Origin of the sequence: Streptomyces toxytricini (genome assembly GCF_014649915.1) — a bacterium.
Taxonomy (GTDB): domain Bacteria; phylum Actinomycetota; class Actinomycetes; order Streptomycetales; family Streptomycetaceae; genus Streptomyces; species Streptomyces toxytricini.
Genome location: NZ_BMTY01000011.1, coordinates 54,093 through 110,977 on the forward strand (window position 1 = coordinate 54,093; position 56,885 = coordinate 110,977).

At 75.3% G+C, this 56,885-nt stretch carries 47 protein-coding genes (1 of these 47 only partly in view); 24 read left to right on the forward strand and 23 right to left on the reverse strand.

Translation table 11 applies throughout. From position 1 onward, the window contains the following. From IE170_RS15650 to IE170_RS15665, 4 genes are all read right to left on the reverse strand, one after another. A partial coding sequence (locus IE170_RS15650; protein ID WP_229884829.1) for an NADH-quinone oxidoreductase subunit B family protein occupies positions 1–847 on the reverse strand: 847 nt, incomplete at its 3' end. A 128-nt stretch (positions 848–975) separates the two neighbouring features. Next, positions 976–2,757: an enoyl-CoA hydratase-related protein gene (locus IE170_RS15655; RefSeq protein WP_189809990.1), complete on the reverse strand. Its 1,782-nt coding sequence runs from the start codon at positions 2,755–2,757 to the stop codon at positions 976–978. Positions 2,758–3,096: 339 nt separating this feature from the next. Next, positions 3,097–4,743, reverse strand: a complete 1,647-nt coding sequence (locus IE170_RS15660) for an ABC transporter substrate-binding protein (RefSeq protein WP_189809991.1) — start codon at positions 4,741–4,743, stop codon at positions 3,097–3,099. A 78-nt stretch (positions 4,744–4,821) separates the two neighbouring features. Continuing rightward, a complete protein-coding gene (locus tag IE170_RS15665) occupies positions 4,822–6,936 on the reverse strand; it encodes a hypothetical protein (RefSeq protein ID WP_189809992.1) in 2,115 nt (704 codons plus the stop codon). A 320-nt stretch (positions 6,937–7,256) separates the two neighbouring features. On the opposite strand from IE170_RS15665, the gene IE170_RS15670 reads away from it, so the two are divergent. The 3 genes from IE170_RS15670 to IE170_RS15680 all read left to right on the forward strand — a co-directional run bounded on the left by IE170_RS15670 (position 7,257) and on the right by IE170_RS15680 (position 9,591). Beyond that, positions 7,257–7,598, forward strand: a complete 342-nt coding sequence (locus tag IE170_RS15670; protein ID WP_189809993.1) for a hypothetical protein — start codon at positions 7,257–7,259, stop codon at positions 7,596–7,598. A 91-nt stretch (positions 7,599–7,689) separates the two neighbouring features. After that, a complete protein-coding gene (locus tag IE170_RS15675) occupies positions 7,690–8,808 on the forward strand; it encodes a site-2 protease family protein (protein WP_189809994.1) in 1,119 nt (372 codons plus the stop codon). A 42-nt stretch (positions 8,809–8,850) separates the two neighbouring features. Beyond that, positions 8,851–9,591, forward strand: coding sequence for a PP2C family protein-serine/threonine phosphatase (locus IE170_RS15680; protein WP_189809995.1), 741 nt, complete (start codon positions 8,851–8,853; stop codon positions 9,589–9,591). Between the two features lie 31 nt (positions 9,592–9,622). On the opposite strand, the gene IE170_RS15685 is transcribed toward IE170_RS15680, so the two are convergent. Then, positions 9,623–10,453, reverse strand: a complete 831-nt coding sequence (locus tag IE170_RS15685) for a LysR family transcriptional regulator substrate-binding protein (RefSeq protein WP_189809996.1) — start codon at positions 10,451–10,453, stop codon at positions 9,623–9,625. A gap of 57 nt (positions 10,454–10,510) precedes the next feature. Here IE170_RS15685 and IE170_RS15690 point away from each other — a divergent pair, with 57 nt between their 5' ends. From IE170_RS15690 to IE170_RS15700, 3 genes are all read left to right on the forward strand, one after another. After that, positions 10,511–10,912 carry a DUF5997 family protein gene (locus IE170_RS15690; protein ID WP_189809997.1) on the forward strand — a complete coding sequence of 134 codons (402 nt, stop codon included), beginning with the start codon at positions 10,511–10,513 and terminating at the stop codon, positions 10,910–10,912. Positions 10,913–11,023: 111 nt separating this feature from the next. Beyond that, complete coding sequence (locus IE170_RS15695) at positions 11,024–11,755, forward strand: LamG domain-containing protein (protein WP_229884830.1); 732 nt, start codon at positions 11,024–11,026, stop codon at positions 11,753–11,755. A gap of 178 nt (positions 11,756–11,933) precedes the next feature. After that, positions 11,934–12,623 (forward strand): HAD family acid phosphatase, encoded by a 690-nt coding sequence (locus IE170_RS15700; protein WP_189809998.1) that lies wholly within the window; start codon positions 11,934–11,936, stop codon positions 12,621–12,623. A 60-nt stretch (positions 12,624–12,683) separates the two neighbouring features. Here the strand turns inward: IE170_RS15700 and IE170_RS15705 are convergent, their stop codons facing one another. Next, positions 12,684–14,615: a glycoside hydrolase family 15 protein gene (locus tag IE170_RS15705; protein WP_189809999.1), complete on the reverse strand. Its 1,932-nt coding sequence runs from the start codon at positions 14,613–14,615 to the stop codon at positions 12,684–12,686. 338 nt (positions 14,616–14,953) lie between these two features. On the opposite strand from IE170_RS15705, the gene IE170_RS15710 reads away from it, so the two are divergent. From IE170_RS15710 to IE170_RS15720, 3 genes are all read left to right on the forward strand, one after another. Further along, positions 14,954–15,856 (forward strand): NAD-dependent epimerase/dehydratase family protein, encoded by a 903-nt coding sequence (locus tag IE170_RS15710; protein ID WP_189810000.1) that lies wholly within the window; start codon positions 14,954–14,956, stop codon positions 15,854–15,856. 133 nt (positions 15,857–15,989) lie between these two features. Continuing rightward, positions 15,990–16,634 (forward strand): hypothetical protein, encoded by a 645-nt coding sequence (locus tag IE170_RS15715; RefSeq protein ID WP_189810001.1) that lies wholly within the window; start codon positions 15,990–15,992, stop codon positions 16,632–16,634. Between the two features lie 206 nt (positions 16,635–16,840). After that, positions 16,841–18,274 carry a GH1 family beta-glucosidase gene (locus IE170_RS15720; RefSeq protein WP_189810002.1) on the forward strand — a complete coding sequence of 478 codons (1,434 nt, stop codon included), beginning with the start codon at positions 16,841–16,843 and terminating at the stop codon, positions 18,272–18,274. 97 nt (positions 18,275–18,371) lie between these two features. On the opposite strand, the gene IE170_RS15725 is transcribed toward IE170_RS15720, so the two are convergent. Then, positions 18,372–18,593 carry a chaplin gene (locus tag IE170_RS15725; protein ID WP_223856146.1) on the reverse strand — a complete coding sequence of 74 codons (222 nt, stop codon included), beginning with the start codon at positions 18,591–18,593 and terminating at the stop codon, positions 18,372–18,374. Between the two features lie 186 nt (positions 18,594–18,779). Between IE170_RS15725 and IE170_RS15730 the strand changes: the two genes are divergently transcribed. Then, positions 18,780–20,057: a PA0049 C-terminal domain-containing protein gene (locus IE170_RS15730; protein WP_189810004.1), complete on the forward strand. Its 1,278-nt coding sequence runs from the start codon at positions 18,780–18,782 to the stop codon at positions 20,055–20,057. 150 nt (positions 20,058–20,207) lie between these two features. Beyond that, positions 20,208–22,547 carry an Orn/Lys/Arg family decarboxylase gene (locus IE170_RS15735; RefSeq protein WP_189810005.1) on the forward strand — a complete coding sequence of 780 codons (2,340 nt, stop codon included), beginning with the start codon at positions 20,208–20,210 and terminating at the stop codon, positions 22,545–22,547. 76 nt (positions 22,548–22,623) lie between these two features. On the opposite strand, the gene IE170_RS15740 is transcribed toward IE170_RS15735, so the two are convergent. The 6 genes from IE170_RS15740 to IE170_RS15765 form a co-directional block, all read right to left on the reverse strand. Beyond that, positions 22,624–23,529, reverse strand: a complete 906-nt coding sequence (locus IE170_RS15740; RefSeq protein ID WP_189810006.1) for a calcium-binding protein — start codon at positions 23,527–23,529, stop codon at positions 22,624–22,626. Between the two features lie 159 nt (positions 23,530–23,688). Then, a complete protein-coding gene (locus IE170_RS15745; protein WP_373298998.1) occupies positions 23,689–24,996 on the reverse strand; it encodes an MFS transporter in 1,308 nt (435 codons plus the stop codon). A 56-nt stretch (positions 24,997–25,052) separates the two neighbouring features. Continuing rightward, entirely contained in the window at positions 25,053–27,065 is a 2,013-nt protein-coding gene (locus IE170_RS15750; RefSeq protein ID WP_189810007.1) for a prolyl oligopeptidase family serine peptidase, read from the reverse strand. A gap of 45 nt (positions 27,066–27,110) precedes the next feature. Next, positions 27,111–28,586 (reverse strand): glutamate synthase subunit beta, encoded by a 1,476-nt coding sequence (locus IE170_RS15755; protein WP_189810008.1) that lies wholly within the window; start codon positions 28,584–28,586, stop codon positions 27,111–27,113. A 115-nt stretch (positions 28,587–28,701) separates the two neighbouring features. Further along, on the reverse strand, positions 28,702–28,953 hold the full coding sequence (locus IE170_RS15760) for a DUF6225 family protein (RefSeq protein ID WP_189810009.1): 252 nt from the start codon (positions 28,951–28,953) through the stop codon (positions 28,702–28,704). Between the two features lie 51 nt (positions 28,954–29,004). After that, entirely contained in the window at positions 29,005–29,607 is a 603-nt protein-coding gene (locus IE170_RS15765) for a TetR/AcrR family transcriptional regulator (protein WP_189810010.1), read from the reverse strand. Positions 29,608–29,716: 109 nt separating this feature from the next. Here IE170_RS15765 and IE170_RS15770 point away from each other — a divergent pair, with 109 nt between their 5' ends. Continuing rightward, positions 29,717–31,138: an amidase gene (locus IE170_RS15770; RefSeq protein ID WP_189810011.1), complete on the forward strand. Its 1,422-nt coding sequence runs from the start codon at positions 29,717–29,719 to the stop codon at positions 31,136–31,138. Positions 31,139–31,250: 112 nt separating this feature from the next. On the opposite strand, the gene IE170_RS15775 is transcribed toward IE170_RS15770, so the two are convergent. The 4 genes from IE170_RS15775 to IE170_RS15790 all read right to left on the reverse strand — a co-directional run bounded on the left by IE170_RS15775 (position 31,251) and on the right by IE170_RS15790 (position 37,133). After that, a complete protein-coding gene (locus IE170_RS15775) occupies positions 31,251–32,357 on the reverse strand; it encodes a S8 family peptidase (RefSeq protein ID WP_189810012.1) in 1,107 nt (368 codons plus the stop codon). 96 nt (positions 32,358–32,453) lie between these two features. Further along, a complete protein-coding gene (locus IE170_RS15780) occupies positions 32,454–34,094 on the reverse strand; it encodes an isovaleryl-CoA dehydrogenase (protein WP_189810013.1) in 1,641 nt (546 codons plus the stop codon). Next, entirely contained in the window at positions 34,078–34,692 is a 615-nt protein-coding gene (locus IE170_RS15785) for a TetR/AcrR family transcriptional regulator (RefSeq protein WP_189810014.1), read from the reverse strand. Before IE170_RS15785 ends, IE170_RS15780 begins: the two co-directional genes overlap by 17 nt. 125 nt (positions 34,693–34,817) lie before the next feature. Further along, complete coding sequence (locus IE170_RS15790) at positions 34,818–37,133, reverse strand: HelD family protein (protein ID WP_189810015.1); 2,316 nt, start codon at positions 37,131–37,133, stop codon at positions 34,818–34,820. A gap of 236 nt (positions 37,134–37,369) precedes the next feature. On the opposite strand from IE170_RS15790, the gene IE170_RS15795 reads away from it, so the two are divergent. The 4 genes from IE170_RS15795 to IE170_RS15810 all read left to right on the forward strand — a co-directional run bounded on the left by IE170_RS15795 (position 37,370) and on the right by IE170_RS15810 (position 40,932). Then, positions 37,370–37,555 (forward strand): hypothetical protein, encoded by a 186-nt coding sequence (locus tag IE170_RS15795; protein ID WP_189810016.1) that lies wholly within the window; start codon positions 37,370–37,372, stop codon positions 37,553–37,555. 130 nt (positions 37,556–37,685) lie between these two features. Continuing rightward, a complete protein-coding gene (locus tag IE170_RS15800) occupies positions 37,686–38,342 on the forward strand; it encodes a DUF6328 family protein (RefSeq protein WP_223856117.1) in 657 nt (218 codons plus the stop codon). Positions 38,343–38,438: 96 nt separating this feature from the next. Beyond that, the gene (locus IE170_RS15805; RefSeq protein ID WP_189810017.1) at positions 38,439–39,326 is read left to right on the forward strand and encodes an ATP-grasp domain-containing protein; all 888 of its coding nucleotides are present in this window, start codon (positions 38,439–38,441) and stop codon (positions 39,324–39,326) included. 43 nt (positions 39,327–39,369) lie between these two features. Next, complete coding sequence (locus IE170_RS15810) at positions 39,370–40,932, forward strand: SDR family NAD(P)-dependent oxidoreductase (RefSeq protein WP_189810142.1); 1,563 nt, start codon at positions 39,370–39,372, stop codon at positions 40,930–40,932. Positions 40,933–41,229: 297 nt separating this feature from the next. Here the strand turns inward: IE170_RS15810 and IE170_RS15815 are convergent, their stop codons facing one another. Next, positions 41,230–41,487, reverse strand: coding sequence for a hypothetical protein (locus IE170_RS15815; protein ID WP_189810018.1), 258 nt, complete (start codon positions 41,485–41,487; stop codon positions 41,230–41,232). 481 nt (positions 41,488–41,968) lie between these two features. Here IE170_RS15815 and IE170_RS15820 point away from each other — a divergent pair, with 481 nt between their 5' ends. From IE170_RS15820 to IE170_RS15835, 4 genes are all read left to right on the forward strand, one after another. Next, positions 41,969–42,301: a hypothetical protein gene (locus IE170_RS15820; RefSeq protein ID WP_189810019.1), complete on the forward strand. Its 333-nt coding sequence runs from the start codon at positions 41,969–41,971 to the stop codon at positions 42,299–42,301. Between the two features lie 19 nt (positions 42,302–42,320). Continuing rightward, on the forward strand, positions 42,321–43,277 hold the full coding sequence (locus IE170_RS15825; RefSeq protein WP_189810020.1) for a hypothetical protein: 957 nt from the start codon (positions 42,321–42,323) through the stop codon (positions 43,275–43,277). Positions 43,278–43,697: 420 nt separating this feature from the next. Then, positions 43,698–43,964, forward strand: a complete 267-nt coding sequence (locus IE170_RS15830) for a hypothetical protein (protein WP_223856116.1) — start codon at positions 43,698–43,700, stop codon at positions 43,962–43,964. Between the two features lie 76 nt (positions 43,965–44,040). Continuing rightward, complete coding sequence (locus tag IE170_RS15835) at positions 44,041–44,361, forward strand: hypothetical protein (RefSeq protein ID WP_189810021.1); 321 nt, start codon at positions 44,041–44,043, stop codon at positions 44,359–44,361. A gap of 36 nt (positions 44,362–44,397) precedes the next feature. Here the strand turns inward: IE170_RS15835 and IE170_RS15840 are convergent, their stop codons facing one another. Both IE170_RS15840 and IE170_RS15845 read right to left on the reverse strand, forming a co-directional pair. Next, a complete protein-coding gene (locus IE170_RS15840; protein ID WP_189810022.1) occupies positions 44,398–45,360 on the reverse strand; it encodes an endonuclease/exonuclease/phosphatase family protein in 963 nt (320 codons plus the stop codon). A gap of 94 nt (positions 45,361–45,454) precedes the next feature. Beyond that, positions 45,455–47,545 (reverse strand): SpoIIE family protein phosphatase, encoded by a 2,091-nt coding sequence (locus IE170_RS15845; RefSeq protein WP_189810023.1) that lies wholly within the window; start codon positions 47,543–47,545, stop codon positions 45,455–45,457. Positions 47,546–47,831: 286 nt separating this feature from the next. Between IE170_RS15845 and IE170_RS15850 the strand changes: the two genes are divergently transcribed. From IE170_RS15850 to IE170_RS15865, 4 genes are all read left to right on the forward strand, one after another. Next, positions 47,832–48,197 (forward strand): hypothetical protein, encoded by a 366-nt coding sequence (locus IE170_RS15850; RefSeq protein ID WP_189810024.1) that lies wholly within the window; start codon positions 47,832–47,834, stop codon positions 48,195–48,197. A 164-nt stretch (positions 48,198–48,361) separates the two neighbouring features. Further along, positions 48,362–52,267, forward strand: a complete 3,906-nt coding sequence (locus tag IE170_RS15855; protein ID WP_189810025.1) for an nSTAND1 domain-containing NTPase — start codon at positions 48,362–48,364, stop codon at positions 52,265–52,267. A 183-nt stretch (positions 52,268–52,450) separates the two neighbouring features. Further along, positions 52,451–53,296: an NlpC/P60 family protein gene (locus tag IE170_RS15860; protein ID WP_189810026.1), complete on the forward strand. Its 846-nt coding sequence runs from the start codon at positions 52,451–52,453 to the stop codon at positions 53,294–53,296. A gap of 125 nt (positions 53,297–53,421) precedes the next feature. After that, entirely contained in the window at positions 53,422–54,669 is a 1,248-nt protein-coding gene (locus IE170_RS15865) for a serine hydrolase domain-containing protein (RefSeq protein ID WP_229884831.1), read from the forward strand. A gap of 54 nt (positions 54,670–54,723) precedes the next feature. Here IE170_RS15865 and IE170_RS15870 read toward each other — a convergent pair whose 3' ends face one another. From IE170_RS15870 to IE170_RS15880, 3 genes are all read right to left on the reverse strand, one after another. After that, positions 54,724–55,497 carry a class I SAM-dependent methyltransferase gene (locus IE170_RS15870; protein ID WP_189810028.1) on the reverse strand — a complete coding sequence of 258 codons (774 nt, stop codon included), beginning with the start codon at positions 55,495–55,497 and terminating at the stop codon, positions 54,724–54,726. A gap of 64 nt (positions 55,498–55,561) precedes the next feature. After that, positions 55,562–56,512, reverse strand: a complete 951-nt coding sequence (locus IE170_RS15875) for an ABC-2 membrane transporter-related protein (RefSeq protein WP_189810029.1) — start codon at positions 56,510–56,512, stop codon at positions 55,562–55,564. After that, positions 56,509–56,885 carry the 3' portion of an ABC transporter ATP-binding protein gene (locus tag IE170_RS15880; RefSeq protein ID WP_189810030.1) on the reverse strand. Its footprint extends 562 nt past the window's final position, so 377 of the gene's 939 nt are visible here — the last part of the coding sequence; its start codon lies off the right edge, out of view; it ends in the stop codon at positions 56,509–56,511. Before IE170_RS15880 ends, IE170_RS15875 begins: the two co-directional genes overlap by 4 nt.

Sequence of the window (56,885 nt, forward strand, 5' to 3'; positions counted from 1 at the left end):
CGTTGGGGCAGCCGCCGATGCCGTTCATCCAGCCGCGCTTGGGGACGTTGCACTTGACGACGGGACCCCAGCAGCCGATGCGGACCAGGCACTGCGGGGAGTCGTAGGACTCGGCGAACTGGCCCTGCTCGTAGTAGCCGGCGCGGTCGCAGCCCTCGTGGACGGTCTGGCCGAACAGCCAGGTGGGCCGGAGCTTCTCGTCCAGGGGGATCATCGGGGCGGAGCCGGCGGCCTGGTAGAGCAGGTAGGTGAGCGTCTCCGAGAAGTTGTCCGGCTGGATGGGGCAGCCGGGCACGCAGACGATCGGGATGCCGGCCTTGGACTTCCAGTCCCAGCCGAGGTAGTCGGGCAGGCCCATCGCGCCGGTCGGGTTGCCCTCCATCGCGTGGATGCCGCCGTACGTGGCGCAGGTGCCGATGGCGACGACGGCGAGCGCCTTGAGCGCCAGCCGGTCGATCCACTCGCTGGTCGTGATGGGCTGCCCGGTCTCCGGGTTGTCGCCGAAACCGCACCAGTAGCCCTCGGGCTTGATCTTCTCGTTGGGGATGGAGCCCTCGATGACGAGGACGAAGGGGTCGATCTCGCCGCGCTCGCCCTTGAAGAACCACTCGATGAAGGTGTCGGCGCCGTCGACCGGCCCGCACTCGAAGTCGATCAGCGGCCAGTGCACGGCGATCTTGGGCAGGCCGGGAAGGGTGCCGGTGACGATCTCCTCGATGCTGGGCTGCATCGCGGCCGTCAGGGACACCGAGTCGCCGTCGCAGCTCAGTCCGGCGTTGATCCAGAGGATGTGGATCGTGGGGTCCTCTGGCGTGGTCTCTGGCAGGGTCGGCGTTGCAGCGTCCATGCGGATCGCTCCTAGGGATGCGGGGACGTGGGGGCCGCGCCGGGGGCGGAAGGGGCCCGCCCGGGACGTGGCGCGCCGGGGGCGGGACGACCGCGGGGGAAGGTCTGCGGCCGCCCCCACCCTTCTTGCTAACAGCCGTCGGTCCCGGCCGCCCTGTTCTGTTCGGCCGGTGCGGTGACGTCGGCCCTGCGCGGGGCGGCGGGGACGCGCCGGCCGGGCACGCGGCACGCCAGGTGCTCGGGGGTGGCCTCGGGGGGCTCCTTGCGCACGAATGCGCGGCGCAGGGCGTGGTAGGGGGCGGCGGGGTCGTCGAAGGCCTCCGCCATCCGCGCCAGCTCCGCCTCCCGGTAGGCGGCCAGGGGCCTCAGCTGCTCGTCCACCTCGCGGCGGGCCTTCTTGCCCGCGATGCGGGAGTGGGTGGCGGGCCAGTTCGCCAGCCGTACGGCGAGACGGGCCGTTTCGTCCGCGAAGGCCTGCGGGGTGCAGTCGATGGTGCGGTCGACCAGGCCGAGGCGGCGGGCGGCCTCCGCCCCGACGGGCAGGGCCTCCTCCGTCAGCCGCTTCGCGGCGGCGCTGCCGGTGCGGCGGGGCAGGGTGTACGTCCAGTATTCGGAGCCGTGGAGGCCCATCAGCCGGTAGTGCGGGTTCAGGACCGCCCCGGAGCGGCACCACACCTCGTCCGCGGCGAGCGCGAGCATCGCGCCCCCGGCGGCGGCGTTTCCGCCGAGGGCGGCCACGACGAGCCGGTCGGTGGTGGTGAGGACGGCCTCCACCAGGTCGTTCATGGCGTGGATGTTGGCCCAGGACTCGGCGGCCGGGTCGGCGGCGGCCTCGATGACCCCGAGGTGGATGCCGTTGGAGAAGAAGTCGCGGCTCCCGCCGAGGACGAGGACGGAGGTGGGGCGCGTGCAGGCCTCGCGGTACGCGGCGAGCAGGCGCCGGCAGTGGTCGGTGCCCATCGCCCCGCCGGGGAAGGAGAACGACAGGAAGCCGGCCGCACCCTCCTCCCGGTAGGAGATGTCGGCCCAGGTGCGCCTTCCGGCGGCGTGTGCGCCGGTGTCCGCCCAGGCCGGGGCGGGGAGGTCCGGCAGATCGGGCAGGAGGTCGCCGAGGGCGAGGGCGGCGGGGAGCTTGACGGGGGCGGGCTGCCCGGGGGTGCGTACGGCCCGCAGCTCGGGGATCCACACGGCCCCGTCGGCGGTCGCCCGGCAGACCGCGCCGGCGCGGGTGGCGAGGAGCTCGCCGGGCCGGCCGCGCAGACCGTCCTCGCGGTGGCCGCCGTGCAGGTACCACCGGCCGCCGAGCAGGTCGTCGAGGACGCCGGGCCGGGAGTCCGCGGCGCGCAGCGTGCGGACCACGGTGTCGGTGGCGTCGCGCTGCCAGTCGATGCGGCGGTGCTCCTGGCGCATGGGCGGGCGGCTGCGGCCGGTGTACTGCGGCCGGGGCGTGAAGGTGCCGGAGGCGAAGCGGTCGACGGCCAGGACGACCGCGGCCAGGGCGGCGTCGGCGATCTCGCCGCGGTAGGCGTCGCTCTTGGCGACGGGCGGCAGCGGGCACTCCACGGACGCCCAGACGTCCCCGGCGTCCATCTCGGCCTCGGCCTGCAGGACGGTGACGGCCCACCGGGTCGCGCCGTCGCCGACGGCCCGGTCGAGGGAGGACGGCCCGCGGTCGCCCACCGGGCCGGGGTGGACCACGAGGCAGGTGTGCGCGGTGAAGACCTCCGGCGGGATGGCCGTCTTCAGCATGGGCGCCAGCACCAGGTCGGGCCGGTGCCGCGCGACGGCGTCGGCCAGGCGGGTGCCCGGCAGGGCGAGCTCGACCGCGACGCTGTGCCCGCGTTCGCGCAGTTCGGCGTGGACGCGCTGCGTGAGGCTGTTGAACGCGCTGGCGGCGAGGAGGATGTGCACGGGATCTCCCAAGCGTCCGGACTCGGCGGCGGGCGGGCCGGCGGGGAACCGGCCGCCGCCGATCGTCCGCGACGGGCGCGCGCCGGGCGGGGCGCCCTACGGCGGGTGTCACCCGGAAGTGGGCGCCCCGGCCCGCCACCTGGTGGAGGCAGGACCGGGGCGGGGCCGGGACGGGCGGGATGCGGACAGGACAGGACGGGGCCGGGCGGCGCCGGTCCGGGCCGGCCGGCGGCGCGCCGGGCGGGGCGCCCTGCGGCGGGTGTCACCCGGAGGTGGGCGCCCCGGCCGGGCGGCGCCGGTCCGGGCCGGCTGCCGGGTCCGCCGCCGCCCGCCGGGCCGTCAGCAGCCGGGGGCGCCCGTACCGCCGCGCTGCGGCAGGCTCAGGTTCGGCGCCGAGCTGGGCCACGTCAGGGAGGCTGTCTTCGTCGTCCCGTCCGCGTTGATGCGCACGATCGGCAGCGGCTTGCCGACCGGGGTGCCGTCGTCGCCGAAGGAGAGCCAGCCGCTCGCTCCCGGCAGCATCTGCGCGCAGTAGAACTGGTGCAGGATGCCCGTCAGCTGACCCGGGTTGCGGACCCCCTCCCCCGCCCGCCGGACCGCGCTGACCGCGGCGGCCGTCGCGTCGTGCGTGAGCATCGCCTGGCCGCTGGCGAGGTGCGCCGGATCGAAGCGGAGCGGAGCCGCGCCGCTCTGGCCGGTGCCCGGCGCCTGCTTGGTGCACGGGTCGGGGCTGCCGGTGAACGCCGACCGGAACTGGTCGAAGTTCCGCTTCGCGTCCGTGCCGGGGCAGTCCTCGCCCCACTGCTCCGGGCTCGCCAGCGCCGTGTACGCCACCTCGACCCGTCCGGATTTGATCCCGTCGAGCACGGCCTCGTCGCGGATGGCCTGCGAGGCGTCGTCCCCGGCGATGATCCGGAGCCGGTCGATCCCGCACGGCGCGCCCTGCACCCAGGTCTGGACGAACGCGCCCAGGTCGCGGCCCCGCCCGGCGAAGTACACGGCCGACGGGGCGGCCTGGCAGAGATTGGCGTGCATCAGGTTGAACTGGTCGATCAGGTAGTTCCGGCGGCCGGAGTCGGCGGCCAGTTCGCGGGGCGACGTGTAGGGCAGGGTGGTGACGGTGCGGCCCGGCGCCTGGAAGCGGGTCTTCGCCTCCGCGGCCAGGGTGGCCGTGTAGTCGTCGCCGGCGACGCCGTCCGCGATGACCGCGAGGGAGGTGACGGCCGGGCTGAGCGTGCCCGCGTACTGGTTGGCGGCGATGACCGCGTGCGTGTTGGTGGGGGCGACGCGGAACATGTCGGGGATCGGCTTCGCGGGGTCGTCCGGGTCGAGGTTCATCGAGTTGCCGGTGACCGTCGAGCCGATCACCGGGATGTGCAGCTCCTTGGAGATGGCCGCGGCGGCCCGCCGGGTCTCCTCGGTGGACTGGCCGAGCCCGACGACCGCCGCGATCCGCTCGGAGGCGGCGTGCTTCCCGACGCTGTCCACGGCCTGCCGCCAGGAGCCGTACCGGCTGCCCATGTTGGCCAGGTACAGCTTGATGCCGGGCCGACTGCCGTACGCGGCCGTGTTGTTGGCCCGCCAGACGGCCGTCACTGCGCCCTCGATGTTGTGGTACAGCGACTCGTGGGTCAGCGTGTCCACGTCCACCACCGGCGACAGGTTCAGCATCAGGACGACGCCCGCGGACTCGCCCCGCACCGCGTCGTTGGCCGCGCGGATCGTCTTCTCCAGCTCCCGCATGCGGGCGGGCTCGTCCTTGGTGAACGGGGTGCTCTCCAGGTTCACCCCGACGCAGGCGAGGGTGGGGCCCCGGCCCGTGGCCGTCATGCCCTTCCCGCAGGTCAGATCCGGCGGGACGAGCCACTCGTACGCGCGTATGCCGCCGAGGACGAGGCCGGCCGCGAGGACGAGGGCGGCGGCGCCGGCGAGCACCGGGTGGCGGCGCCACCGGACGAAGCGGGGAATGCGTACACCTGCGGGCATGAGGACTCCTAGCGGTGCGTGCGTGCGTACGGTGCCCGGCGTGCGGGAGCGGCCGGACGGGGCCGCGGCGCGGGCGGGTCAGGCGAACAGGGCGCCCGCCTGCTGGAGGGCGCTGACGTCGAGGAGGCGGGAGTTGTGCGCGAGGCGTTCGAAGCCCTCTTCGATCTGGGCGTCCCAGCGGCGGCTGCGCTCGGTGAGCGGGTCGTTGTACAGCCACAGCAGGGCCAGCAGTTTCGCCGTGGCGACGGCGACCACGTCCCGGCCGGACCGCTCGATGCCGGCGAGGAGGCCCGCGTACGCCTCGTGCGCGGGCCGCTCCTGGACGAGGCGGCACGGCGCGGACGCGAGGTAGTCGAGGAGCCGCACCCACGCGCGGTGGTCGCGGTCGAAGCGGTTCGCGAGGGCCTCGGCGACGGGCGCGAAGTCGCCCAGGCACAGGTCGTAGAAGAGCTGCTGCTCCTCCCGGGCGGGCGCCGGGCCGCCGTGGGCGGCGGCAAGCGGGGCCAGGGCGTGGGACTGGCGGGCGAACACCTCCCGCCAGGGGTCGGACGCGGCGTGCGCGGCCGGGTCGGCGGGCTCGGCCGGTCCGGCCGCCCCGGCGGCGGACAGGGCGGTGAGGGCGCAGCGGCTCAGCCACGGGTGCAGGACGGCGGGCCGGTCGGCCTCGCCCCAGCCCACCTCCCGGATGAGGGACGGGCGGTGGAAGAACGTGCTGACCCACAGGTTGCGGCGGAGCAGCTCCAGGCTCCGCGGCAGGTCGGCTATCTCGGGCGGCACCCGGGGGTCGTCCGCGGTGCGCATGTCCGCGAGGTAGGCGGCGGCCAGGACCGCGGGCGGCGGTGCGGTCCAGGGCCCCGCGGGCACGGCCAGGCCCTCTGGCATGCAGGCCTCCAGGGCCCGCGACCACAGGGGTCTGCCGTCCGCGTCGACGGCGGCGGGCAGGGGTCTCCCGCGTTCGGCGGCGTCCGCGTCGGGGGAGGTGCCGGCCCGCTGCTCCTGCACGGCGAGGACGGCGCCCCAGTGCCCGCCGGTCAGGGCGTGCACGACGGGCGCGGGGACGGGCGCGGCGAGCAGGGCCCCGTCGTCGGCGACGGCCCCGGCCCGCTCCTCGGGCATCGGGTCGAGCCACACCGGATACCAGTAGTGCGCCGCCGAGGCGGCGTCCGGTGCCGCGCCGGCCCCGTCCTGGCGGGTCCACACCGTGCGGGAGGCCCGGGACAGCAGGGGGATGCGGCGCTGCGGGGTGTCGGGCAGCGGAGTGGTGCGCCAGGGCTCGCACCAGCGGGTCGTCCACTCGGGCTGCCACTGGTCGCAGGCGGCGAGGACGACGACGGGGTCGGCGGCGGCCGCCGCGCCCGGCTCGCTCTGCGCGTTGCGCAGCCGGGCGGCGACGAGCGCGGACAGGAAGCGTCGGCCGGCCGGGGTCTGCGCACCGTCCACCAGCAGGACCCAGGCGTGGTCGTGCCGGCCGCGGGCCCGCTCGGGCTCGGGTATCTCGCACGAGCACGCCGACCGCAGGGCCGGGTGGCGCTCGGCCTGGTCCTTGGCGTCGGCGAGGAACGCCGCCATCAGCGGCGCGACCACCGCGGAACGGGAGGCGGAGCTGAGCCGGATCAGGGCGTCGACGGAGCCCGCGGCCTCCGCCTCGGGGATGCCGACGTGCCAGCGCAACGCGTCGCGCAGGCCCCACCGGGCGGGGCCCTGGAGCAGCGAGCCGATCACGGGCCGGGCCCGCTCGCGTGCGGCGGAGGCCGTCTCGCGGGGGCCTGAGACCAGCGGGCTGAGGACACCGGTGGCGACGATGTCCATCGTGGCGTCGACGGCCTCCTCCAAGCGGGAGGCGAACCGGCCGCGGCGGGTGTTGCGGGTGTACTGCTGGATCAGGCCGCGGATCTGGTCGGTGGCGCGGGCCCGGTCCGGATCCAGCTCCTCGTTCAGCGCGAGCAGTCCGAGGGCGAAGCGGTGGAAGACGGGGCCGCGGCGCAGGGTGTCCCAGCCGCGCATCATCTGGAAGGCGGTCAGGGCGGCCGCGGACACCGGGTCGACGGGGTTCTCGTGGAAGTCGAGGTGGGCGTGCACCACGGTCGAGCCGCAGCCCTGGGACACGGCCCGCAGCAGGCTGGACTTGCCCGACATACGGGGCCCCAGCAGTGCGACCACCGGCTGCCGCTGGCCGGGACGGCGCCAGATCATGTTCCGGAGGAAGGCCTCCGCCCCCTCGGCACGGCCGAACTCCGCCGCAGCGCTCACCACTGACCGCCCCCCGACTGCTGTGAGATGGAACGCACCGACGACACGGAAGGTAACACCGGGGGGACGGGGAGCGATGGGTATCCGCGCAACCGTTGCAGGGCTGTGGACCGCCTGTTGCGTATGCGGCGCCGCCCGCCCCGGCGATCCGGGGGGACGATCTTCGCTCGTTATGCTGCAACCGCGCCGGCGGCACCCGCCCGCGCCAGGAACGACGACCAGATGTGCCGGGCCGCCGCGTGCGGCCGGAGAGGGAGCCCCCGATGGACGTGCAGCACTTCGAGCGGATCACCGCCTTCATCGAGGCGCGCCTCACGCCCCTGTTCGACGAGGCCACGGGCAGTGAGCGCGGCTTCGCGATGGACGACACCTCCCGGGCGCTGCGGGCGCTGCGCAACGCGGTGCTGGAGGCGTCGGCGGTCAGGGGCCTGATGGAGAAGCGGGAGACGGCCGACGCGGCGCTGCGCCGGGTCATCGACCAGTCGGTGGAGCACCACTGGGACGTGCTGCGCGGCATCGCCAGGCAGTGGGAGGACCACGCCGACTTCCTTCGGGAGTTCAAGCGCCACGCCTGGGAGCTGGACGCCGCGCCGGCCGCGGGCTGACCCCGCCGCGGCGGCCCGCGCTCCCGGCCGCGCGCGGGCGGCCGGCGCGACAATGGGCTTGTGTGCCGGCTGCCGAGGGCAGGAGGCGGAGATGAACGGCTCGGTCCCCGTCGGGCGGGTGGTCGGCGTTCCGCTGCGGATGCACTGGAGCGTGCCGCTGCTCGTGCTGCTCTTCGCGTACGGGCTCGGCCGCCGGACCCTGCCCGCCTGGACTCCGGGCCGGTCGGACGCCGTCTACACCGCGGCCGCGGCCGTCGGCGCGCTCGCCCTGGTGGCCAGCCTGCTGCTGCACGAGGCGGCGCACGCCGCGGCCGCCCGCCGCAGGAAGATCGCCGTCGAGGACGTGACGCTGTGGGCGCTCGGCGGCATGACCCGGATGGGCCGGCCCCCGACGGCCGGGGCGGCGTTCCGGGTGGCGGTGAGCGGGCCGCTGGTGAGCCTGCTGCTCGGGGGTGCGGCGTTCAGTGCCGGGGTCGGGATGCGGGCCCTGACCGGGTGGGAGGTCCCGGCGGCCGTCCTGGTGTGGCTGGGCTGGACGAACCTCTTCCTCGGCGTGTTCAACCTCCTGCCGGCTGCGCCCCTCGACGGTGGCCGCGTACTGCACGCGCTGCTGTGGTGGCGCACGGGCGACCGGGAGCGGGCCGAGCGGGCGGCCTCGCGCAGCGGCCAGGTCTTCGGCATGCTGCTCGCGGCGGGCGGGTGGGTCGCGTTCCTGCGGGGGGCGCCGGACGGGCTGTGGCTCGTCCTGATCGGCCTGTTCATGGCCTTCGTCGCCGCCGCCGAGCGGCGGACCGCCGAGCTGCGCTCCGCGCTGGAGGGGGTGCGCGTGGCCGACGCGATGACGAGCCCGGTGGCCGCGGCGGCGGACTGGCTGAGCGTGCGGCGGTTCATCGACGAGGTGGCGCTGGACGCGCGGCACTCCCTGCTGCCGCTGCACGACTTCGACGGCCGCCCCAGCGGGGTGGTGGAGGTGGCCCGGCTGGCGGCGGTCCCCGAGGAGCGGCGCGATCAGTTGCGGGTGCGCGACGTGGGGAACCCGGTGGAGCGGTATGCGGTGGCCCCGCCGGACCTGCCGCTGGCGGAGGCGCTCGACCGGCTGCGGCCGGGCACCGGGCTGCCGGTGCTGGTGGTGGACGGCGGTAGGCTCGTCGGGATCGTGACGGCCTCCGACATCGCCCGGATGCAGCGCCGGCGCGCACTGGGCGGCTGAGCCGCGCGGGCGGCGGCGTACCGGACGACAATGGAGGGTGCGATGCCGTACGTAGCCGTGAGCGCCCTGAGCCACCCCGGCCTGATCCGCGACCACAACGAGGACAGCCTCGTCGTCGGACCGTGGACGCTGTGCGCCACCGCCACCCGCACCCCGCAGACGTTCGTCTTCCCGCTCGGCGACCCCCTCGTCGTGGCGGTGGCCGACGGCATCGGCGGGCAGCCGGCCGGGGAGGTGGCCAGCGCGCTCGTGGTGCGGCAGCTCTCCGCCCTCGGGTTCGCCCTGGACGGCGAGGAGGCGGTCCGCGAGGCCGTCTCGCTGTGCGACCGGGCCGTGTACGCGGCCGCGGACGGCGATCCGGGGCTGACCGCGATGGGCACGACCGTCGCGGGCGTCGCCGTCCTCGACGAGTCGCTGGTGTCGTTCAACGTGGGCGACAGCCGTGTCTTCGACGCGACCGCGGAGGAGCTGAGGCTGGTGAGCGTGGACGACAACCCCCCGCTGCCGCCGGGGATGCGGACGTCGTCGGTGCTCACGCAGGCGATCGGCGGCGGGGGCGGGCCCGGCCTGGTCCTCCCGCACGTCTCGGTGGAGCCGCTCGGCCCGGGGGCGCGCTACCTGGTCTGCTCGGACGGGCTGACCGATCCGGTCCCGGAGGAGGAGGTCGGGGAGCTGCTGCGGGTCCACGACGACGGCAGGGCCGTGTTCGAGCTGTGGCGGGCCGCCATCGAGGCGGGCGGGCCCGACAACATCACGCTCGCGCTGGTGCGGATCGGCTCGTAGGCGTACGTACGGCCCGGCGGGCGGCTCGCGGTCAGGGCCGGCGGCGGCCGCCCTTGGCCCCCTTGGCGGTGCGGGCGCCCTTGGCGGGCCCGGCTCCCCTGCCGCCCTTGGCCGTACTTCCCTTGCCTGCGCCGCTCTTCGCCGTACCGCCCTTGCCGCCGGTGGCTCCGCCGCGCGCGTTCCGTCGGGTCGCGGCCTTTCCGGCGGCGGCGCCCCGGCTGCCGCCCTTGGCGTCCTGCGTGTCCCGCTGGGGGCCGCGGGTGCTGTTGACGGTGCGGCCGCGGACGATGCCGATGAAGTGCTCGACCAGGTCGGGCGTGGGGTCGGCCTCGGGCCAGGAGAGCGCCACCCGGGAGGCGGGGGCGTCGGTGACGGGCCGGTACGTCAGGTCCTTGCGGTGGTGCAGGCGGGCCAGCGACTGGGGCACGACGAGTACGCCGATCCCGGCCGCGACGAGCTCGACCGCGTCGGCGGTGGTCGCCGGCCGCTCGAACGCGGGACGGCCGGGCAGGGCCTCCCAGTCGAGGGTGTCGTCGAGGGGGTGCAGGACGATCTCGTCGGCGAGGTCGGCGGTGGACACCTCGTCGACGGCGGCCACGAGGTGGTCCTTCGGGACCACGACGACCGTGGTCTCGGTGTACAGGGGGATCGCCGCGAGGCCGCCGCGGTCCGCGGGGATCCGGACGAGGCCCGCGTCCGCCCCGCCGTCACGGAGCGTGTCCGGCGCCTCCGTGGCGGAGACCTGCACGAGAGTGAGCGGGACGTCGGGCAGGCGCTCGTTCCAGATCCGCACCCACTTGCTGGGCGTCACTCCGGGGACGTACGCGAGCCGGAACGAGGGAGATGCTTCCGAGCCTGTCACCCGCCCAGGTTACCGGGCGTGGTCAGGAGTAGTGCACACGCTCGATATTCTTGTCGCATGACGTCGCACAAGACCGCCCAGACCATGAAGCCCGCCACCGCGGCGAAGAAGCTGGGTGTGTACCTCGAGGCCACCCCCGCGGAATTCCGGGAGGGGGTCGTCTCCCGCAGCGAGCTGAACGCGCTGCAGGCCGACCCGCCCCAGTGGCTCCAGGACCTGCGGCGGCTCGGCCCGCACCCGCGCCCGGTGGTCGCGGCCCGGCTCGGCGTCTCCATCGCGGGCCTCGCCCGCGGCGGCGTCACGGAAGCGCTCACCACCGAGCAGATCGACGCCCTGAAGCAGGAGAACCCGGAGTGGCTGCAGAAGGAGCGCGCCACGCAGGCCGAGGTCCGCAAGGAAGCGGTGCGGATCAAGGAGCGCAACGCCGAGCGCGAGGCGCGCGGGCAGGCCGGCGCCTGAGACGCGCCCGCCCCTCGCACACCGTGTGACCCGCACGTGTGCCGAGGGGCGCCCGGTGCGCCGGAGCAGACCCGGCGCACTGGTGCACCGAGACCGTTTCGGGCGGTTCCGGTGGAGATCCGCAGAATGGGCGACCTGCCGCACGGGCAGGCATTTCGTGTGATCTCGCAACTCCTGGCATGGTTCCGCCCTGCCGCCACGACGGTGTTCACTGCCGACTTCACCTCCACCACTCAATGGGTCGCCGGCCGGTCCTGGGCCTATCCGAACGGCGGCCCGGTCAACCCCGGCGACAACAAGCTCGACCACCTCGTCCCCGACCCCGCGTACAGCCGCAGCGGAACGTTTCGCGCGACCCGCCGCCCCGACGGCAAGTGGGACGCGGGACTGCTGACCACCGAGGGCAGCGGGGAAGGCTTCCAACTGCGCGCGGAGGACGTCCTGGAGGCCCGCGTCAGACTCCCGCGGGAGCTCGGCGCCTGGCCGGCGATCTGGACCTGGCGCGACGGCGGCAACGAGGTCGACGTCTTCGAGTACCACCCCGACAACCCGGACCTCCTCGAACTCTCCAACCACGTCCGCGGCGGCGGCTCGCACTACTACCGCAACCCGGCCGTCGAGCCCGGCGGCTGGGTCGACCTGAAGGTGAAGTTCGGCGCCAGGTCGGTCGTCTGGTGGGTGAACGGCACCCGCGTGTACGCCGACCGCACCGGGGTCGGGCGGCGCTGGCGGGCGTACATCATCGTCAACCTGTCCGTGTGCGCGGGCCGTTACCACCCTGCCCCCGAACCGGACGTCTCGGAGATGTCCTACGAGGTCGCCTACCTGCGCATCACGCGCTAGGGCCGCGCGCGGCGGACCTGACGGACCCCGCCGCCCGGGCACCCGATTCGACTGCCGGGTACGGCTGTTCACCGGAAGGCCGGAAGAAATTCCCTACCGACCGGTAGACATCCCTTGCGATCGTGCGGATTCTGGCCGCGTACATGCCAAATCCCCATGTCGTGAGGAGCGCCCCCACATGCGCAGCACCCGTACCCGCAGCCGCATACGCACCCTCGGAACCGCCGCCGGCACGGCGGCCGCGACCGCCGCCCTGCTGCTGGCCCCCGCCACGACCGCGTCGGCGGCCCCCGGGGCGGCGCCCGCCCCCGCTGCCGCACAGGCCGCCCCGACGACCTGGGCGCCCGGCGGCAACGCGGCGATCCACGGCATCGACTACGGCATGTGGAAGCGCGACGTCGCCGCCGTCGTGGCCGAGGCCCGCCCGTACGTCGAGCAGCGCCTTGCCCGCTCGCCCTCCGGCGAGCGCCCCGCGATCGTCCTCGACATCGACAACTCCTCGCTGGAGACGGACTTCCACTGGTTCTGGACGCTCCCGACGCCGGCCATCGCAGAGGTGCGCGACCTGACCCGGTACGCCCACGAGCACGGCGCCGCGATCTTCTTCGTCACCGCCCGCCCGGGCATCATCGGCTCGCTCACCGACTGGAACCTCAAGCAGGTGGGCTACCCGGTGTCGGGGCTGTACGTCCGGGACCTGCCCGACCTCTTCGAGGAGGTCAGCGCGTACAAGACCGAGCAGCGCGCCGAGATCGAGTCGCGCGGGTACACGATCATCGCCAACATCGGCAACAAGCAGAGCGACCTGGTCGGCGGCCACGCGGAGCGCACCTTCAAGCTGCCGGACTACGGCGGCAAGCTGTCCTGACCGGACGCGCGGCGCCGGACCCGGGCCGCCCTCCCGGACCCGGCGCCCCCACCCGTGCCGCTACGGCCGCAGCGGCGGCGCCGGCAGCGGGGCGCCGTCCCGGGCCAGGGTGGCGATCAGCAGCAGCGCACCGGTCCAGCCGAGGGGCACCACCGCCGAGGGCCGGCCCGATCCGTTGACGGTCTCCGGGAGTTCGCCCAGCCCGTTCCGCTTGGACAGCACCCAGTCCAGCACCCGGTCCGCCTTGGCGCCCTCGCCGGTGTGCGCCCAGGCCACCGCGAAGAAGGAGGTACTGGCGGTCCAGGCGTACGAACCCCAGCTGAAGCCGGGGTCGTTGCCCGGGGAGAGCCCGCCGTTGGGCAGCAGCAGGGCCTCGTACGTGGAGTCCAGCGCCGCGGCCAGGGCGGGCGGGGCGTTGTTGACCGGCGGCGCCATGAACGCGGCGGCGCTGTCCCGGCCGTGCCGCCCGTCGGCGGTGCGCGGGTAGCCGCCCGGGGCGAAGGAGGCGGCGATGCCCGCCGAGAGCCTCCGCGCGGCGCCGGCCCAGCGGTCCCGGTCGCCGGTCTCGCCGAGGCCGGCGGCGAGGTCGGCGGCCGCGTTGAGGCCGGCGAGCAGCGGGGCCGCGGTGCCGATGTTGGGGCTGTCGGTGCCCAGTTCCCAGTAGTCCGGGGAGGCGGGCGGCAGCCCGTCCGCGCCGACCGAGCCGGCGGCGTGGTCGGCAGCCTTGCGCACCATGGGGTACAGGGCCCGCAGCCGCGCCTCGCGATCCGCGGCCGGAGCCTGCCGGTACCAGTGCCACGTCGCCCACGGCACCCAGCCGTTGGCGTCGAGCTGCCAGGCCCGGGCGTCGGGCGGGCCACTGCCGTCGAGCTTCGTCCGGGCCTCCCAGGTGCCGTCCGGACGCTGCGTCGCGGCGTCGTACCGCAGGATCCGGTACGCCTCCTCGTCGTGGCCGGTGGCCGCGAAGGCGACGGCGGCGAACGCCCCGTCGCGCGGCCACGAGTACTCCCAGGCGGGCGCCCACCCCGCGGCGAAGGCGCCGTTCGGCCGGAGCAGCGCGCGCAGTGAGAGCAGGGCGCGCTCCGCGGCGGCCTGCCGGGGCGTGCCGGCGCCGGGGATCCGGCCGGAAGCGAGCCAGGCGCGGCTCTCCTCGATCCGGGCGCGGGCACCGGGGTCCTCGGCGGGGACGACGACCGAGGCCGTCGCCCCGTCGGGCAGGTGGCGCCACCGGCCGGACGGCAGGCGGAGCACATGGCTGCCGTCGAGGTAGGAGGCGCCGACCGCGAAGGAGGGGGCGATCGCCTCGACGGCGGTGCCGTTGGAGAGCAGGCCGGCAGTGCGGGCGGCCAGGGCGGTGGCGGGCACGTAGCAGGGCTCCGTCTCGCCGCAGCGCTCGCTGCCGGAGGGGTTCACGTGGAAGGCGAGCCGGGTGGGGTCGGCGTGCCATCCGCCCCAGTAGGCCCGGTCGTGGTTCCAGCTGGTGAGGGAGCCGGGGACGGCGCTCTTCGTGCCGTACCAGGCGATGTTGCCGCTCTCGGCGGTCGTCGCCTGGAGGTGCAGGTGGTAAGGGGTGCCGGGGGTGACGTCCGCGGTGAGGGGGAACTCCAGCCAGCCGGCGCCCGCCCCGCCCAGCGAGGCGAGGGTGACGGTCCGGGAGGCGAGGGCGGACGCGGGGTCGGCCTTGTCGCGGCGGATCTGCGCGGTGATGCTGCCGGTGCCGGCCGCGCTGCCCACGTAGACGCTCACGCGGGTGATGCGGCTGCTGTCGACGGTGAATTCCTGGGCGGCAGCGTGGTCGGGGGACTTCACCCCGAACAGGGCGGTCGGGTGCAGGGGCTGCCCGTCGTACGGGGCCGCCGCGGGGCGGGGCGCCGAACGGGCGCCGGTGTCGCCCGGCGGGCCCCCGGACGGCAGGGCCTGCGGCGCGGCGGACGGTGCCGCGGCGAGCACGGCGGACAGCACGGCGGGGAGCACGCCCGTCGCGAACGGCATAGGGTGCGGCCCTTCTGTCGGGGGGTGGGGCGGGCCCCCACTGTGCCTGTCCGGTGCGGCGCCGCCGGGGCGCCGCGGCGTGTTCCACCCGAGCGGGCGGTGATTCCATCCGATGGTGTGACACCCGCGCTCGGCCGCCGGCCGCGGCCCCACCCCCTGCCGCCCGGTATGGCGCACGTCACACGGTCGCGGTGCGTCCGGCTGTCACGAACGGGCGGGCCGCGCGGTCCGGAGGGTGTGAAGGCGCCGCGCCGCGACACTCGGAGCGGCTCGGCGCATCGTGCGAGCGCGGCACGACCGGGGCGGGGAGCCCCGTGCCGCGGAGGAGGCAGGGAACGATGAAGGTGCTGCTGGCCGGTGCGACCGGGGCGATCGGCCGCCCCCTGACCCGCCTGCTGCTCGCGGGCGGGCACGAGGTGCTGGCACTGGCCCGGTCCGAGGCCTCGGCGCGGCGTGTCCGCGACCTGGGGGCCGAACCGGTGCACGCCGACGCGCTCGACCGGGAGGGCCTGCTGCGCGCGGTCGAGGGCCGCACCGCCGACGCGGTGGTCCACCAGCTGACCGCGCTCAAGGCCCCGAAGCGGACCCTGACGGCGGACGACCCCTCGAACGTGCTGCGCGCCGCGGGCACCGAGCACCTGCTGGAGGCGGCCGGCGTGCTCGGCGCCACCCGCTTCGTGGCGCAGTCCCTGGTCACCGGCTACGGCTACGGCGACCACGGCGACCGGATGCTGACCGAGCGCGACCCGTTCGGGGTGCTCCGCGGCACGGTCTCCGACCACGTGGTCGACGGGCTCACCGCCGTCGAGAGCCGCGTGTTCGCCGCCCGGCACGTCGCGGGCACGGCCCTGCGGTACGGCGTCTTCCACGGGCCGGGCACCTGGTTCGACCCCGACCCGGCGAGCCGGACCGTCCCCGTACCGGTAGGCGGAGGCGGTGTCATGTCGTGGGTGCACGTCCAGGACGCCGCCGCCGCGACGGTCGCCGCGCTGGAACACGGGGGCGCGGGAGAGGCGTACAACATCGTCGACGACGCACCCGCCACATGGGGCGAGGCCGCCGCCCTCGCACGCGGCGGCCGGCGGTCGCTGCGGCTGCCGGGACGGCTGCTGCGCCGCATGGTCCCCTACCTCGGCGACCTGATGCTCGACACGACGCTGCGCGTCTCGCACGCCAAGGCCACGGCGCAGCTCGGCTGGACGCCCCGGCGACCGGGCCCGGGCGCCGGCCGGGCCCGCTGAGGGGGTGGGCCCGCACGGGCGTTCCCCGGCGCCGGCCCGGCGGCGGAGGGAACCGGCAGGCTGCCGGAGCAGTCCTGAGGGGTGGTTGCGATCATGCCGGTGGGAGCCGGCGCCGACAGGAGGAGCACCACCCATGACGATTCACCGGCCGGGGCGCCCCGGGGACCTGCCCGCCGCGGAGGCGCTGTGGGCGCGGTGGGCGCTGGCCGCCGTCCTGCAGGCGTCGACCGCTGCCGAGGGGCGCGGCGTCCACCGCTCCGGAACGTGGGTCGACGCCGAGGGCCTGCACCTCGACGACGGCGGCTGTACGTGGTGGACGTTCGAACCGCTGGGCGGCGGACGGTACGCGCTGTACGGCGAGGACGAGTCGAGCGGCGTGAAGTGGCACGAGCCGGCCGTGGACATGCTCGCCGGGGCCCCCGACTGGCTGCCCCGCGCCACGCTGGACGACCTGCTGGAGGGGGCGCAGCTGGGCTGCGTGTACTGGTACGAGGCCGGCGCCTGGGCCCGTGCCCCGTACCCGGAGACGCTGGAGGACGACGGCCTGGACGGCGGCATCGGGCGGTTCGCCGGCGAGGAGATCCGCTGGGAGCTGGGCGTGGCCCGAGCCGTCGGGGAGGAGCTGCTGGCCGCGGCGGAGGGCTACCGGCTCCGGCGGGAGGACCTGGAGCAGCTGGTGGAGCGGGCGCAGAGCCCGCACGGCGACGGCTGGGACCTGCCGGCGATGCTGCGGGCGCTGGAGCTGTCCGGGATCGGCGCCCGGGCCGCCACCCCGTAGCCGGGCGCGCGGCCCCGCACCCCTGCGGGGGGGCGGGCCTATGGCGGGGGCGCGCGGGGAGCGGGGCAGGTCGTCGGGGCGGCCCGGGGGCCCGTCCGTGCGCTGAAGTTGAGAAGTGTTCACCTTTCCGTTGACAGGGCGGCCATTGGCGGCGAAAAGTCGGTGCAGCACCGCCCCGCGCCCCCGCGACCGAAGTGAGCCCGCGTATGACCCCGCGCCTGCCCGGCCCCCGTCCCGATCCGCTCGCCGGCCCCCACCCCGCGCCGCTTCCGGAGTTCCCCTCCGACTTCCTGTGGGGCGTCTCGGCCTCCGCCTTCCAGGTGGAGGGGGCGACGACCGCGGACGGCCGCGCCCCCTCCACCTGGGACGCCTTCACGCGCCGGCCCGGCGGCATCAAGGACGGCACCCTCGCGGAGACGGCCTGCGGGCACTACGAGCGCTACCGCGAGGACGTGGCCCTCATGGCCGGACTCGGCGTGGGCGCCTACCGGTTCTCGGTCTCCTGGCCGCGGGTCCTCCCCGACGGGCACGGCCCGGTCAACCACGCGGGGCTGGACTTCTACGACCGGCTCGTCGACGAGCTGTGCGCCCGCGGCATCGCGCCGGCCCCCACTCTCTTCCACTGGGACACCCCGCTGGCGCTGGAGGAGCGCGGCGGCTGGCTGAACCGGGACACCGCCGAGCGGTTCGCCGCGTACGCCTCGGTGGTCGCCGAGCGGCTGGCCGACCGGGTCCCGATGTGGATCACCGTCAACGAGCCCGCCGAGGTCACTCTCCTCGGCTACGGCATCGGGGAGCACGCGCCGGGCAGGCGGCTCCTCTTCGACGCCCTGCCGGCGGCCCACCACCAGCTGCTGGCCCACGGCCTCGGCGTGCAGGCACTGCGCGCGGCCGGCGCGCAGCGAATCGGCATCGCCGCCTCGCACAGCCCCGTGTGGGCGGCGGGGGACGGCGAGGAGGACCGTGCGGCGGCCGAGCTGTACGACCTGCTGACGAACCGGATGTTCGCCGACCCGGTCCTGACCGGCGGCTACCCCGACGAGGGCCTGGCCGCGATGATGCCGGGCCCGGTCGCGGAGGACCTGCGGACGATCTCCGCCCCGCTGGACTGGTACGGCGTCAACTACTACAACCCGGTCCGCGTAGGCGCCCCGCAGCCGGCGGACACCCTTTCGGAGGGCGGGAGTTCCTACGCCGGCATCCGGCTGCCGCCCGAACTCCCCTTCGCACTGCGGGAGATCGAAGGGTACGAGCGGACCGACTTCGGCTGGCCGGTGGTCCCGGACGGTCTGCGGGAGCTCCTCACCGGCATGCACCGCCGCTACGGCGACCGCCTGCCGCCGCTGTACGTCACGGAGAACGGCTGCTCGTACGGGGACGGGCCCGATCCGGTGACCGGGCGCGTGGCGGACGCCCGCCGGATCGCGTACCACGACGGCCATCTGCGGGCCCTGCACCGGGCGATGGAGGAGGGGGTCGACGTCCGCGGGTACTTCGTGTGGTCGATCCTCGACAACTTCGAGTGGGCGGAGGGCCACCGGCAGCGGTTCGGACTCGTCCACGTCGACTACGCGACGCTGCGGCGGACCCCGAAGGACTCGTACGCCTGGTACCGCGGGGTGATCAGGCGCGGCAGGTGACCGGGGGCGGGCCGGCGGCGGCGCCCCGCGGGGCGCCGCCGGGCGCGCGGGGGCGGTGCCGCCGAAGCCTGGCGGCGGCACCGCCCTCCGCACCGTGTCAGGAGTTGACGCAGACGTTCCCGGCCGTCGGGTTCAGCGCGCCGATCACGTTGATGCTGTTGCCGCACAGGTTGATCGGGATGTGGATCGGGATCTGGACCACGTTGCCCGAGAGAACGCCCGGCGAGCCGATGGCCGCGCCGTTGGCCGTGCTGTCCGCGACGGCGGTTCCGACCCCGCCGAGCGTGGCGCAGACGGCCAGGCAGGCAGCCGCGGCCATGGTGCGGATCTTCATGTGGGTCTCCCATCGAGTGAGCGGGTGTGCACGGCCCATCCCATACCAATCCGCTGCGTACCCGCCCGATTCACCCGCCCGTGGGCGGTGTCCGGAACCATGGGCACGAACGTGCGGGTGGGACACGGGCGTCTGGTGGGGGGCGGCGGGCGCTATGTAATGTCACACCGCATGATGTCCTTACGGCGTGCCGCGTCCGCCGCGGCCCTCCTCGCCACCCTCGCCTCCACGGCAGTTGCCGCCCCCGCCCACGCGGACGGCTCCGCCGCACCCTCCTGCCGCACCTCCCCCGCCGCACCCCTCGACGCCGAACAGGCCCGGCTCGCCGACCCCCGCACCACCGCCCTCGTAGAACGCGGCGGCCTCGCCGCCTTCGTGGCCCGCTTCCCCGCCGCACTGTGCTCCGCCCGCGGCCCCGCCGAGGCCGGCCGCCTGCTCGACTCCTGGGGAACCGCCTTGTGGGCGGCGGCAGCCGACCGAGCTCAGGGCCGGCGGTCCGGCGGCGACCTCGCCGTGGGCGACGACCGCCCGCTGTACTGGGCCCGCGTCGCCATGACGGCCCAACTCTCCGTCTGGCAGCCGGGTTTCACCGTCGACCGGGCCGCACTGCGCACCCGCTTCGAGGACGCCTCGCGCGGACTCGCCGACAACGCCTTCCGCTCCGCACCCGGTGTCCGGCGCGTGTTCATCAGCGGCTTCGACCCCTTCGGGCTCGACGGGGAGATACGCCGCGCCAACCCCTCCGGCTCCGCCGCGCTCCGCCTCAACGGCCGCCGCATCACCCTCGCCGACGGCACCACCGCCGAGGTGCGCGCCGTCGTACTCCCCGTCCGCTACGCCGACTTCGACGCCGGCATCGTCGAGCGCGCCTTCACACCGCGCCTGGCCGGCGGGCCCGGCACCGCCGACGTCATCACCACCGTCAGCCAGGGCTACCCGGGCGAGTTCACCCTGGAGGACTGGGCGGGCCGCAACCGCTCCGCCGACCCGTACCCCGACAACAACCGCTCCCTGTCGGGCGGAACGCGCGAACACCCGGTGACCGCCCCCGGCCTCGGCCCGGGCCCCGAATTCATCCGCACCACCCTCCCCGCCGGCGCGGTCACGGCGGCCGTGCAGAGCCCGTACCCGGTCCGGCTCAACCCGTCGGTCACCGAGATCCCGGCGGGCGGCACCGCCCCGGTGGACCGCGCCGACGGCCCCACCCCGGGCTCGCGGGCCGTCGCGGGCGGAGGCGGCGGCTACCTGTCCAACGAAGTCGCCTACCGCAGCAACCGGTTGCGCGGCACGCTGCGCCCGCACGTGCCGGGCGGGCACCTGCACACCCCCGTCCTCACGGGCCTGCCCGCCGACCCGCAGGTGCTGACCGGGCCCGAGTTCGAGGGCAACGAGAGCGCCATCGCCGACGAGGTCCGCGCCGTCCTCGAACACGCCGCCGTACGCCGCTGAACCGGGCCGCCGCGCCCGCCCGTCAAGGACCGCCATCCGACGCGCCCACCTGCGGGTGAAGCACCCGCGGGCGGGCAGCGGCCGGTGCCGCCGAGCCGGAACACTGTCGCACCTCGGACGATCGGCACACCCCACGGAAAGCGGACGCCCATGGCGAACGGCACGGTCCTGCTGGCACTGCGTGAGAACCCCCTGGGCGGCGGCGTCAGCGCCGAGCAGATCCGGCGCATCGGCAAGGAGTTGGAGAACGAGGGCCTGGAGCTGCGGTGGGCGGCCACCGCCGCCGACGCCCGGGCCGCGCTCCGCACGGAGGCGGGCCTGTGCGCCGCCGTCGTCGCCTGGGACCTGCCGGGCGGGGCGGGCGCCCCCGCCGAGGCGGGCGGCGGGGGCGAGGTGCTGCGCCACATCGGGCGCCGCTTCAAGGACCTGCCGGTCTTCCTCGTCATGGCCGACGAGTCCGACCAGGACCTGGAGCGGCTGCCGCTGTGGGTCTCCGAGACCGTCGTCGGCTACATCTGGCCCCTGGAGGACACGCCGTCCTTCATCGCCGGACGCGTCGGCACCGCCGCCCGCAACTACCACCGGGACCTGCTGCCCCCGTTCTTCAAGGCCCTGCGCCGCTTCGACGACGCGCACGAGTACTCCTGGCACACCCCGGCCCACTCCGGCGGCGTCGCCTTCCTCAAGTCCCCCGCGGGGCGGGCGTTCTTCGACTACTACGGCGAGCGCCTCTTCCGCAGCGACCTGTCGATCTCCGTCGGGGAGCTGGGGTCGCTCTTCGAGCACAACGGGCCGATCGGCGAGGCCGAGCGGAACGCCGCCCGCGTCTTCGGCGCCGACCGCACCTATTTCGTCCTGCACGGCGACTCCACCGCGGACCGCATGGTCGGCCACTACAGCGTCACCTCGGACGAGATCGCGCTCGTCGACCGCAACTGCCACAAGTCCGTCCTGCACGGCCTGGTCATCTCCGGGGCACGCCCCGTCTACCTGGTGCCGACCCGGAACGGCTACGGGCTGGCCGGGCCCCTCCCGCCGACCGAGACCGACGCGGCGGCCGTCGCCGCGCGGATCGCCGCGAACCCGCTCGCCGCCGGGGCGCTCTCGCGGGACGCGCAGTACGCGGTGCTGACGAACTCCACGTACGACGGGCTGTGCTACGACACGGTCACGGCCGCCCGCGCCCTCGCCCCGAGCACGCCGCGCCTCCACTTCGACGAGGCCTGGTTCGCGTACGCGCGCTTCCACCCCCTGTACGCGGGCCGGTACGGCATGGCCGTCGGCCCGGACACCTTCCCGGACACCGCCGAAGGGCCGCAGCGGCCCACGGTGTTCGCGACGCAGTCGACCCACAAGCTGCTGGCGGCGCTGTCGCAGTGCGCGATGGTGCACGTGCGGTCGGCGCCGCGGGCGCCCGTCGAACACGAGCGGTTCAACGAGGCGTTCATGATGCACGGGACGACGTCCCCGCTGTACCCGGCGATCGCCTCGCTGGACGTGGCGGCGGCGATGATGGACGGGCCGCAGGGGCAGTGGCTGGTCGACGAGGCGGTGACCGAGGCGATCCGGTTCCGGCAGGCCGTGGTGCGCACCGGCCGGCGGATCGCGGCCGCCGGCGACCGGCCCGCCTGGTTCTTCGGCGTCTGGCAGCCCGACACCGTCACCGACCCGGCGACCGGCGAGCGCCTGCCGTTCGCCGAGGCGCCGGCGGCGCTGCTGAGCCGCGAGCCGGGCTGCTGGCACCTGGAGCCCGGCGCCGCCTGGCACGGCTTCCGCGACCTGACCGAGGGCTACTGCCTGCTCGACCCGGTCAAGGTGACCCTGACCTGCCCGGGCGTCACCGCGACCGGGGAGACGCAGGAGTGGGGCATCCCGGCCCGCATCCTCACCGCGTACCTGGCCGCCCGCGGCATCGTCGTGGAGAAGACGGACAGCTACACCACGCTGGTGCTGTTCTCGATGGGCATCACCAAGGGCAAGTGGGGCACCCTGATGGACGCCCTCATGGACTTCAAGGCCCTCTACGACGCGGACGCGCCGCTCGACCGGGTCCTGCCCGGGCTGGTCGAGCAGTTCCCCCGGCGCTACGCCGGCACCACCCTGCGCGGCCTGTGCACCCGCATGCACGAGCACCTGACGCACGCCGAGCTGATCACCGCCCTGGACACGGCATTCCAGGAGCTGCCCGAGCCGGTCGCCCCGCCCCGCGCGTGCTACCAGCAGCTCATCCGCGGCGGCACCGAGCGGATCCGGCTGGCCGACGCCGCGAACCGGGTGGCGGCGGCCATGGTGACGGTGACGCCGCCCGGCATCCCGGTCCTGATGCCCGGCGAGTCGACCGGCACCGAAACCGGCCCCCTGCTCCGCTACCTCCGCGCCCTGGAATCCTTCGACCGCGCGTTCCCGGGCTTCCACAGCGAGGCCCACGGCGTGACGATCGACCCGGAAACGGGCGACTACCAGATCGAATGCCTCCGCGAACGGGCCTGACCCGCCCCCGCTGAAGGGAGGGCGCCCCGCCGACCGTCCGGCGGGGCGCCCTGCGGCCGCGCGGGCCGACGGCGCGCTACGGGACGTTCGTGGTGGTCTCGCAGGAGAGGGCGACGTCCGAACCGCCCCTGCCGTCGCAGGAGTCGGTCGCCTCGTCGCCGCCGTCCATGACGTCGTTGCCGCCCGTCGCCGCGTCCACGGCCGGGTCGGGGGCGGGGGCGGGGGCGGGGGCCGCGGGCTTCGCCGGGGCGGGGGAGGCCGGGCGGGAGGGCCTGCCCGGGGACGTGGCCGGGGCCGGCGAGGCGCCGTCACCGCGGCCGCGGGCGACGTGGCCCGAAAGGTTGTCGCCGATGATGGTGTCCTTGCCGGTGCCGCCGATGAGGACGTCGTTGCCCTCGCCGGTGGCGGTGCCCTCCGCCGAGGAGTCGCCCGTCAGCTCGTCGTCGCCGGCGCCGCCGTCGAGGACGTCGTTGCCGCCGCCCGAGGCCTTGATGCCGCCGCGGCTGTCGCCGATCACGGCGTCGTTGCCGTCGCCGCCGAACAGCATGTCGTTGCCGCCGCCGGAGGCGCTGGCGCCGAAGGCGATGCTGTCGCCGCCCAGCCGGTCGTCGCCCGGGCCGCCGAACACGATGTCGTTGCCGCCGCCCTCCACGTCCGTCCGGGTGCCGATCAGGTCGCCGCGTACGACGTCGGAGCCCTCGCCGCCGTCCAGCTGGTCGTTGCCGAGGCCGCCGGCCAGGGTGTCGTCGCCGGCGAGGCCGCAGACCAGGTCGTTGCCGCCGAGCCCGTCGATGGTGTCCGCCGCGGCCGAGCCGACGATGACGTCGTCGCCCTCCGTGCCGGTGATCTTCCCGGTTCCGGTGATCGTCGCGGTGCGGCCGAAGCAGGTCGCCTCCTCGGCCGCGTCCGCGGCGACCGCCGGCAGCCCGAGGGAGAGCAGGGCGGCTGCCGCCAGGATCATGGGGGATGTGCGGACGGGCATACGGACCTCCGGTGGTCGCGTGGAAAGCCAACGTCGAACGCCTGTGGACCATAGGTACGCAATGCGGTGGATGCAACGAATAGCCCGGATGTCCGGGCGGAGTCCCTTCGATTGGCCCCCGGCGCGCAGCCGGCGCACAGGGGGCGCATACGGGCGGGCTCAGGCGGCGGTGCCGGCCCCGCGCTCCTCCGTCGCGGCGGTGTCGCGGGCTTCCCGCCGCCGCCGGGCGTCCTCGTCCGTCTCGGAGTCGTACGTCATCAGCGAGGGCAGGAGGGCGGTCAGCGCGGCGACGGCGGCGACGCACAGCAGTCCGCCGCCCCAGAACGCCGAGCGGGTGCCGGTCCAGCCGGCCATGGCGCCGGCGCGGACCTGGCCCAGCTGGGGGCCGACGCTGTACGAGAGGACCTCGATGCCGGCGAGGCGTCCGCGGAGCTCCTCCGGGATGGTCTGGTTCCAGATCGTCGCGCGGCCGAGCCCGCTGAGCATGTCGCCGGCGCCGGCGACGGCGAGGCACAGCAGCACGAGCCAGATGTCCGCCAGCAGCCCCGCGGCGGCGACGGCCGCACCCCACACGGCCGCGCCGCACACGACGAACAGGCCGTGCCGGCGGATCCGGGAGGTCCAGCCGCTGGTCATGCCGAGCACCAGGGAGCCGACCGCACCGGCGGAGTACATCAGGCCGAGCGCCCACACGGCGTCGAGCTCGTCCGCGAGGAAGGGGTAGATCGTGTTGGGGAAGGCGAGGAACATCGCCGCCAGGTCCACGGCGTACGTCCCGAGGAGAACCGGGCGGCTCCACGCGTACCGGGCGCCCTCGGCGATCCCCCGCAGCGAGGGCCGCTCCGCGCCGGGGGACGGCGGGGCGGGCGCCAGCCGGGTGCACAGGAGGACGGACACGGCGAAGCCGACGACGGTCACCGCGTAGGCGGCGGCGTAGCCCGCGTAGGCGACGACGATGCCGGCTGCGGCGGGTCCGGCGATGGCGCCGATCTGGTAGCGGAGGGCGTTGAGCGCGGCGGCCGCGGTCATCTGCCCGTGCGGCACGATCCGCGCCATGAGCGAGTCCAGCGCGGGCCGCTGGAGCCCGGCGAGGGCGGAGACGCCGGCGGCGACGACGTACAGCGGCCACAGCAGCGGCGCGGGCAGCAGGGCGTTGACGAGCAGGATCAGCGCGAGCACGCCCAGCCCGGCCTCGCTGAGCAGGATGAGCCGCCGCCGGTCGAGGGCGTCGGCGAGCGCACCGCCGTAGAGGCCGAAGACGACGAGCGGGACGAGCTCCACCGCGCCCATGGCTCCGACGGCGAGCGGCGAGTCCGTCAGGTGCTTGATCTGCAGCGGCAGCGCGATCATCGCCATGAACGAGGTGAAGAAGGTGATCGCGCCCTGGAAGAACAGGGTGCGGAAGTCCCGGCTGGAGCGCCAGGGGGCGAGGTCGGGCAGGAGCCGGGACAGGAAGGCGGTACTCACAGCCGTTCATCGTGGGTGACGCCCGCAAGCCCCGGCAAAGGGTTTTCGGGGACGGGTCAGGGTGCGGCGGTGCCCCCCAGGTGCTGCCAGAGGAAGGTGAAGGCGAGCGCCTCGTTCGCGGCGGCCTGCTCGTTGTCGGAGGCGCCGCCGTGGCCGCCGCCGGTGTTCTCGTGGAAGAGGACCCGGTGGCCGAGCTCGCGGAGCCGGGCGGCGGCCTTGCGGGCGTGTCCGGGGTGGACGCGGTCGTCGCGGGTCGAGGTCATGAGCAGCACCGGCGGGTAGGGGCGGTCCGCGGCGAGGTGGTGGTACGGGGAGATCTCCTCCAGGTGGGGGCGGTCGGCGGGGTCGTCCGGGTCGCCGTACTCGGCGGTCCAGGAGGCGCCGGCGAGCAGCCGGTGGTAGCGGAGCATGTCCAGCAGGGGGACGCGGGCGACGACGGCACCGAAGAGCTCGGGGTTGCGGACGAGCATGGCGCCCATGAGGAGGCCGCCGTTGCTGGCGCCGGTGATGCCGAGCCGGCTCGGGGTGGTGATGCCGCGGGCGGTGAGGTCGGCGGCGACGGCCGCGAAGTCCTCGAAGGCCCGCACCCGGTCGGCGCCGAGGGCGGCGCGGTGCCAGTCGGGGCCGTATTCGGAGCCGCCGCGGATGTTGGCGACGGCGTACGTGCCGCCGCGGGCGAGCCAGGCGCGCCCGGTGACGGCGTCGTAGCCGGGTGTCTGCTGGTCGCGGAAGCCGCCGTACCCGTACAGCAGGGCGGGCCCGGGCTCCTGCTGCTCCTCGGGGCCGACGACGAAGTACGGGACGGCGGTGCCGTCCGCGGACCGGGCGAAGTACTGCCGCACGGCCAGGCCGGCGGCGTCGAAGCGGGCGGGCGCCTGTTTGAGCACCTCCGACTCGGCGCCGACGTGCCCGTACGTGAGGGTGGACGGCTGGAGGAAGCCGGACACGTCGAGGAAGAACTCGTCGGAGGCGTACGCGTCGGTGTCGGTGATCGCGGCCGACGACAGCGGCGGCACCTCGGCGAGCGGCCGCCGGCTCCACCCGTCCGGCCCGGGGGTGAGGACCTCCAGCCGCGTCGCGACATCGGCCAGGGTGTCCAGCAGCAGGTGCCGGCGGGTCCAGCAGTGCCCGGCGAGGGCGGTCCGCCCGTCGGGCGCGAACAGCACCTGCGGCGTCCGGTCGCCGGCCAGGAAGGCCTCGAAGTCGAAGACGAGCAGCGACCCGGCGGGCTGCCCGAGCCACGGGCTCTTCGGAGTGACGACGAGCCACTCGCGCCACACGTACTTGCCGGCGTCGTCCGGCACGTCGATCCGGACGAGCCGCTCCCCGTCGACCAGGTGGACCTCGTACCGGAAGAAGTCGAAGTACCGGGACACGAAGGACCGCTCGTGGCCGGGTGTCGGGTCGTGCCAGCCGGAGGCGGACACATCGCCGGCCTCCGCTTCGAACACGGTCCGCGCGTCCTCCAGCGGGGTGCCGCGCCGCCAGCGCCGTACGGTGCGCGGGTATCCGGATGCGGTCAGCGAGCCGGGCCCGAGGTCCGTCCCCACGAAGACGGTGTCCTCGTCGATCCAGCCGACCCGCGTCTTGGCCTCGGCGACCTGGAAGCCCCCCTCGACGAACTCCCGTCGCTCCATGTCGAATTCGCGCACCACGACGGCGTCGGAGCCGTCCCGGGAGAGCATCACCAGGGCCCGGCGGTACTCGGGGTACCGTACGGACGCGCCGGCCCACACCCACGCCTCCCCTTCGGCCGCGGCGAGTGCGTCGACATCGAGGAGGATCTCCCAGGCCGGTTCGTCCTTGCGGTACTGCTCCGGGGTCGTGCGCCGCCACACGCCCTTGGCGCGGCCGGCGTCGCGCCAGAAGTTGTACAGGTACTCCCCCCGGCGGACGGTGTAGGGGATGCGCTCGACATCGTCGAGGACCTCCCGCAGCTCGGCCCGCAGGGCCTCGTACCGGGGGTCGGCGGCGAGCACGGCGGCGGTCTCGGCGTTCCGCTCGGCGACCCACGCCAGCGCGGACTCGCCTTCCACGTCTTCCAGCCACAGATGGGGGTCTTCGGTCACCCCACGATTGTGCCGTGCCGGTCAGGCGGTCAGGCGGTCAGGCGGTCAGGCGGTCAGGGGCCGGTCGTCGGCACGCACCGGCGCAGGCAACTCGGTCCGCCCGACCAGATGGCGGTCGACGGCGGCGGCCGCGGCCCGCCCCTCGGCGATCGCCCACACCACGAGGGACTGTCCGCGCCCGGCGTCACCGGCGACGAACACCCCGTCCGCGCCGAGCGCCGCGAACGCGGCGTCCCGGGCGAAGGTGCCGCGCCCGTCCCGCACCAGCCCCAGCTGCCGCTCCAGCCCGCCGCCGCGCTCGGGGCCCGAGAAACCGAGCGCCAGCAGGACCAGTTCGGCCTCGATGGCCTGCTCCGTCCCCGGGACCGGGCTGCGGTCCCGCGGTTCGACCCGCGTCAGGTGCAGGGCGCGTACGCGCCCGCGGGTGTCGCCCTCGAACCGCAGCGTGGCCAGGGCGAACAGCCGCGGGTCGGCCCCCTGCCGCCCCCGGGCCTCCTCGTGCGCATGCGAGATCCGGTAGACCTTCGGGTACACGGGCCACGGCTCGTGACCGGCCCGCCCACTCCCCGGCTCGGGATTGATGTCGATCTGCACGACCGACGAGGCCCCCTGCCGCAGCGCGGTCCCGACGCAGTCTGACCCGGTGTCCCCGCCCCCCACCACGACGACGCGCCGCCCTTCGGCCGTGATCCACGGCTCGGCGGCGTCCCCCTCCCCCACCCGGTTGGCGCACACCAGGTACTCCATCGCCTGGTGCACACCGTCCAGCGCCCTCCCCCCGACGTCCAGCTCCCTGCCCTGCCCGGCCCCGACGGCGACGACGACGGCGTCATGGCGCCGGCGCAGCTCCTCCGCATCCACGGCACCCCCCACATCGCACCCGGCGCGGAAGACGGTCCCCTCCTCCCGCATCTGCGCGATCCGCCGCTCCAGGTGCGACTTCTCCATCTTGAACGCGGGGATGCCGTACCGCAGGAGCCCGCCGATCCGGTCGTCGCGCTCGTAGACGACCACGGTGTGACCCGCCCTCGTCAGCTGCTGCGCCGCGGCGAGCCCGGCAGGCCCGGAACCGACCACCGCGACGCTCCGCCCGCTGTGCCTGCCGGGCGGCGCCGCGCCGACGTACCCGCTGTGCCATGCATGGTCGGCGATGGCCTGCTCGACGTTCTTGATGGTCACCGGGGCGCCCTCGAGCGCCAGCACGCACGCGTCCTCGCAGGGAGCCGGGCAGAGGCGCCCGGTGAACTCGGGGAAGTTGTTGGTGGCGTGGAGCCGCTCCGAGGCCGCCCGCCAGTCCCCGCGGGCGGCGTACGCGTTCCACTCGGGGATCAGGTTCCCCAGCGGACACGCACCGTGGCAGAACGGCACCCCGCAGTCCATGCACCGGTTGGCCTGGGCGGACACGAGGGGCAGCAGCACCTGCCCGGCGTACACCTCGCGCCAGTCCCCGAGCCGCTCCTCAACGGGCCGGGGCGGCACAGGGCTGCGGGCCGTGTGCAGGAATCCGAACGGGTCGGTCATACGCCGCCTCCCCGGGTCCGCGGGCGGGCGTTCAGACCAGGCTACGTCGGCGGGCCCGGCTCCACCCGTCGGAGACGGCACGCGGGCCCGCACCGGGGGCCCGCACCCGGTTTCGTCACTCCACCTCGCGGTGGTAGACACCCGCCAGAGCATCGGCGAAGAGGGTGAACTGCACGCACGCCTCCCCCCCGATCTCGAGCTCCACGGGCTCGGCGGCCACCAGGACGTGGTCGCCGTAGCTGTCGAAATCGCCGGGGCTGTCCGCGACGCCGATGTGGATCGGGGTCTCGTCGGGAAGAGCGGCAAGCACCTCGCGCAGCCGCCCGGCGGTCCATACCTGCGGGTTGTGATCGAACGTCTCAGCCATGCGGGAGACAGTAGGGCCGGCCGGGGCCCCCCACGGCGGCGCCGCGCCGTTTCACCGCGCATCACCGCCCGCGGAACAGCGCTCCCACAGCCCCGCCACGTAGCCGTGCAGCACGTCCTGGGCCTCCCCGGACGTGAGGTGCCCGATCAGGACGTGCACGGTCAGCCCGTCCGCAAGGGCAAGCAGTGCCCGCGCTTCGCGCTCGGGGTCGGCGCCGGGAGCCGCCTCGGCGACGAGCCGCACGAAGTTCCGGCTCAACTCCGCGTAACCTGCCCGCACCACACGGCCCAGCGACTCGGCCACGACGGCCTGCGCAAGGAAGGCGAGCCACACCCGGGCCTCGGCCCGGTGCTCCTCCCGCAACAAGGCGACCTCGGTCGCGGCGTGACCGAGCGCCGTGGCCGCCGACTGGGCCGGGCTCCGTACCAGATTCGCCCGCACCCGCTCACCCACGCGGTCGCCGACGTACCGGAGCGCGAAGAGCAGCATCTCCTCCTTGGTCCGGAAGCACCGCTGCACGGCCCCCATCGAGACCCCTGCCCGCGTCGCCACATCACGCAGGGTGACGCCCTCGAGCCCGCCCTCGCCTGCAAGGCGGCACACGGCCTCCGCGATGAGCCGACGGCGGCTCTCGTGATCAACCTGACGGGGCACGGCGCCCACCTCCCTCCACGGGCCCCCACCTTATTCGATACACCTGCATCGCAACGTGCCCTAGTGTTCCGATGCAAGCGCATCACCACCACGGAAAGAGAGAAGGCCCATGCACGAGGCGATGTGGCAGTTGTCGGCCGGGGCCCAGGCGCAGGCGGTCCGCCAAGGCGAGATCTCAGCCGCGGAACTGCTCCGACACCACCTCGACCGCATCGCGGAGACCAATCCCCGCCTCAACGCGATCACGCAGCTCACCGCGGACCGGGCGCGCGCGGACGCGGCCCGCATCGACGCCCGCCGCGCGGCCGGCGACGAGCTGGGCCCGCTCGCCGGCGTGCCGTTCACGGTCAAGGAAACGACCCCGTTGGCCGGCGCGGCGACCACGCTCGGAGTGCCCCGCTTCCGCGGGATGATCGCCGAAACCGACGCGCCGCCGGTGGCGCGCCTCCGCGCAGCCGGTGCCGTCCCCCTCGGCCACTCCAACCTCCCCACCCTGGTCCTCGCCGGCATGCACACCCGCAGCGAGCTGTACGGGGACACGGTCAACCCGTGGGACCCGGCCCGCACTCCGGGCGGCACCAGCGGCGGTGACGCGGTGGCGGTCGCCTCCGGCATGGCCGCCCTCGGCCTGGGCAACGATTCGGGCGGCTCCCTCCGCATCCCCGCCCAGTTCTGCGGGGTCGCGGCGCTCAAGCCGACGGCGGGCCGCTTCCCGGCAGACCACCGCGTACTCGGCCCCGCCGATCCCGGCCCGGCCTCCCAGGTGCTGGTGACCGACGGCCCGCTGGCCCGCCGCGTGGGCGACCTGCGGCTCGCCTTCGAAGCCCTCGCCGGCACGGACCCGCGTGATCCGCGAGCGGTCCCGGTGCCCGTGCGCGGCGAGCCCCTGCGGCATCCCCTCCGCGTCGCCGTGGTCGCGGACCCCGGCGGGCACGGTGTCCACCCGGACGTCCGCGCGGCCGTGGAAGCCGCAGCCGGCGCCCTGGCCGACGCCGGCTACGCCGTCTCCGAAATCCCGGACGTGCCGCGGCTGGACGAGGCCCTCGACGCCTACAACCGCATCACCCTGGCGGAGTTCGCCCCGGCCTGGCCGGCGGTGAGCGCCCTCCTGGGCGAGGAGGGCAGCCGCTACATCGGGTTCGCCGTGGACCGCACCCCGCCCGCCACGGCCGACGACCTGATCGGCCTCATGGGCACCTGGCTCAACATCCGCCGCTCCTGGGCACGGTTCCTGGACACCTGGCCCCTCCTGCTGGGGCCGTCGTTCACGGAACCGCCCGTGGAACCGGGCCTGGAATCACGCGATGCAGCAAGCCGGGACCGTGTCGCCTCTGCAATGCGCCTGTGCACGGCAACGAGCTTCGCGGGCGTCCCCGCGGTGGCCGTGCCCACCGGTCTGGCCGGCGGCCTGCCCCAGGGCGTACAGATCATCGGCCGCCCCTTCCGCGAGGACCTGTGCCTGGACGCCGCCCAGGCCGTCGAAGACCGCCTGGGCGTCCTCACCCCACCCGCCGCTTCTGCCGGAGACTGATGCCGGCGAGGGGGCGCGCAACCGCCGAAGCGGGAAGGGCAAGCACCCTGACGCGCCCCTCCCTCCAGCCGCCCTCCCCGCCGTTTCCCGGGGCCGGCAACCGGGCCCCGGGTCAGGAACCGCTGGTGTGCAGCAGCCGGTTCGGGGTGCCCGCGGGTACGGCGCCTACGGCGTCGGGGACCGCCTGGCCGAGGAGTGCCGCGCGGACCTGGGCGGGGGTGGCGGACGGGTGGGTGGCCAGGTGGAGGGCTGCCGCGCCGGTAGCGTGGGGGGCGGCCCAGGAGGTCGCCGTGGCGTCGGCGGTGGTGGTGCCCCCGCCGGCGAGCGCCGAGGTGATCTCCTCACCCGGTGCGTACAGGTCCACGCAGGACCCGTGTCCGGAGCCGTGGCTGCCGCCGTCGGTCCAGTGGCGGTCGTTGCGGGTGGAGGCGGCGACGACGATCGCGCCGCGCGCCCCCGCCGGGGAGTGGGCGCAGGCGTCGTCGGCGAAGTTGCCGGCCGACACGACCACGGGAATCCCGGAGGCGATCAGGCGCTCGACCGCGGTGTCCAAGGCGGCGGACCGCTCGGCCAGGTTGAGCGACATGTTGACCACGGCGGGGCGCCGCGCGTTGGCGGCGACCCACTCGACGGCCCGGACGACGGCCGCTTCGGCAGACGGGCCGGCGGACGGGCCGACGTCTTTGCGGGCCCCCGGGCCGCTGCCCTCCTCGCAGGCGATGGCCTGCACGCGGACGAGCTCCGCGCCGGGGGCGACTCCGTATGTCCGGCCCGCGATGATGCCGGCGACGAACGTGCCGTGGCCGAGTCCGCCGCCGTCGTAGCAGTCCCCGGCATCGGGGTCGCCGACGAAGTCGGCGCCGAGGACGGCCCGCCCGCCGAACTCGGCGTGCTTCAGGTCGAGCCCCGTGTCCAGGACGTACACGCGGACCCCGCGGCCGTCGGTGCCCGCCGTGAAGCGACCGTCGAGTGGGCCGGTGCGCTGGTCGAGCCGGTCGAGGTGCCACGGCACCCCCGTACGGGCGGCGGGCGTCGCCGTCGGCGGCGGTGCGGACGTCGGCGCCGAGGGCGTGGGCGGAGCCGCGGGAGGCGAGGAGACGGACGGCGGCACGGCCGGCTCCTCTTCCGGGGAACAGGCCGAGAGACCCGTCACGCCCACCGCCACCGCGACCACCGCTGCGGCCGCCTTCAGCCCTGCCCCGCCGCGCCCGCGTCCCATGCCGGTCCCCTGTCGCCGCTGCTGCCGCCTTGCCTCCGTCGGCGGTGGAGACGTACGGATCGCCTCCCCCGGTTGCGCCCGCGGCGGGCCGGCGCCTCAGCCGCCCGCGCCCTCCGTCCGCACCCGCCCCAGGACCGCCTCGACGTCCAGCCCGGTGGGCAGCGTCCCGTAGGCCCCTCCGTGCTCGCCGCCCAGCCGGGAGGCGCAGAACGCATCGGCCACGGCCCCCGGGGCGTGGCGCTGGAGAAGCGCGCCCTGGAATACGAGGGCCATGGTCTCGGTGAGCTGCCGGGCCCGGTACTCCGCCTCGGCCGGGTCGGCGAGCTGCTTGTGCAGGCCGGCGACGGCGGCGTCCAGGTGCCGGTCGGCGCCGGTCGCGAGCCCGACTTCGGCGAAGAAGGCCTCGACGGTCTCCGGCTGCCGGGCCATCGCCCGCAGCGAGTCCAGCGCTGCGACGTTCCCGGAGCCCTCCCAGATGGAGGACAGCGGCGCCTCACGGTAGAGGCGCGGCATGCCGGAGTCCTCGACGTAGCCGTTCCCGCCGAGGCACTCCAGGGCCTCGGCGGCGTGCCCGGGGGCCCGCTTGCACACCCAGTACTTGGTGACGGCCAGGGCGATCCGGCGCAGTACCGCCTCGTCCGCGTCCCCGCCGGCCACCCGGTCCGTGGCGCCGGCCAGCCGCAGCGCGGCCGCGGTGGCCGCCTCGGATTCGAGCGCCAGGTCGGCGAGGACGTTGCGCATGAGCGGCTGGTCGATCAGCGCCTTGCCGAAGGCCCGCCTGTGGGTGGCGTGGTGGACGGCCCGGATGGTGCCCAGGCGCATGCCGGACGCGCCGCCGAGGACGCAGTCGAGCCGCGTCGTGTTGACCATCTCGATGATGGTGGCGACCCCGCGCCCCTCCTCCCCCACCAGCCACCCGAACGCGTCCTCGTACTCGATCTCCGCCGACGCGTTGGACCGGTTGCCCAGCTTGTCCTTGAGCCGCTGGAGCGCGAGCCGGTTGCGGCTGCCGTCGGGCAGCACGCGCGGCAGCAGGAAGCAGGACAGTCCGCCCGGGGCCTGCGCCAGCGTCAGGAACACGTCGGACATGGGTGCGGACGTGAACCACTTGTGCCCGGTGAGCCGGTACGTGCCGTCCCCGGCCGGGACGGCCGTCGTGGTGTTGGCGCGCACGTCGGAGCCGCCCTGCTTCTCCGTCATCGACATCCCGGCGATCAGCCCGGCCTTGGTGTCGGGCCGGCGCAGGCCGAAGTCGTACGTGCGGGAGCCGAGCAGCGGTTCCAGCCAGGAGGCGAGCGACGGCGTCGTGCGCAGCGCCGGGACGGCGGCGTACGTCATCGACACGGGGCAGGTGTGGCCGGCCTCGACCTGCCCCCACACGATGAACTTGGCGGCGCGTGCGACGTGCGCGCCGGGGCGGTCCTCGGTCCAGGGCGCGGCGTGCAGTCCGTGGGCGACGGCGGTGCGCATCAGCTCGTGCCAGTACGGGTGGAACTCGACCTCGTCGATGCGGTGGCCGTAGCGGTCGTGGGTGCGCAGCACGGGCGGGTTCTCGTTGGCCAGGCGCCCCCATTCGGCGGCCTGTTCGGATCCGGCGAGCACGCCGAGGCGGTGGATCTCGGGCACGGCCCAGTCCGCGCCCTCGCGGGCGACCGCCTCCAGCAGGGCAGGGTCGGCGGCGGCGTCGTAGCCGTGGTGCGGCGGGACCTGGTTGGTGACCTCATGCGTCCGGGGCATCGTGTCCTCCAAGGGCACGCAGGGTGAAGGCGATCAGGGCGGGCACGACGTCGCCGGGAGCCGCGTCCCCGTCGGCGAGCGGCCCGACGAGCGCCTCGGCTATCGCGCCGACGAGGGCGGCGGCGGTCACGTCGGGGTTCTGCGGCGGGAGTTCGCCTGCGGTCACGCCTTCGGCGATGCGGCCGGAGAACACGTCGCGGAACGCCCGCCGGAAGACGAGTCGCTCGGTTTCGACGGCCTGGTCGGCGGGCTCGGCGAGCAGGGCGAACGCCCGCCGCGGCGCCTGGAGCGCCCGGCCGGCGAAGGTCTCGGCGGCGGCGGCGACGCGCTGGGCCGCGGTGCCGGGGCCGTCCGCCGCCGCGGCGACGGCCTCGACCTCGCGTGCGACGAGGGTGCGGAACAGGGCGGCGGCGAGCTCGGACTTGCCGGAGAACGCCTGGTAGACGCTGCCGGTGGAGATGCCCGCCTCGGCGGCGATGGCGGCGACCGAGCAGCCGGTGTAGCCCTCCTGGGACAGCAGGCGGACGGCGGCTTCCAGGACGCGGTCGCGGCGGGCGTCGAGGCGGGCCTGCACGGCCGGGGGGCGACGATAGGGCATGCGAAGAATTGAAGCACTGATTCAGTGCTTCACACCAGACGTCGGCGACGGCGGTCGGGAACGCGTGCCGACGCCGGCCGCAGGACGCAGCGGAGGGCGGCCGAGCCCGCCCTCCGCCCGCCGCTCTATTCGACGACGTCCAGAGCCTCGGCCAGCCCCTCCGGCAGCCGCCCGCCGTGAACCACTCCGAGGCTCTGCGTGGCGCGCGTCAGGGCGACGTACAGGTCGCTCGGTGCGAAATCGGCCGGCTCCACGACCACCACCGAGTCGAACTCCAGCCCCTTGGCCTGCCGCGGCTCCAGCAGCACGACCCTGCGGGTGAGGTCGGGCTCCGCCCCGGCCTGCACCCCGGGCACTCGGTCCGCGATGGCCGCGTGCAGCGCCCGGGGGGCGATCACCGCGAGCCGGCCCTCGACCGGCACGCCCTGCCGCACGGCCTCTTCCACGTGTTCGGCCAAGCCCGCGGCCCCGCTGCCCCCGCCCCCGCCGGCGCGCCGCAGCCAGGGCCGGCGCCCGGTGGACCGCACCGACCGCGGCGGCTCGAAGCCGGGGTGGCGGGCCCGCAGGACGGCAGCGGCGACGTCCATGATCTCGGCCGGCGTGCGGTAGTTGACGCCGAGCCGGACCAGCTCCCACCGGTCGCCCACGTACGGCTTCAGCAGCTCCGCCCACGAGCCGCAGCCGGCCTCCTCCGCGGTCTGCGCGGGGTCGCCGACCAGGGTCATGGAGCGGGTCGGGCAGCGGCGCATCAGCAGCCGCCACGCCATCGCGGACAGCTCCTGCGCCTCGTCCACGATGACGTGGCCGAAGGCCCAGGTGCGGTCGGCGGCGGCCCGTTCGGCGGTGCTGCGGTGGTCGGCCTCCTCGTGCCGCTCGGCCATGCGTTCGGCGTCGATGATGTCGTGGGCGGCGAGGTACTCGTTCTCCATGTCCTCGAACTCGTACGACTCCGACCCGGCCGACAGGTCCAGCACGCCCTGCGCGTAGTCGATCCGCTCCTGCCGGGCGCGCTCCTGCGCGGCACGCCGGGCGCTGTCGTCGACGCCGAGGAGTTCGGCGGCCTCGTCGAGGAGGGGGATGTCGGCGGGCGTCCAGTCGCCGGGGCCGGTGACGGTCCGCCGGATCAGCGCCGCCTCCTCCTCCGGCAGGTACGTCGGGTCGGCGAGGAAGTCGGCGACGAGGGAGTGCGGGGTGAGCGGCGGCCACAGGGTGTCGATCGCGGCGTGCACCTCCGCGCTGGTGGCGATCTCCTTGCCGAGCTGGGCGATGTCGTCGGCGCCGAGGAGGTTGGGGCCGCCGAACGGGTCGGCGCCGAGCCGGTCGGCGAGCTGGTCGGTCAGGGAGTCGATGACGGAGAACGCGAAGTAGGGGCGCGCCAGGTTGTGCGGCAGGCCCGTGGACCGGGCGCGGTCGCGGGCGGCGTGGGCCATGGTGCGGTCGAGCAGCAGGGTGCCGTATTCGTCGTGGTCGATCTCCAGGGCCGGCTCGGGGATGAGGTCGTTGTCCTCGCCGCTTCCGGCGGGCAGCGTCTCGGGGAGGGTCTGGCGGTCGGCGACGACGCGGGCGAGGACGTCGGCCATCCCGGCGCGGCCCTTGATCTCGGCGGCGGCCGGGCTGTCGGTGCCGGCCGCCTTCGCCCCGGGGAAGAGCTCGCCGATGGTGGCGAGGAGCACGCCGGTCTCGCCCAGGGCCGGGAGCACCTCGCCGATGTAGCCGAGGAAGGCGGGGTTGGGGCCGACGATCAGGACGCCGCGCTTGGCGAGCAGCTCGCGCCGGGCGTACAGCAGGTAGGCGGCGCGGTGCAGGGCGACGGCCGTCTTGCCGGTGCCGGGGCCGCCCTCCACGACCAGGACGCCCTGGTGGGGGGAGCGGATGATGCGGTCCTGCTCGGCCTGGATGGTCTCGACGATGTCGTGCATGCGGCCGGTGCGGGCCGCGTCCAGGGCGGCGAGCAGCACGGCGTCGGCGTCCGCGCCTTCGAGGCCGGTGCGCTCGGGGTCGGCGAGGTCGAGGATCTCGTCGTGGAGGGCGGTGACCTCGCGCTCGCGGGTGGTGATGTGGCGGCGGCGGCGCAGGCCCATCGGGTGGTGGCCGGTGGCGAGGTAGAAGGGGCGTGCGACGTCGGCCCGCCAGTCCAGGACGAGGGGGGTTCGGTCGGCGTCGTCCTGCCGGATGCCGATACGGCCGATGTGGTGGTCGCGGCCGTCGGAGAACTCGAGCCGGCCGAAGCAGAGGCCGTTCTCCCCGGAGTTCAGCGCGGAAAGCAGCCCGGACTGCTCCGCGACCAGGACGTCGCGCTCCAGACGTGCCTGGAAACCGTTGCCCGCACCTTTGGCGAGGGCCTCACGCACGGCGCGTTCGGCCTGGTCGCGCAGGTCGTCGAGGCGCGCATAGAGCCCGTCGACGAATTGCTGCTCTTTCCGGAATTCCGTGGTTGACAATTCCACTCCCGACCCGATATAGTGTCCCCGTAAGGCTGCTCCGTGCCCGTCTCGAAAAACAGGCGCGAAGGATTCAATATATCGCTCCTACTCCCTCGGAAGCCAAACGCTCCGGGGTTTTTTCATTTTCCCCCGCGGACCGTCGCGGGTCACCCGGACGGCCCACTCGTCGAGGCCTTGTGGGCGATGCCCTGCTGTGGTGGACCCAGGAGCAGTCCACCCGACGGGGAGGCCACATGTACGAGATGCACCTCGGCGAGGCGACCAGCGGGCCCGGCCCGGTCTGGCACGTCGTCGCCCGCGACCGGTCCGCCACCCTCTGCGGCCGGCCCCTCCTCCCGGCGGGCGGGAGCGACACGGACCGCCACTGCCTGCCCTGCATGTCGGCCTTCCGCGCCGTCATGACGGGGGAGACCCCATAGGGCTGACCCGGGCCGCGGACCGAACAGGGGTTTGACCGGGCGGTGACCGGTCATACGCATGCACGTCCTCCGCTTCCGGGCGGACGGGAGCCGCCCGTCCGGGCCGGACGGGATGCCCGAGGGAGCCAGCATGCCGGAAGACGACACCGCCACCCGCCGACAGGACCGGGATCTCGACCGGGAGAGAGCCCAGGCCCAAGACCGCAACCCCGACTCCGATCCCGACCCCGAGCAGGCCTACGCCGACGGCAAGTTCCGCGGCAACGGACGCAACGAGACGCGCCAGGAACGGGCCGACCGCCAGTGGCAGGAACTGGTGCAGGAGATACGCGTCGCCCAGACCGGCGTCCAGATCCTCTTCGGCTTCCTGCTGACCGTCGCGTTCACCGCCCACTTCCAGCAGCTGGACGAGCCCGACCGGACCATCTACGTCATCACCGTCGTCCTGGGTTCCCTCGCCACCGGAGCGCTCATCGGCCCGGTTGCCTTCCACCGCATCGTCTCGGGCCGCAGGATCAAGCCCGAGGCGGTGACCTGGGCCTCCCGCCTCACCATGGTGGGCATCGTCCTCCTCCTCGCCACCCTCGTGTCCGCGCTCTCCCTCATCCTGCGCGTCACCACCGGCGACGACCTCGTGCCCTGGCTGGTCGCCGGCGTCCTGCTCTGGTACCTGCTGTGCTGGTTCGCCCTGCCGCTGTGGGTGCGCGGCCGCCACACCAACGGCAAGAACGATCCGGGAAACGGCAAGCGCCCCGGTCAGGCCGGGGGTCAGGTCAAAACCCCGTGAACGGATGATCACCCCTGTGGCACAGTGGCCGGTCGTGCCACGGCCCCGCCGCGGCACGGAACCGGAACCCGACAGCCGACCGCGGAGGACACGCACATGACCGGCACGACCAGGGTGGCCATCGCCACTTCGGCCTTGGGCCTGGCCCACGACTCGGATCTGTCCGTGCTGCTGGAGGCGCTGCGCGCCCGCGGCCTGGAAGCGGAGGCGGCGGACTGGAGCGAGCCGGACCACGACTGGTCGCGCCACTCCGCCGTGATCATCAGGTCGACGTGGGACTACGCCCTCCGGTGGCCCGCGTTCCTCGCCTGGGCGGACGCCGTCGAGGCCGCCACCCTGCTGGACAACCCCGCCGACGTGGTCCGCTGGAACACGGACAAGCGCTACCTGCACGACCTCGCCGACCGCGGCGTCCCCGTCGTCCCCACCCGGTTCGCCGCCCCGGGCGAGGACGTACCGCTGCCCGAGGAGGGCCACTTCGTCGTCAAGCCGTCCGTCTCGGCCGGCGCGCAGGACACCGCCCGCTACGCCCCGCACCAGCGCGACCTCGCCGCCGCGCACGCCGCCGCCCTGCACGCCTCCGGGCGCACCGTGATGGTGCAGCCCTACCTGTCCCGGATCGACGAGGGCGAGCGGGCGCTCGTCTTCCTCGGCGGCGAGTTCAGCCATGCGATACGCAAGGGGCCGGTCCTCACCGAGACCGGGCTGGACAACACCCGCGCACCGCACCCCGGCCTTGCTCCGCACCAGCCCACGGCACCCGAACGGGAGCTCGCCCGGGCTGCCCTGGCGGCCGTCCCCGCGGCCCGTCCGCTGCTGTACGCGCGCGTCGACATCGCGACGGCGGACGACGGCCGGCCGGTCGTCATGGAGCTCGAACTCGTCGAGCCGGACCTCTTTCTGGGGCACTCCGCCGACGGCCCGGCCCGCTTGGCGGGCCTCATCCGCGACCGCGCCGCGTCCGCGGCCCGGCCTCGCGTCTGAGCGGCGGAAATGCGCGTGACGGCGATCACGGCCGTCCTGCATGATGGGCGGCCCAACCCCAAGGTCGCCCACGCGTTCGAGTGAGGACATCCCGGTGCAGTCAGCAGCCTCGGTCACCCGCACCACCGGTACGCCGCGGGACGGCGAGCTCGTGGAAACATGTCTGGAGCTGCTGGACCGGGCCCGTCGGCTCCCGCTGGACGACGAGGACCGCCGGCTGCTGGAGAAGGCCGCCGGGGCCTTCCTGCGCGACGGGCGCCAGCGGCGCCGCGCCGCCGACCGCGCGGCCCGGGCGGCGGCCGACGCGCGCCTGCTCGCCGCCACCGCCACGGGCGCCGCGGACCGAACGATGGACGCCCCCCTGCCCACACCCGCCGCCGGGCACGCCCTGACGGTCGGCGCGTACATAGGCGGCCGGCGGCCGCACACGGAAGCGGCACCCCCGCGAACGGCCGCCGACCGCGAGCCGCAACTGCTGCACCGCCCGCAGCGCTGCTACGTGTGCAAGGACCACTACCGCCACGTCCACCACTTCTACCACCGGCTCTGCCCCCGCTGCGCCGAGGACAACCTCGCCCGGCGCACGGCCCGCACCGACCTGGCGGGCCGGCGCGCCCTGCTGACCGGCGGACGCGTGAAGATCGGATTCCAGGCCGCGCTGATGCTCCTGCGCGACGGCGCCGAGTTGACGGTGACGACCCGGTTCCCCCGCGATGCCGTGCGCCGCTTCGCCGCGGCCCCCGGCGCCGCCGGCTGGTGGCACCGGCTGGAGATCGCCGCGCTGGACCTGCGCGACCCCCGTCAGGTCCTGGCCTTCACCGGGCGCCTCCTGGCGCAGGGCCGGCCGCTGGACATCCTGATCAACAACGCCGCCCAGACCCTGCGCCGCTCCCCGCAGGCCTACAGCGCCCTGGCCGCCGCCGAGGACGCCGCCGCCGACCCGGCGCTCCCCGCGGCCCGGATCTGGACCGCCCCCGGGTTCCTCGCCCCCGGCCACCGCGCCGAGCCCCTGCCCTGGTCGAAGGAGCTGCTGGCCGCAACGGGAGCACCCCTCCCCGCGCCGGCGCCCGCGGCGCAGCCGCCGGCGAACGTCGACGAGGCGGGCCTGCTGACCGAGACGGCCGCCGTGAACTCCTGGACGCTGCGCCTGGGCGAGGTGGACCCGGTGGAGATGCTGGAGGTGCAACTGGTCAACAACGTCGCCCCGTTCCTCCTCGCCGACCGCCTGCTGCCGCTGCTGGAGGCCTCCCCGCACCCGCGCCGCTACCTCGTCAACGTCTCGGCGGTGGAAGGCCGGTTCGCCGTCCGCAACAAGACCGGCGACCACCCGCACACCAACATGGCCAAGGCGGCGCTGAACATGCTCACCCGCACCAGCGCCGCAGACCTCGCCGCCCGCGGCATCCACGCGTGCAGCGTCGACACCGGCTGGGTGACCGACGAGAAGCCGCTGCCGGCGCGGGAGCGGCATGCCGCCACGGGCTTCCGCCCGCCGCTGGACATCGTCGACGGCGCGGCCCGGATCTACCACCCCGTGGTGCAGGGGGAGGCCGGCACTCCCCTCCACGGGGTGCTCCTGAAGGACTACCGACACGTCCCCTGGTAACAGCTCCGGCAGAGCCGACCGACGGGCGCGGCGCGGTCAGGCAGGGCCAAGACGGGTCTTATAGCAGCCGGGCCGTGCCCGCAGGGGGTTTTCCGCGAGATTCACCCGTTTGCCCGCGACCGTCTCGGCCTCGATCGAAGTGCGGGTAGATTCGTTGATCGTGACGGATTCCGGGGACCACGGCTTACCCCTTCCCGAGCGCCTCTGCACGGCGCGGACCAGCCACCGCAGCGCCACGGCCCTGCGCGGCGCCCTCGTACGCCCCCGCCCGTGCCCGCGGAGGGCGGCGCACCCGCGTCAGGACGCGTTGAGCACGGAACCGCACACCGCACACGCCGGCACGCGCGGCGCGCCGGCGACAGTTCCGTCGGCCCCTTCGCGCGGCGTGTGCACGGCATCCACGTGCAGGGACAGCACGTGTTCGAAGTGCTGTTGGCGTTGCAGTTCACGGCGGTCCGCAGGGTGCAGCCGGCCGACTCCCCCCGACGACCACGTGGTGAGGGCCGTACCCAGCACGGCGCACACCAGCACACTCCACAAGAACACGTCTGCCACGACGGCTGCCTTCCTCGACTGACTCCGGGCGCTCCCGGAGCGATCCGGGAACACCTCGACATAACGCGGCGGCATATGCAGGGTTGCGCCCTGTCATCCGATTGCCGCCTCGCTCCCCCGCCCCCGGCACCTCCGGTGAACGCTGCGGCCTGGGCGGGAAGGCGCCGAAGGCCCTCGCATGAGCAAGGGGCGCGCGCCCGCCGCCGCGCGCCGTGCTGAGTGGCGCATGCGCATCCTCGGCTTTTTCCGCCCCTTCGCACCACGCGCCACACGCGTCACTCACGTTCTCTGCGGTGTACGTCCGGGCCCCGGTGCGCCGTCGGCCGAACGTGCAGCACAGAAGGGGTGCGGGGCACTCGGCCGGCCACTCCCCGACCGGTGCAGAACCGATAAGAAGACACAGGTCAACGCCCGCTGACACCGGCAGTCCTCACCTAAATGGAGCACAACCCAGTCCGGCGGTCCGCGCGTTGGGTGGACTATGACAACAGCACAGCACCGCGCCATGTACCCGCGCAGCATCGACAGCGACGGCGGCGACGTGCGAACCGGCACCACGAGGGCGGGCTCGTGGACGTACGTCCCGGCGCCCGCCGACGGGGACCCCGACGCCGGCCCGGTCCTGCGGCGGGGCGCGGACGAGGTGGCCCTCCACTACGCGGCCCCCGCGCTGGAAACGCTCCTGGCCACGCTCCGCCGCGTCGAGGTCGCGTGCATGCGGAGGTGGCAGGCCATGGCGCGGCCGGCCGTGCCGGCCACGGCGCCGTTCGACGTATCCGGCCTCGAGTACCCCGGGCAGAGCCACCGTGTTTGAACCGTACGGTCTCCACGACATGACCGCCGCCCCCCACCCGCACCCGGACACGCTGCTGTTCTGGCCCGGGCAGCACCATGAGCGGCACGAACACCACGAGCGCCATGACAGGCACGACCGGCACACCCTCCTCGGCACGCCGACGGCCGAGGGGAGCGTGCCGTGGGACGCGGCGGAGGAGCTGGCCTACCAGCTCCAGGAAGCCTCGGGCGCCCTACAGGCCGAGCCGCTCGACCGGATCGTCTTCGACGAACCGGCCGACCCGGTCGGCCCCGCCGTCGCCGGCCTGGGCGTGGGTGTCGGAGTCGGCGTGGGCATGGGCACGGGCATGGCCTCGTCGGCCACCGGCGAGTGGCCGCACCCGCCGGCCCACACCAGCCACCGCCGGACGACGTCCGGGACCTCGGCCGTGACGCTGCTCCGCACGGGCAGCCTGCTCACCTCCGTGCTGGTCGCGGTGATCGCCGCCGTCGTCAGCCTGTTCAGCGGCATGGCGATCTGCGACGCGCTGCGCCACAGCGCCGGACCGCGGACCGCGCACGACGTGGTGAGCTGGTGGCCCCTGCTGATCTACGGGCCCTGGGTGGTCGCCTCCCTGTCGATCCTGCGGGCCGCCCTGCACCAGCGGCGCGCCATCCACTCCTGGTCGATCGTCCTGCTGTTCTCCACCCTCGCCACCCTGCTGTGCCTGGCCCAGGCGCCGAGAACGCTCGCCGGGCAGGCGGCGGCGACCCTTCCGCCGATCGCCGCACTGGCCTGCTTCCAGCAGCTCGTCCGCCAGATCACGCTCACGCGACCGCCCCGCCAGCCCTCGCCGCGACACCGCAACAGCCGCAGCACCCGCACACCCGCCCCGCTGCCGCAGCAGGCGGCCGTACGGAGCCAGGCGGCCACGGGCCTGCCGGACTTCGCGCTGGCCGACCGTGGCGGCAGCCTGCCGCCCTCCCCGGGACGCAGATTCCGCTACGGGTCCTGACTGCGCGGCGGCACCCCGCTCCCGCGGCGCACGCCGCCCGTCCGACAACCTCCCCCGCGCGACGCGCTCCACGCGCCGGCGCACGTACCGACGCGGCCTGGCGCGGCGCGGCCGGTAACCGGTGGCGACTCCTCGGCACCTCACTCCCTTCCCGGACGGTCGAGGACCGTGATCACGCACTTGTCCGGGAAACGAAGATCGAAAGCGATAGGTCACGGGTTGCCCGCGGTGTCAGTCCTACGGGTCCACCCGCACTGACCAGCCGCGAGGTGCAGCGCCGCCCCCGGCGGCCCGGCGTCGGCCACCGACGCTCCCGCGAAACGCCCCGCACCGGTCCGCCCCTTCGGCGGACCGGGCGTGCGCCGGGCGCCGCCGAGCCCTGCGCGCACACCACCCTCCGCGAAACGAAAGGACACCACCATGGCCTACGAACTCACCCGCGCCGAGCGGATCCAGTACCGGCAGCGCCAGGACGAGGCGTTCCGGGCCGGCGAGGCGGCCGCCGCGAACCTCCGGGCCGCCCTGGCGCTCGCCGGCATCGTCCTCCCTTCCCTGGGCAACGACGGGCCGGTGGGCTGCCGGGGCATCGTCCGGCTCGGCGGGTGCAGTACGGCCGTGGCAGACAGGCTCGCCGAGGTCATCACGGCCGGCGCCCGTGCCCGTGCCGGGCACGACGTGCAGGTCTGAGCGCCGCCGCGGCCCTTCCGTCCCCTCCGGCCCCGGCGCCCCGCGCCGCGGTCGGCCATCCCCCTACGTTCGGAGCATGCGCATGGACGCCTGGAAGTCCCTCCACCGCCCGAAGGCCCCGCGGGCCTCACTCGACCCCTACCGCTTCCCCGGTCTGCGCGGCCTCGCCACCGACGCGGAACCGGCCGGCACGGAGCCGGAGGACCCGCTCCCCCGTACCGCCCGGTCCTCCGACTCCCTCACCTCCGCCGACCGGCGGCGCCTGGACCTGCATGCGTGCCTCACGGTGGCGGGCGTCCCGCCTGCCGCCGAGGACCTGCACGCCATCACCGTGCTCTCGGCGGCCGACGACGCCACCTACACGGCCGTCCGGCGGTGGATCACGAACACCTGGTGAGCCGGAGCAGCACCGGACCCGCACCGCCGGGCGGCGTCAGAAGCGGATGTCGGCGGCGACGGGCAGGTGGTCGCTCCCGGTCGGCGCGAGTGTCCGGATCCGGGTGACCTCGGCCCCGCGCGCCAGGACGTGGTCGATACGGGCCGCCGGCAGCGCCGCCGGCCAGCTGAACGCGAAGTCGCGTGCCGGCCGCCCCGTCCTCCGCACGACCGGTGCGAGCCCCCGGTCGTCGACGGTGGCGTTGAGGTCGCCGAGCAGCACCACCCTGTCCAGCGGCTCGGCGGCCAGCGCCCGCCCCAGCAGGACGGCGCTCTCGTCGCGCCGCGCCGCGTCGAACCCGCGGAGCGGGCCGAGCCGCACCGACGGCAGGTGCGCCACGTGGACGGCGACGTCGCCGTGCGGGGTGCGGGCGGTCGCCCGCAGGCCGCGGTTCCAGCCCTCACCCGCTCCGGCGGGCCGGATGTCCACGGGCCGCGGGTCCGCGAGCGGGTACCGCGACCACAGGGCGACGGTGCCGGCGGCCGCGTGGTGCGGGTAGTCCGCGCGCAAGGCCGTGGTGAACACCGGTGCGGCCTCGGGCGTCAGCTCCTCCACGGCGATCAGGTCGGCGCCGGTGCGGGCCAGGGCCCGGGCCGTGCCCGCCGGGTCGGTGTTGTCGTCGGCGACGTTGTGCTGGACGGCCCGCAGGTCGGCGGGCTGCCCGGCACGCGGCAGCAGGAACGCGCCGAATGCGGCCGTCCAGGCGAGGGCCGGCAGCGCGGCCGCGCACAGCGCGGACCGCGACCGGCGCAGCACCGCCCAGCCCGCCAGCAGCGGCACGGAGAGGCCCAGCCACGGCAGGAACGCCTCGACGAGGCTCCCCGGACGCCCCGGCAGGTCCGGCAGGAGGCCCGGGCGCACCAACAGGACGGCCGCCGCCGCGGCGGCAAGCGCCGCGGCCCGGCCCCGGCGCCACGACCAGCGCCCGCCCCCGCCCCGCCACCGGCCCGCTCGCCCCACCCCGGCTCTCCCCCTCGTACTGCGGACGCCCCCGGCGGGCGGTCCGGCCGCGCCGCAAGACGCGTACGGCGGCGCCCGCGGTTCCCGCCGCAGGTCATCGGGCCGCGGGCGGCTGCGGTACCTCGGGGGCGCGGCGGACGCGGGCGAGGACGAGGACCGTGTCGTCGGTCGGCGCCGCGGGCAGCAGCTCGTCGAGGATCCGGTCGGCCGCCTCCTCCAGGGAGCAGACCGGGCCGGCGAGCAGCGCGCGCAGGGCGTCGATGCCCGTGTCGATGTCCTGGCCGCGCGCCTCGACGAGGCCGTCGGTGTACAGGGCGACGACGGCACCCTCGGGCAGGTGGGCCCTTGTCGAGCGGTACGGGACCCCGCCCACCCCGAGGGGCACGCCGAGCCCTTCGCCGACGGTCCGCACGGTGCCGTCGGGGCTGCGTACGAGGGGCGGCGGGTGTCCGGCGTTGGCGATGCGGGCGCCGCCGGTCCGGGCGTCGTAGACCAGGTAGAGGCAGGTCGCCCAGTCGATGCCGGACTCCTCGGCGCAGGCGTCGAGTTCGGCGAGGAGGTCGGCGGGCTCGGCGGTGTGCCGGGCCAGTGTCTTCGCCGTGATCCGCAGCCGGCCCATGTTGGCGGCGGCGGGCACCCCGTGGCCCATGACGTCGCCGACGACGAGGGCGACCCGGTCGCCGGGAAGGGCCACCGCGTCGTACCAGTCGCCGCCGACCTGGGTGACCCGGCTGCCGGGCAGGTAGCGGTGGGCGATGTCGACGTGCGGCCCGGCGGCCGGAGCGCTGGGCAGCAGGGCGTGCTGGAGGGTGAGCGCGATGTCGTGGATCCTGCCGTACAGGCGGGCGTTGTCCAGGCAGAGGGCGGCCCGCGAGGCGAGTTCCGCGGCGAGGCTGAGGTCCTCGTCGGCGAACGCGGGCCGGGCCGCGGACCGGCCGAACATGGCGATGCCCTGGACGGTGCCGCGGGCGATCAGCGGCGCCACGAGGATGCAGTCGAAGCCGCTGTGAAGGAGCAGGCGGGCGCGCCCGGGGTGGGTGACGGTGCGGGTGACGAACTCGTCGTTCACCGGGACGACGAGGGGGCGGCCGCTGCTGACCATCTGGTGGATGCTGGAGCCGGGCGGGTAGGTCACGCGGTCCGTGCCCTTGACGAGCTCCTCGGCGGGCGCCGGCAGGACGGTCCCGGAGGCGATCCGGCGGGTGATCAGCGGCCGCTCGGGGTCGAAGTCCTCGTCTTCGTCCATCCATTCGACGCGTTCGACGACGCAGCCGTCGCAGAAGTCGGGTACGGCCGCCTCGACGAGTTCGCGGGCGGTGGTGTCCAGGTCGAGGGTGGTGCCCATGCGGGCGGCGGCCCGGTCGAGCAGGGCCAGCCGCTGCCGGGCGGCGGTGGCCTCCAGGATGGCCTGCTCGCGGTCGGTGACGTCGAGGAGGAGCCCGCCGACGCCGCGTCGGCTGTCGCCCGCTCCGCTCAGCGGGAAGAAGCTGACCGAGCGCACCTGGTCGCGGTCGGGCCGGCCGGGGGTACGCAGGCCGAGCAGGGCGCCGACGACGGAGCGGCGGCCGCGGGCCACGTCGCGCAGGGTGCGCTGCAGCTCCCCGCCGTCCGAGGTGATCATGATGTCGGCGGCGTGGCGCCCGAGGTGGTCGGCAAGAGGCATGCCGTCCATGTCGGCGAGGGCCTGGTTCAGGTGGACGTAGCGCAGGTCCTCGTCGAGCATGACGAGGCCGATCGGGCAGGTCTCGAAGAGGGCGTCGAGGAAGAGGAGGTTCGTCTTGACGCGGTCGAGCTCCTCGCCGCGGGCGGCGAGCCCGAGCACGACGGTGCCGCCGTCGGCGCCGGCCATCGGGAAGACGCGGAAGCCGCAGTCGAAGATGCGGCCGTCGCGGTGCCGGGCGGGCATGCGGACCCGCCAGTAGCCGAGGGTGCGGGCGCGCTCCACGAGCCGGGCGGCGCCGTCGGAGGCGTCCGCGGGCGGGTCGGGGAAGAGGACGGCGGCGGGCCGGGCGAGGACGTCGGCGGCGGCGTGGCCGAAGAGCTGCTGGGCCCCGGGCCCCCAGTGGGCGATCCGGGCCGCGTCGTCGAGGGCGAAGACGGCCACGGCGACCTGCTCCAGCAGGGGCCCCGGCTCGGACAGGAGCGGGCCGGGGCCGCTGTCGCCCCCCGGCCGTTCCGGTGGCATCGGGCGGCCCCCTTCCACGCAGGCGGCTTTCGGGGCCCGCGCCCGGCACGGGCCACTTCCTCAATTCTGCGCGCGGTCGCGCCGGAGGACATCACGGGTCGGCTCCGAAGCCTGGCGGGTGCCGCCTTCCGGGTGGTCCGAGGTTGCCTCCCGGCCGGCGTCCCCGCAGGCCGGGAGGGGTTTCCCGGGCCGGCGGCGGACGGGAGACAGGAAACGCGTCGACCTCCGCGGGCCGGGCGGACAGGCTTGAGCCGTCAGCACGGAACGCAACCCCCAGGGGGAACCGATGCGCAAGATGATCCGCGGCGCCGCCGCACTCGCCACTGCCGCCGCGGCCGTCGTCGCACTCGGCGGGGCGGCCCAGGCCAAGCCCGCCGGCGACTGGGCGGGCTGCCCGTCCGGGGCGGTCTGCATCTACCCGCAGGACCAGAACCCGGCGGTCAAGCCGACCCACGTCTTCTACAGCTACGGGGCACACAAGATCTACAACCAGTACGGGAACCACTGGGTGCTGAACAACCAGACCGGCGGCGCCACCGCCGCGCTGTGCACCGGCAGCAGCGGCACGGGCTGCGGCGGCCGCATCGCCGCGCAGACCGGCGTCTACGCCAACCTCACGCCCATCAACTCCGTCGCCCTGTACCGGCCGTAACTCTGGGCCGGTTGTTCGGAAGGCCTCCCGGAGCCGCCCTGCGGCGGGCCCGGGAGGCCTTCCGCATGCGCGTTTTTCCGCCACGCCCGTCACAGCGCGTACACGGCCGTGCGGACCCCGCTGTAGCCTTGGGCTGCCATCTCACGACCTCGGCGCACACTGCCATGGGGGATGCCGTGGGCGACCCGGAGAGCGGGCGGAACACGACACACCGGTACGGTCCTTCCGAAGCCGCCGACACCGCGCAGGGCGCGCCGGCCGCCGAGGCGGGACCGGCCGCGGACGGAGCAGGGGCCGCGGTGCGCTCCTTCCCCGCCCAGTTGCGCCGGCTGCGCGTGGAGCGCGGCCTGTCCCTGGCGGGGCTCGCCCGCCAGACCCATTACAGCAAGGGCTACCTGAGCAAGATCGAGACCGGGGCGAAGCGCGTCACCCCCGACGTGGCGCTGCGCTGCGACCGGGTGCTGGAGGCCGGCGGGGCGCTGGTGCGGCTGGCCCGCGAGGCGGACGCGGCGGACGCCCGGGCGGCCGCCGCGCAGGAAGCGCCGGTGGCGTCCTGGCAGGCGGAGGGGGAGTGCCCCTACCGGGGCCTGGCGGCCTTCACCCCGCATGACGCCGACTGGTTCTTCGGCCGGGAGCGGGCCACGGCGGCGCTGGTGGAGCGGGTCTTCGAGCGCATCGGGAGCGGCCCGCTGCTGCTGGTGGGCCGGTCCGGGGCGGGGAAGTCCTCCCTGCTGAACGCCGGTCTGGTGCCGGCGCTGCGGCGCGGGGGCGGTTTTCCGATGGCGGGAGCCGACTCCTGGCCCGTGATCAGGCTGACCCCGACGGCGCATCCGCTGCAGGAGCTGCTGGACTGCACCGCGAAGGCCCTCGACGGCGATCCGGGCGTGGGCGTACGGGAATTGCGGCAGCGGCCCGAGCGGCTCCTGGAGGCGGTGCACCGGCTCTCCGGCGCGGCCGGCGGTCCCGGAACCGGCCCGGCGGAGGGCGCGGCCCCGCACCGGCGGCCCGGGCTGCGGCCGGTTCTGCTCGTCGACCAGTTCGAGGAACTTTTCACCCTGTGCTCCGACGAGGAGGAGCGGCGGGCATTCGTCCGGGTCCTGTGCGCCGTGTCCGCATCGCGCGGCGCCGACCGGGCCGGCCTGGACCCGGCCGTCGTGGTCCTCGGCATCCGCGCCGACTTCACCGCCGCCTGCCTGGACCTGCCGGAGCTGGCGGGGGCGCTGGCGGACGGGCTGTTCGTCCTGCCGGCGATGACCGTGGCCGAGCTGCGGGAGTCCGTCACGCGGCCGGCCGGGCGGGCCGGCCTCACCCTCGAACCGGGCCTGGTGCCGCTGCTGCTGCGCGACGCCGGGGTGCGGGGGGCTGCGGCCGGGCCGGCGGCCGCCTCGGGCCTCGCGGCTCCGGCCGGTGCGCTGCCGCTCGTCTCGCACGCGCTGATGGCGACCTGGCAGCGGCGCGAGGGCGCCACCCTGACCGTCGCCGGGTACGAGCACAGCGGCGGCATCCAGGGGGCGGTCGCGCAGAGTGCCGAGAGCGTCTTCGCCCGGCTGTACCCGGCCGAGCAGCGGGTGCTGCGCCGGATGCTGCTCGGCCTGGTCCACGTCGGCGACGGGGCCGCGGCGACCCGCCGCCGGATGCGGCGGGCCGTGCTGATGGAGCAGTCCGCCGACCCGGGCGCCGCCGGGCGGGCCCTCGACGCGTTCGTCCGGGCGCGGCTGGTCACCGCGGACAGCGAGACCGTCGAGATCGCGCACGAGGCGCTGCTGCACGCCTGGCCGCGGCTGCGAGGCTGGATCCATGCCGACCGCGACGGGCTGCTGGTGCACCGGCGGCTCGCCCGCGCCGCCGAGGAGTGGGAGCGCGAAGGCCGCGACCCGTCCGTCCTCTACCACGGCACCCGTCTGGACACCGCCCTGACCTGGGCCGACGAACTGGGCGGCCGGGCCCGGCTCACCCCGCTGGAAGCGGAGTTCCTGCGGGCGGGCGCGGTCGCAGAGGAGGCCCGGCGGGAGCACGACCGGCGCCAGGTCAGGCTCCGGCAGCGGATGCTCGCCCTGCTCGTCGTCCTGCTGGTGCTGGCGCTGACCGCGGGCGGGCTGGCGTACCGGCAGCGGGAGGCCGCGCTCGGCCAGGAGCGGCAGGCGCGGTCGCAGGCGCTCGCCGCACAGTCCGCCGCGCTGGCGGCCGGGCGGCCCGAGGAGTCGCTGCGGCTCGCGCGGGAGGCGTACCGGACGGCCGCCACCGCGGAGGCGCGGGGTGCGCTGCTGAGCACGCAGTCCCAGCCGTTCCTCGCCCGGCTCGGCGGCCACAGCGGGCCCGTGAACGCGGTGGCCTTCGCGCCGGGCAGCGGGCTGCTGGCGAGCGCCGGGTCCGACGGGCGGGTGCTGCTGCGCCGGGTGTCCGACCGGAAGACGACGGCCGCGCTGACCATGCCGGGCCGGGTCCGGCACCTCGCCTTCAGCCCCGACGGGAGCCGGCTCGCCGCGACGTCCACCGACGGCCCCGTACGCCTGTGGGACGTCTCGGGCGGCGGCGGGGCGGCCGCGCTCCCGGCGGACACCGCGGACGCGCGCGCCCTGGCGTTCTCCCCCGACGGGCGCACGCTCGCCGTCGCCCTGCCGGACGGCCGGGTGCTGCTGCGGGACCCGGCCGGCGGGACCGGCCCCCCGACCGTCCTGGCCGGGCACACCGGGAAGGTGAACGCCCTGGCGTACGCGCCGGACGGGCGGACCCTCGCCTCGGCCGGCTCGGACCGGACGGTCCGCCTGTGGGACGCGGCCGGCGCACGGACCCTCGCCGTGCTGCAGGGGCACACCGCGGAGGTGCTCGGGGTGGCGTTCGCGCCGGACGGGCGGAGCCTGGCCAGCGGCGGTGCCGACCGCACCGTCCGGCTGTGGGAGGCGGCGCAGCGCCCGGCTACGGCGACGCTGACCGGCCACAACGACGACGTCAACGGCGTCGCGTACACGCCGGACGGCGGGGCGGTGGTCAGCGCGGGCGGCGACGGGACGACCCGGCTGTGGGACGTCCGCAGCGGCCGGCAGACCGCGGCGCTGTCCGGGCACACCGACTACGTCCTCGCGGCGGCCGTCGACGCGCAGGGCGCGGTTCTGGCGACCGCCTCCTTCGACCAGTCGGTGGTGCTGTGGGACCTGCGCGGGCGGACCCTGACGGCCCGTCCGTTCACCGAGTTCTGGCGGGTGGCGTTCAGTCCGGACGGCGCCCTGCTGGCCACGGCGTGCGGCGACCACTCGGTGCAGCTGTGGGACGTACGGGGCCGGCGGCTGCTCCGGCGGCTGGAGGGGCATGCGGAGGCCGTGTACGCGGTGGCGTTCTCCCCCGACGGGCGGACGCTGGCGTCGGCGGCCTCCGACGGGACCGTCCGGCTGTGGGACACCGCCGGCCGGACCGATCCGGTGGTGCTGCGGGGGCACGCGGGCGCCGTGTTCTCGGTGGTGTTCTCCCCGGACGGGCGGACCCTCGCGTCGGCGGGGTCGGACCGCACGGTCCGGCTGTGGGACGTGCCGGGGCGGGCGCCGCTGGCCACGCTGACGGGCCACACGGACTTCGCGAACGACGTCGCGTTCGGCCCCGACGGCCGCACCCTCGCCAGCGGGGGCGACGACCTGACGGTCCGCCTGTGGGACGTCCCGGGCCGCCGGCCGCTGGCCACGCTCACCGGCCACACGGGCGCGGTGCGGGCGGTCGCGTTCAGCCCCGACGGGCGGTCGCTCGCGAGCAGCGGCAACGACGGCACGGTCCGGCTGTGGGACCCGCGGCGGCACGCGGTCGCGGCCGTCCTGGCCGGACACACCGGTTCCGCCCGCGGCATCGCCTTCTCCCCCGACGGCCGCACCCTGGCCAGCAGCGGCAACGACCGCACGGTCCGGCTGTGGGACGTGGCCGGCCGGCGGCTGCGCGCGGCGCTGTCGGGCCACACGAACGCGGTGTGGGGCGTGGCGTTCAGCCCCGACGGGCGCACGGTCGCGAGCAGCGGCAACGACGGCACGGTCCGGCTGTGGGACCCCGAACCGGCCGCCCGGCGCGCGGAGCCGCCCGAACTCCCCTGACGGGAGGGGGTTTCCCGGGGGTTTCCCGTTGCCCGTCCGGGTGGGGCGGCGCGGCGGGGTCGACGCGGCGGGCCGCGCTCGGCCAGTCTCGGGGTGCGGGCGGCGTCACACCCCGAGAGCGACCCGCCCGCCTCTGACACGGACTCACCACGCCCCGCGCCCGACAGAAATCGAGGGATCCGCATGCTTCGCCGGTCCGGCCCCATCGGCACGCTCATCGCACTCCTGGCCGTCCTGCTGTGGGCGCCCGCGCCCGCGGCGGCGGCCGCCGACGACTCCTGCCGCGTCCTCGCGCCGGGCGCCTCCGCCGCGGCGGAGCGGGCCGTCGCCGCCGCCTGCGAACAGGTCGCCGCCGGCGTCTGGTACACGTGGGGCGGGGGCCACGGCCCGGAGCCCGGGGCCACGTACGGCCAGGTGGACCCGAGCGACCCGGCGAGCGAGCACGATCCCGAACGGCTCGGCTTCGACTGCTCCGGCCTCGTCCGCCACGCGTACGCGCGGGCCACCGGCTCGGACGTCCTGAACGGGGTGGCGTCCGCCCAGTACTACACGCACCGCGCGGCCGGGCGCTTCACCGCGGCGCAGGGACTCGCCCCGCTGGTGCCCGGAGACCTGCTGGTCTGGGGGACCTCCCGGGACCTGCACCACATCGCGATCTACCTGGGCGCGGGCAAGATGGCGGAGGCCCGGCAGTCCGGGACGAAGCTGATGGTCAGTGACGTCCGGTTGAACTCCGGCTACTACGGCGCCGTCCGCGTCAACCCCGGTCCCGTCGAAGGGCCCCTCTTCCGGACGTGGGGCACGGGCGTGTGGACGAAGGCGGAGCCGAAGCTGTCCGCCGCCCGCGTGTACGCCTTCCCCGGCCCGACGACGATCCGCGTCGGCTGCCAGAAGCACGCCGAGGAGGTCACCTCGGACGGCTACACCAACGACGTCTGGTCCTACCTGCCGGACTACGACGCCTGGATGACGAACATCTACATCCAGGGGCCCGCATGGCTGGACGGCGTCCCCGCCTGCGGGACCTGACCGGCCGTGCCGTACGGGCCGGCCGCCGGGCGGCCCGTACGATCCCCCTCTCCCCGGCACCGTGCGGCCGCCCGGGCCGCGCCGTGCCGTACCCCCTACTCCGCACCGAAGCGTCGAGGAGCCCCGTGCACCTGTCCTCCCACGCCCGCCGCCTGACCGCCGGCGCCGCCCTGCTGGCCGTCGCCGCCGGCCTTGCCCCCGCCGCGGCCGCCCACGCCGCCCCGCACTCCCCTACCGCCGCCGCACCGCCGCAGCATGCGCCGGCGCACGCCCCCGACGCCGCAGCCCTGGAACGGGCGCTGCGCGCGGCCACCGCGGCCGGGGCGCCCGGCGCGATGGCCCGGTTCACCGGCCCCGGGGGCCGGGTCCTGGCCCGGACGACCGGGGTGCGGGACCGGGACAGCGGTGCGGCGATGGACCTCGGGGCGCGGTTCCGGATCGGCAGCGTCACGAAGACGTTCTCCAGCGTCGTCCTGCTCCAACTGGTCGACGAGGGGCGCCTCCGCCTGGACGACCCGGTGGGCCGCCACCTGCCCGGGCTGCTGCCCGACGACCGGATCACCGTCCGCCACCTGCTGGCCCACCGCAGCGGCCTCGCCGACTACACGGAGGCCATGTTCGCGCGGACCGTGCCCGGCTTCGAAGCCGTGCGGAACAAGGTGTTCGACCCGCGGGAGCTGGTCCGCCTGTCCCTGCGCGAGCCGCGGACGAACGAGCCGGGCGCGGCGTACGCGTACTCGAACACCAATTTCGTGATCGTCGGCATGCTCATCGAGAAGGCCTCCGGCCGCAGCGTGGGCGAGGAGTACCGGCGCCGCATCATCGGGCCGCTGCGGCTGCGCGACACCGCGTACGTGCACCCGGCCACGGCGATCCGCGGCCGGCACGTGCGCGGCTACCTGCACCCCGACGAGCCGGGCACCCCGGTGGACTCCACCGAGCAGACGGCGTCCTGGGCGCAGGCGGCCGGGGCGATGATCTCCGCTCCGGCCGACCTGAACACCTTCGTCTCCGCGCTGCTCGGCGGCCGGCTGCTGCCCGCGCCGCTGCTGGACGCGATGCTCGCCGCGACGCCGACGGACGCGACCGGCACCCGCTCGTACGGGCTGGGGCTGCGCCGCTACGACCTGTCGTGCGGGGTCCCGGTGTACGGGCACACCGGCACCGTGCAGGGCTACTACACGTACGCCTTCGCCACGCGGGATGGGCGGCGGTCGCTGGCGGCCATGGCGAACACCTCGAACCGGGGCCAGGCGAACACGGCCCTGGGCGGCACGCTGGAGGCGGCCTTCTGCGGGGCGAAGGCCGCCTCCCCGCGGTCGGGGCGCGGCTCCTCCGCGGTGGTGGAGGCCGACCTGCCCGAGCACGGCTGACGCCGGGATCCGTGCTCCCGTACGGCCGGCGCTCCCACGGGGGTGGGGCGCCGGTCAGGCGGTGACGCGGATCTTGGACTGGCCGTGGCCGAGCCGCTCCCAGTCGTCCATGAACCTGGCGGTCAGGCCGTGCCGGGCGGCGAGGTCGACGAGGGTCTGGGTGCGGTAGTAGAAGTCCTCCCGCAGGACCTGGTGCTCCTCGCCCTCGGTGCGGTCGAAGGTGAAGTCGAAGAAGCCGCCGGGGGCCAGGACGCGGCCGACGTGGGCGAGGCACTCGTCGATGACCTCGATGGGCGAGTGGGAGAAGACGCTGTGGGCGTGCACGACGTCGAAGTGCGCGGTCGGCAGGAACTCCAGCTTGAGGTCCTGGGTGATGGTCAGGTGCGGCAGCTTCTCCTGGAGTCTCTGCCGGGTGAGGGTCTGCTTGGCGGAGATGAGGATGTCGGGCGAGATGTCGATGCCGTAGTAGTGCCCGGGGTGGAGGTGCTCGATGAAGCGCCAGCCGGCGCGGAGGTTGCCGCAGCCGATGTCGAGCATGCGGTGGTGCGGGGCCAGGCCGTGTCCGAGAAGGTAGTCGAACTGCATCTTGCCGAGGGCGAGCCAGCGGTCGTGGGTCTGGCTGCCGACGGCGGCCTCGGGGTTGCGGGCGGTGTCGGAGGCCATGACGGCCCGGTAGTAGGAGACGTGGTCGCGGTGCTTGGTGCGCAGCCAGCCGTCGCGGGCGGCCCGGCGGACGTAGCCGCCGATGCGCTCCGGGTGGCGCAGGGCGTAGCGGACCTTGTGGACGACGCTGGAGCGGTCGGCGGTGAGGTTCTTCTTGGTGGCCACGAGGTGTTCCTCCAGGTGGGGGATGGGTGGAGGACCCCGGCGTACGGGGCCTCCCCCGCGGGTTTCAGACTAGGCCGCGGCGGCGGTGCAGCAGGACCGCCGTCAGGGCGACGAGGGCCGCGGCGAGTCCGAGGTAGACGGCCGTGTCGATGGCCTGGAAGGTCCAGAAGTCGGAGCTGGGGTACACCTTGTGGACGCGGCCGGTGTAGCCGTGCTCGGCCATGCAGGCGCGCAGTTCCTCGCCGGAGAACGTGCAGTTCTCCAGGGGGTGCTGTACGCCGTCTGGGGTGAGGTAGCGGTAGCCGGCCGACCAGCCGCTGCCGATGAGCCGCTTGGGTGTCATGCCGGGCGTGATGCGGTCGACGGGGGTGACCCAGTCGCGGCGGAAGAGGGTCAGGAAGGCGGTGGTGGCCAGGACCGCGACGGCGGACAGGCCCATCGCGGGCAGGGTGCGGCGTACGAGGAGGCCGATCGCGGTGCCCGCGGCGAGGGCGAACAGGGCGCCGGCGACGGCTGCCGGCCCGGTTCCGCTGAGGATGTACGGGTCGAACCAGTAGACGCCGTCTTTCATGTTGGCGACCGGCTCCCACCACCAGGCGAGGAGGGCGGCGACGGCGGCGGACAGGACGGTGGCGCAGAGCGCGGCGAGGCCGAAGCGGGCCGCGAACCAGCTGCGGGCGCCGGCGCCCTGGGTGAGGGCGAGTTTGACGGTGCCGCGTTCGACCTCCCGGCCGATGAGGGGGGCGCCCCAGAACATGCCGATGGCGGCGGGCAGCAGGACGGCGAGGGTGCCGAGGGCCCGGATGCCGGGCGTGTGGTCGAAGACGGCGACCTCGACGTCGACGGGGCAGGCGCCGTTCCAGCCCTTGCAGGCGGTCAGGTCGTGTCCGCCGACGATGTCGGCGAGCTCGGCGTGCCGGACGGCCACCCAGACGGCGCAGGCGGTGACGAGGAGGAGGCCGGCGAGGGCGGGCAGGCGCTGCTGGCGCCAGGCGAGCCGGAGGGTGCCGTTCATGCGGCGGCTCCCGTCTGCACGGTGTGCGGGGCGGGTGCGCCGGGTGTGGAGCGCAGGTGGGCGAGGAGGAGTTCCTCCAGCGAGGGCTTCGCGGTGATCCAGCGTGCGTCGGCGCCGGCCGGGAGGGCGGAGCCGGGGGCGTTGCGGATGACGGCGGTCAGCTGCCGGCCCGTGGTCGCGGCGTGCACGACGGCGGAGCGGTCGGCTGCCGCGGGCAGCCCGTCGGGGGTGTCCGGGTCGGCCCGGCCGGTGACACGGGTGTAGGCCTCGCGCAGGTCCTGGGTGTCGCCGGCGAGCCGTATGCGGCCGCTCTGGAGGAGCAGGACGTGGTCGCAGACGTTCTCCAGCTCGGGCAGCACGTGCGAGGAGATCA

What these genes read in the sequence shown, in the direction of transcription:
- IE170_RS15735 (WP_189810005.1), top strand. Translation starts at nt 20,208, where the DNA reads ATGGCGAACGGCACGGTCCTGCTGGCACTGCGTGAGAACCCCCTGGGC.
- IE170_RS15825 (WP_189810020.1), top strand. Translation starts at nt 42,321, where the DNA reads ATGACCGCCGCCCCCCACCCGCACCCGGACACGCTGCTGTTCTGGCCC.
- IE170_RS15740 (WP_189810006.1), bottom strand. Translation starts at nt 23,529, where the DNA reads ATGCCCGTCCGCACATCCCCCATGATCCTGGCGGCAGCCGCCCTGCTC.
- IE170_RS15810 (WP_189810142.1), top strand. Translation starts at nt 39,370, where the DNA reads ATGGGCGGCCCAACCCCAAGGTCGCCCACGCGTTCGAGTGAGGACATC.
- IE170_RS15805 (WP_189810017.1), top strand. Translation starts at nt 38,439, where the DNA reads ATGACCGGCACGACCAGGGTGGCCATCGCCACTTCGGCCTTGGGCCTG.
- IE170_RS15690 (WP_189809997.1), top strand. Translation starts at nt 10,511, where the DNA reads ATGACGTCGCACAAGACCGCCCAGACCATGAAGCCCGCCACCGCGGCG.
- IE170_RS15850 (WP_189810024.1), top strand. Translation starts at nt 47,832, where the DNA reads ATGCGCAAGATGATCCGCGGCGCCGCCGCACTCGCCACTGCCGCCGCG.
- IE170_RS15670 (WP_189809993.1), top strand. Translation starts at nt 7,257, where the DNA reads ATGGACGTGCAGCACTTCGAGCGGATCACCGCCTTCATCGAGGCGCGC.
- IE170_RS15725 (WP_223856146.1), bottom strand. Translation starts at nt 18,593, where the DNA reads ATGGCCGCGGCTGCCTGCCTGGCCGTCTGCGCCACGCTCGGCGGGGTC.
- IE170_RS15715 (WP_189810001.1), top strand. Translation starts at nt 15,990, where the DNA reads ATGACGATTCACCGGCCGGGGCGCCCCGGGGACCTGCCCGCCGCGGAG.
- IE170_RS15875 (WP_189810029.1), bottom strand. Translation starts at nt 56,512, where the DNA reads ATGAACGGCACCCTCCGGCTCGCCTGGCGCCAGCAGCGCCTGCCCGCC.
- IE170_RS15675 (WP_189809994.1), top strand. Translation starts at nt 7,690, where the DNA reads ATGAACGGCTCGGTCCCCGTCGGGCGGGTGGTCGGCGTTCCGCTGCGG.
- IE170_RS15795 (WP_189810016.1), top strand. Translation starts at nt 37,370, where the DNA reads ATGTACGAGATGCACCTCGGCGAGGCGACCAGCGGGCCCGGCCCGGTC.
- IE170_RS15785 (WP_189810014.1), bottom strand. Translation starts at nt 34,692, where the DNA reads ATGCCCTATCGTCGCCCCCCGGCCGTGCAGGCCCGCCTCGACGCCCGC.
- IE170_RS15720 (WP_189810002.1), top strand. Translation starts at nt 16,841, where the DNA reads ATGACCCCGCGCCTGCCCGGCCCCCGTCCCGATCCGCTCGCCGGCCCC.
- IE170_RS15680 (WP_189809995.1), top strand. Translation starts at nt 8,851, where the DNA reads ATGCCGTACGTAGCCGTGAGCGCCCTGAGCCACCCCGGCCTGATCCGC.
- IE170_RS15710 (WP_189810000.1), top strand. Translation starts at nt 14,954, where the DNA reads ATGAAGGTGCTGCTGGCCGGTGCGACCGGGGCGATCGGCCGCCCCCTG.
- IE170_RS15820 (WP_189810019.1), top strand. Translation starts at nt 41,969, where the DNA reads ATGACAACAGCACAGCACCGCGCCATGTACCCGCGCAGCATCGACAGC.
- IE170_RS15775 (WP_189810012.1), bottom strand. Translation starts at nt 32,357, where the DNA reads ATGGGACGCGGGCGCGGCGGGGCAGGGCTGAAGGCGGCCGCAGCGGTG.
- IE170_RS15755 (WP_189810008.1), bottom strand. Translation starts at nt 28,586, where the DNA reads ATGACCGACCCGTTCGGATTCCTGCACACGGCCCGCAGCCCTGTGCCG.
- IE170_RS15830 (WP_223856116.1), top strand. Translation starts at nt 43,698, where the DNA reads ATGGCCTACGAACTCACCCGCGCCGAGCGGATCCAGTACCGGCAGCGC.
- IE170_RS15845 (WP_189810023.1), bottom strand. Translation starts at nt 47,545, where the DNA reads ATGCCACCGGAACGGCCGGGGGGCGACAGCGGCCCCGGCCCGCTCCTG.
- IE170_RS15700 (WP_189809998.1), top strand. Translation starts at nt 11,934, where the DNA reads ATGCGCAGCACCCGTACCCGCAGCCGCATACGCACCCTCGGAACCGCC.
- IE170_RS15770 (WP_189810011.1), top strand. Translation starts at nt 29,717, where the DNA reads ATGCACGAGGCGATGTGGCAGTTGTCGGCCGGGGCCCAGGCGCAGGCG.
- IE170_RS15800 (WP_223856117.1), top strand. Translation starts at nt 37,686, where the DNA reads ATGCCGGAAGACGACACCGCCACCCGCCGACAGGACCGGGATCTCGAC.
- IE170_RS15705 (WP_189809999.1), bottom strand. Translation starts at nt 14,615, where the DNA reads ATGCCGTTCGCGACGGGCGTGCTCCCCGCCGTGCTGTCCGCCGTGCTC.
- IE170_RS15660 (WP_189809991.1), bottom strand. Translation starts at nt 4,743, where the DNA reads ATGCCCGCAGGTGTACGCATTCCCCGCTTCGTCCGGTGGCGCCGCCAC.
- IE170_RS15780 (WP_189810013.1), bottom strand. Translation starts at nt 34,094, where the DNA reads ATGCCCCGGACGCATGAGGTCACCAACCAGGTCCCGCCGCACCACGGC.
- IE170_RS15730 (WP_189810004.1), top strand. Translation starts at nt 18,780, where the DNA reads ATGATGTCCTTACGGCGTGCCGCGTCCGCCGCGGCCCTCCTCGCCACC.
- IE170_RS15855 (WP_189810025.1), top strand. Translation starts at nt 48,362, where the DNA reads ATGGGGGATGCCGTGGGCGACCCGGAGAGCGGGCGGAACACGACACAC.
- IE170_RS15860 (WP_189810026.1), top strand. Translation starts at nt 52,451, where the DNA reads ATGCTTCGCCGGTCCGGCCCCATCGGCACGCTCATCGCACTCCTGGCC.
- IE170_RS15760 (WP_189810009.1), bottom strand. Translation starts at nt 28,953, where the DNA reads ATGGCTGAGACGTTCGATCACAACCCGCAGGTATGGACCGCCGGGCGG.
- IE170_RS15835 (WP_189810021.1), top strand. Translation starts at nt 44,041, where the DNA reads ATGCGCATGGACGCCTGGAAGTCCCTCCACCGCCCGAAGGCCCCGCGG.
- IE170_RS15665 (WP_189809992.1), bottom strand. Translation starts at nt 6,936, where the DNA reads ATGATCTGGCGCCGTCCCGGCCAGCGGCAGCCGGTGGTCGCACTGCTG.